This is a genomic window from Novosphingobium olei (assembly GCF_012927405.1).
Lineage (GTDB): Bacteria > Pseudomonadota > Alphaproteobacteria > Sphingomonadales > Sphingomonadaceae > Novosphingobium > Novosphingobium olei.
In genome coordinates this window covers 1-57,671 of sequence record NZ_JABBGM010000012.1, presented here as the reverse complement: position 1 = coordinate 57,671, position 57,671 = coordinate 1, and the positions used below count along the sequence as shown (strand labels likewise).

Sequence of the window (57,671 nt, the reverse complement as noted above, 5' to 3'; positions counted from 1 at the left end):
CCTCGCCATAGAGCGCCGTCGATAGCTCCTTGACCCGGTAATGGCCCAGCGAGGCGAGGAACCGCCGTTCGGCCGTCCGGTTCACGCCGATATTGCCGATCGCATCGTACCGGCTCTCGATGCCGGTCGAAAGCGTCAGCGCAGGCCCGATCGACCAGTTCTTCTGCGCGGTCAGCCCCAGCACCCAGCGTCGGTCGAACTGTGCGATCTGCGCACTGGTCCCGTCGGGGTCGGCGTAAGTCGGGTTGGAGAACATCGACCAGTCGTAGAACTGGGCATAGGCGTTGGCGTGCCAGGTCGGCTGCTTCACCGCCATGTTGCCGATCAGGCGCGTGGTCTGGCCCCGCGCGGATGGATCGGGCGAGCAGAAGACGTCGGGGCAGAGCGACGTACCGACGATGCGCTCGGGGATCTGCTCGGTTGGCCGCCAAGTGGCGCGATAGGCGTGGAGCGATGCTTCCAGCGTTCCCTTGCCTGCCGGTGCTCGATACTTGGCGAATCCGGCATAGTGCCGCAGCCGCTCGGGCTCCTGCCAGGGGCCGTCATAGAGCTTGGCCTGTGCCACCAGCGTGAGCTCGCCCCCGGCTGCATTGTGGACGGTTCCACCCGCTGCCAAGCGTCGCCAGCCATAAGAGCCGCCTTCGAGCGAGGCCCAGGGGCGATCGTAGCGATCGACCGTGACCATGTACGCGGCACCGGCCAGCGCCAGGTCGCCGCCATCGGCGCGATAGGGGCCTTTGCGAAAGTCCTCGCGCGCCACCACTTCCGGGATCAGGCCGTTGAGGTCGAGATAGCCTTGCCCATGTCCGTGCGTGCGAAAGTTCATCTGCACGCCGTCGATGTAGGTGGTGAAGTCCGATCCGTGATCGAGGTTGAAGCCGCGCAGGAAGTACTGGTTGGCCTTGCCGCTACCTGAATGCTGCGCGGCGACCATGCCCGGCACGGCCTCGAGAAGTTCGGCCACCCGCAGCAATGGGCGCACCAGCAGGTCGGCTCCACCGACACTGCCTTCGCTGGCGGCGTGAGCCGTGCCGATCTTGGTTTCGCCCCGCCCGAACACGACGATGTCGGCCGTTGCGGCGCTGTCGGCGGCTTCGGCGTGGCAGGGCGGAGGGGTCAGGGAAAGTGCCAGTACGCTGGCAGGAAGAAGGGGCTGGATCACGATACGGGGTACTCCGGCATCTTGCGACAGGGCCGGACGCGCGCGCGACATTGCTGTCGCCCGACACGTGTCGGCGGCTAGGCGTCGCTCAGACGGAGTTCACCGTGCCTCGGCCAACCCCTGGGCCATGGCAAGAGCGACCAGACGCCGGCAGGTCTCCTGGCTCGCGGGTCATCGCTTGATGCAAGCCTTCCCAGGCCTCGCATGATTCTGCGTCCGGCCCAGTGGCTGCTTCCCCTGCGTTGAGGGGGAAGCGGTTGCATCGCGCTCGCCGCTTACAGTTGCAGGGACAGCCTCGGCTTCGGATCGGCGCGATGCCGGTCCTCACCGCGTTCCCGTTTAAGCCCTTTCGGGCACCGACGCGATCATTCGCCACCTGGATTGCTTCAGATGGCGTGCGGGCCCATTAGGGCGTCCGCAGGCTAAAGACTAGGGGGGGGGGCGTAAAACTCAGCTCGCCGTGTTGGCCAGCCAGAATTGACCTCGCCATTGGCAATGCTCTCACGCAGAAGATGGCCGTACCGTCGCAGGGGACCGAGGTTCGCTGAACTGTGCATCGGTATCACACGCCGACGCGGTAGCATAAAGTAGAAGCCAGCAGGGAACGCGCGGAGCCCTTGCGGCCGGCGGCGAGAAGCATGGTTCCCCTCCCCCGAGTGCCAAGCATATGGCAAGGGTGCATCCGGCGCGCGTGGCTCTATGGATTAAGCGAGCTCCCTAATTCGTTCTCCATGGGACAGCCGGCTCCGATCGCCAAGGCTGACCGGAGCCATTCCATGCGCAGTATTTCCAATTTTCCGTTGCTTCTCATTGCCGTCGTCATCCCACAAACCGATGCGGTTGCGCAGGAACTGGTGCTTCGGCCACGCACTTCTGCATCCCCCGATGGATCAGGTGAAGTGTTCGGTGGAGCGGAATACCGACGGGGCGACTATGGTACTGGAGCGAAGGTCGAGACAGTTGCGACAACGGTCGGGGTTTCGGTACGAAAAGGGCGGGTACGGTTCGCCGTCGCCGTGCCGTATGTACAGACGACCGCACCTGTCGATGTTGTGTTGAGCCAAGGCGGGCTTTTCGGCACTCCGCTTCTGGCCAGCGGCCGTACCGATACGCGACGGACCAAACGGGAGGGAATAGGCGATGCAAATGTGCAGATGGCCTACGGTCTACCCATAGCGGGTTTCGCTGCATCGCTGGGGGCAGGGCTGAAAATTCCGACTGCTTCTCGCTCCAAGGGACTTGGTACCGGTAAGGCCAATTATGTCGTGAACGCCCAGGTGTCGCGCGCAATCGGTGGCGGAGTCGCACCGTTTGCCAGCGTCGGCTATTCAATTATTGGCAAGCCTAGTGATGTCGCAGTGCATAACGTTCTGTCAGGTAGCGCTGGTGCGCGTGTTGGGTTGGGACATGGGGTAGATGGGATTTTGTCCTATTCCTACGAGCAATCGGCAACGCGAGCACTGGCCGACAGTCAGAGCGTTGCAGTGGGCCTTGGTGTATCTCTGAGGCCCAAGTTGCGCGTGGGCATTCAAGGGGAAGCAGGATTGAGTCGAGGAGCGGCGAACACGACCCTCGGCTTAATGATCGGCGCGGGCTTTTAGCTGGCCACATCGCGTGAATTCGATCCGCTGAGTACGCCTTGCTTCTTCCATGTCTGGAAGGTGGCTTGCGATCAAGGAAGACCTTTGGTGATCGGTCATCTTCGGGCGAGGTCAATCTTCGGTCTTGCTCTGGGCGCGAGGCGGTCACGGGTCTCGGACAGCGTGAAAGGGCCAGGCGGTGCTATCGAGGCCCATCTTCTATGCGCCGCGGACGCCGAGTGCTCTGGGGATGGGTAGTGTACCGCGTAGATTGGGCGATGTCGCATGCACCGGCCTGACACGGAATTTCGGACGGGCCGCCATGGGGTGCTGGGGATGCAATCCCATTACATTAGTATGCAAACAATTAACCTTTGATATATAAAATGTCGACATGCTTGAGAACCAGAAAATTCGCCCAGAATCGGTGATCGGCCCGGTAGGAGAGCCTTTGACGCTCGCGTCTCTTCCGCCAATCGACACCCGGCGCTGGGTTATCCGGCGCAAGGCTGAAGTCGTGGCTGCAGTAAAGGGCGGGCTTCTGACGATCGATGAGGCGTGCACGCGATATCGCCTCACACTTGAAGAGTATATTGGCTGGGAGCGAGCAGTCGATCGCTCCGGATTGGCCGGCCTTCGAGTTACTAGAATACAACACTACCGGAAACTGTACGATCGTATCAACAGATACTAAATAAATCTGCCGGGTCGAGCGATGGTTGTCGGCGCGCCGTCTTCGCATCGATTGCAGGGGCAGATCGCATAATGCCCACCGTAGATTACCTGTTGATGGTTCGTCTGAAGGCAGCGGGGAGATCGGACTCGTGCTCCCGTCTCAGTCGCATTAGGCCCAAGTATGAATCACGCGAACCAAGCAGCGGTGAAGCGAGGGGGCATAGGGTATGGCTTTGGCAAAATTAGTTAACAATGCGGTAGCCAATCCCCGCGGTCGTTGGATTCAGGTGCTTTTTGCGATTGGCCTGATCTTGCTGCCGCCCCTTTTTCGTTGGGTAATCGATGGCGGAAGGCTGGGGATGCACTTTGCGACATGCTTCCCGGCGATTCTCGTCGCTTCCTTGCTGCTAGATCTGTTTTTGGCATCCCTAGTGGCGTTCGGATCGGCTGCGCTTACCCAGTGGCTTTTTGTTGGCGAGCCTTGGTTCAAACATCCGGACCAAGCACATTTTTCCTTGTTTATGGTTTTCGCTCTAACCTCGGCAAGCATCATTGTCATTGGAGATCGATTGAAAGTCGCCATCCGCCGTGCCGATGAATACTCTAGAAAGCAGGGGCAATACAACGAGGAGCTAAAGGCCCGTGTTCAAGGTGTTTTAGCCGTGATTCAGGCGCTTGCTGTACGCGGAATAAACGAAGATTCGCCACTAGATTTTTATTCGGTTTTCTCAGAACGCTTGAATGCGTTGGGGAGGGCAAGCGATTTATTGCAAATTGGCTCAAGTTCCGACCGTAAACTGCCGACGATGTTCCAAAAGGCAATCGCGCCATTTTGTTCGGAAGGACAGATCTACCTCGCGGGAGAGCCCATTGAGGTCCCAACTGACAGCTGCATTCCATTGATCATGGCCATTCACGAGCTCTGTACGAATGCGATGCGGTACGGGGCGTTGTCGGTGCCAGAAGGGCGAGTGTCACTACGGTGGTTTCTCCGCCCGGACGGCAAATGCCTGACTGTCCTGTGGGAGGAGCGACTGGGGCCTTGTGTGAGACCGCCAAAAAAGCAAGGTCTGGGCCACAAGTTGCTTTCGGCCCAGCCTGGGCTGGCCGCAGTTGACCTGAATTTCCCCCCCAGTGGTGCATGGTGCGAGGTATCAATAAATTGCGCTTAATCCGTATGTACTTTAGAATATATGGGTGGATTATAATTCATAAAATTAATATTTGACGATATTTCCCAATATGGACAAATAGAACCCAAAAATTCAGTCGCGACCGGCAAGGGGCGTGAATCCATCACCGGTCGCGCTGCTTCAGTTGACCTTGCGAACTTTCGTGACCGTGCCGGCCTTGCCATCCCAGTCGATCTCGAAGTCCACCTTGTCCCCGATCTTCAGGCCGGCCAGTTGCTCAGGCTTTGCCGTGAAGCCCATCTTCATGGCAGGCCAGTCCAGACCCATCATCGGACCGTGGTCGAGCGTGATCGTGCCCTTGGCGGTGTCGATCGCGGTCACGGTGCCGGTGGCCTGACCGTGCTTCATGGCTCCGGCCATTGGCATGGTGCCCATGTTGCCCGACATCATCGAACTGCTCGGCGCCGGCGCTGGAGCTTCGGCCTGCTTCTGGCAACCGGCGAGTGCGGCGACGAGCGCGAGGCCCGTGACGACAGTCATGGTTCTGGTCATTTCACTTCTCCTTGGGGGTGATCGGTCGGATAAGTTCGGCGGCGCAACAGGAGGTACGCGGCCGGAAGTACGAGCATGGACAGCAAGGGGGCGGTGAGCATGCCGCCCACCATGGGAGCGGCAATCCGGCTCATGACTTCCGATCCCGCCCCGCTGCCGACGAGAACCGGGAGCAGGCCAGCGAGGATTACCGCGACCGTCATCGCCTTGGGCCGCACGCGCAGCAGCGCGCCTTCGCGGACGGCAGCAGCGACATCACCATCGGTGCGCTCATTCAGTGCCTGCTTGAGATAGATAAGCATGACCACGCCAAACTCGGCGGCGACGCCTGCGAGCGCGATGAAGCCCACCGCGGTTGCAACCGATTGATCGTAGCCGAGCCAGTAAAGCAGCCACAATCCACCGGTGAGTGCGAACGGCAGCGTGCCCATGATCAGCAGTGCCTCGTCCCATCGGCGGAAAGTCAGGTATAGCAGCGCAAAGATGATCGCGAGGGTCACCGGGATAACCAGCTTCATCCGCTCCTTCGCCCGGACCAGAAATTCGTACTGCCCGGTGTAGGAGATGCTCACACCCGGCGGCAGTTGCACCTTGGCGGTTATGGCCTGGTTGATGGATTCGACGAGCGAGGCCATGTCGCTGTCGCGCCCATCGACGTAGATCCAGGTGACTGGACGGCCGTTCTCGCTGCGAAGCATGGGCGGCCCATCGCTGACGCGGATCGAGGCGACGGTGCCCAGCGTTATTTGCTGACGCGAGGGCGTCAGCACCGGCAGGTTTGCGAGCTTGTCCACGCTGTCGCGCAATTCGCGGGGATAGCGCACGCTGATCGGATAGCGGGCGAGGCCCTCTACCGTTTCGCCAATGCTCTCGCCGCCGATGGCACCAGAAACCACTGCCTGCACATCGGCCACATTGAGGCCATAGCGCGCGGCGACCGCACGGTTCACATCGACGTCGATGTAACGGCCACCGGTCAACCGCTCGGCCAGCGCGGAGGTCACGCCGGGCACCGTTTTCACCACGCCCTCGATAGTTTGCGCGGTCCGGTCGATATCGGACAGGTTCGAACCGGCAACCTTGATGCCGATAGGACTTTTTACGCCGGTCGCCAGCATGTCGATCCGGTTGCGGATCGGTGGAATCCAGAAGTTGGCAAGACCGGGCACCTTTACCCGCGCGTCGAGTTCCTCGATCAGCTTGGCCGGCGTCATGCCGGGACGCCACTGGTCGCGGGGCTTGAAGCGGATGGTGGTCTCGAACATCTCAAGTGGTGCGGGGTCGGTCGCACTGTCTGCACGACCTGCCTTGCCGAACACGCTTTCCACCTCGGGCACGGTCTTGATCAGCCGGTCGGTCTGCTGGAGCAAGTGCCCCGCCTGCGCCGCCGAAAGACCCGGCAGGGCCGATGGCATGTAAAGCAGGTCGCCCTCGTTCATCTGCGGCAGGAACTCCCCGCCGATCCGCGCAAGCGGCCAAAGGCTGGTGGCAAAGACCAGCAAGGCGATGAACAGCGTCTGCTTCGGGCGTTCCAGCACCCGGTCAATGATCGGACGATAGAGCCGTGTCAGCGTCCGGTTGAGCGGATTGGCCTCCTCACTCGGAATCCTTCCCTTGATCAGCAGCCCCATCAGCACCGGGATCAGCGTGATCGAAAGCAGCGCCGAGGCCGCCATCGCATAAGTCTTGGTGAAGGCAAGCGGCGAGAACAGCCGCCCCTCCTGCCCCTGAAGCGTGAAGATGGGCAGGAACGAGAACGTGATGATCAGCAGGCTGAGAAACAGCGCGGGTCCGACTTCGGCGGCAACTGCCGTCACCAGCGCCCAGCGCATGGCCGGGTCGGGCTCCGCATCTGCATGGTCATGCCGCCAGCGTTCGAGATGCTTGTGCGCATTCTCGATCATGACAACGGCCGCGTCGACCATCGCCCCGATGGCAATGGCGATGCCGCCCAGCGAGAGGATATTGGCGTTGAGGCCTTGCAACCGCATCGCGACGAACGCGATCAGGATGCCGAGTGGCAGGGTGAGGATGGCGACGAGCGCCGAGCGCGCGTGCCACAGGAACAGCGCGCAGACGGCCGCAACGATCAGGAACTCTTCGAACAGCTTGCCGGTGAGGTTCTCGACCGCGCGATCGATTAACCCCGAGCGATCATAGGTGGTAACCACCTCGACCCCGGGTGGAAGGCTCTTCTTCAGCTCCTCCAGCTTCCCGCGCACACCGGCAATGACGTCCCGGGCATTCTGGCCCTGCCGCATGACGATGACACCGCCTGCGACCTCGCCTTGCCCGTTCAGTTCCGCAATGCCGCGCCGCATCTCCGGACCAAGCTGGATTGTTGCCACATCGCCGACCATGACCGGCACGCCTCCCGCAGTGGTGCGGATCGGAACGGAGCGAAAGTCATCAAGCGACTTCAGGTAGCCACTTGCCCGCACGGTATATTCGGCCCCGGCCATCTCCACGCTCGAACCGCCGACTTCCTGGTTCGCGCGGCGGATCGCTTCGGCCACCTCGTCGCCGGTAACGCCAAAGGCGGCAAGCTTCGCCGGATCGACGAGGATCTGGTATTCCTTGACCATCCCGCCAATGCTGGCGACCTCGGCCACACCGGGAACGGTCTTCAGCTCATAACGCAGGAACCAGTCCTGCAACGAGCGCAACTGCGACAGGTCATGCCGTCTGGTCCGGTCAACCAGCGCATATTCGTAGACCCAGCCAACCCCTGTCGCGTCGGGACCGAGCGAGGGCCTGGCCCCTTCCGGCAGGCGGCTCTGCACCTGGCTCAGATATTCAAGAACGCGGCTGCGTGCCCAGTAGAGGTCCGTGCTGTCGTCGAACAGAACATAGACGAAGCTGTCTCCGGTGAACGAATAGCCACGCACCACGCGCGCACCGGGGACCGACAGCATCATCGAGGCGACCGGGGTTGTGACCTGGTTCTCGACGATCTGCGGCGCCTGCCCCGGCCAGCTGGTGCGGATGATGACCTGCACGTCGGACAGGTCGGGCAAGGCATCGACCGGCGTCGTGCGAACCGCGGCGATGCCAAGCATGGTCAGCACCAGCGCCGCACCAACTACGAGATTGCGCGCCCTGACCGATCCGCGAATGATCGCGGCGATCATCGACCGCCTCCGAGCGGGCGCGCCTCGACACCCGACAGGCTAGCCTCGGAATCGAGCAGAAACTGGCCCGAGGCCACGACTTTCTCGCCGGCGGCAAGCCCCGCCAGCACTTCAGCCTTGCCGTTGCTTTCACGCCCGATCCGTACCTCAGCCGGACGGTAGTGACCATCCGGCAAGGCCAGCATGACCAGCGTCCGGAGCCCGGTGCGGATGACCGCCTCGCTGGGGATGAGAAGCGCTGGTCTGCCGTCTCCGGCAAACGCCACCGAAGCAAACATGCCCGGACGCAGCCTGCCGCCGCGATTGGCCAGTTCGATGCGGGCGGTCAGTGTCCGGCTTTCGGTCTGGGCGGCCGGCAGGATCGCGGTGACGCGTCCGATAAAGGTTTCCCCGGGGAACGCGGCAAGCGTACTACTCGCGGCCTGACCAACGCGAACCATGCCGGCCTGTGTTTCGGGGACGGCCGCATTGAGCCACACCGTGCCGATGCCGCTTACCTGCGCGAGGCTTTGCCCGGCCGCAACGGTCATCCCGGCGCGGACATCGAGCGACTGGATCACCCCGCTGACTGGCGTGCGGATCGTCACCATGCCGTTGAGGCGCCCGGTGCGTTCCACCGCGCCAATCAGCGAATCGGACATGCCCAGCAGCCGCAGCCGCTGACGGGCCGCTGTGGTCAGGTCGGCTCGGCCGAGCTTGCGGACCGCGAGGTATTCGCCCTGCGCGCCGCCCCATTCCGGCAGTTGCAGATCGGCAATCGGGGCTCCGGCAGCGATCACGTCACCCGGCGCCCGCCCATAAACGCGCGTAACGAAGCCGCCCGAACGCGCTTGCACATTGGCGACGCTTCGCTGGTTGAAGTCGATGGTTCCGGTGACGGTCAGCCCGGAAGGCAAGGGGCCCATTTCCGCCGTGGCGATGCGCATCCCCAAGCTCTGGCTTGCGCCGGCATCGACGGAAATGCCCGGTCCCGTGTCCGGGGTTTCATCGGCATACTTGGGTATGGTCTTCATGCCCATCGACGAGAGCGAATTGGGATTGTCGTAGTGCTCGGCCGGCACCATCGGGTCGTACCAGTAGAGAATCTTGCGGCTCGCTTGCGTGGACTGGCCGCCGTCCTGCGCGGGGGACTGTCGCCCCAGCCAATAACCGCCGCCACCCGCGACAAGCGCGATGGCCAGCACCCCGGCGCCAAGGCGCACGGCATTCTTCCCGTTCAGCATCATGGCCGAACTCCCCCATAGGTATAGGCAATGCGCACGGCATCGCGCGCGACGTCCGCTTCGCGGGTCAGTGCATCGACTTCCGCTTCGGCCAACGCCAGCGACGACAGCAGGGCGCTGCCGAGATCGAGCTTTCCGGCGGCATAGCTGGCCATGTCCAGTTCCGCGCGCCGCTTTGCGAGTGGCACCAGCACCTGACGTGCGTTGTCGAGGCGTGCCATGTGCATCTCGTGGTCGGCCAGGGCGCTGTCGAGCAAGGCGACAAGTTCCCTTTCCGCCGCTGCGCGGTTGAGCCGCGCTTGCGTTTCCTCGCTGACCGCCGCGGCAATCTTCGGATCTTGCCTTTTTCTGCCGAACAGCGGCAGGTCGATACTCACGCCCAGCGAAACCATGTCGCCATAGGCGGGCTTGCGACGGCCATAGCTCGCGCTCACCCGCCAGTCCGGCCGTTTCTCGGCGCGTGCCATCGACGAGGCGGCTTCCGTCCCGCCCACGGTCGCGTCGAAGGCTTGCAGCTTCGGAAGCGTTGCAAACCCGGCCACCAGCGCGGCCCTGTCGACGGTCGGCACAGGCAGCAGTCCCGACACATCTGCGTCCGGCACCCCAGTGTAGCGTGTCAACCGCGCCCTGGCTCGCCCGACATCTGCCGTCAGCTCGCTACGCCGATCATTCACCGCCGCGCGCAGCTGATCGGGTTCGAGCGCCATTGCGGGACGAGACGAACCCGACGCCAGCCTCGCCGTGACAGTCGCCTGAAGATCATGCAGGCTCGAATCCAGAGCCTGCAACTGGGCGAGCCGCCGTGTCCCGTAGTAGAGGTCGATCCACGCAAGCGCCGTTTCCAGACGGACGTTTTGTTGCTCGATGGCAAGGCCGCTTTCGGCGAGCGCAATGTCGGCCGCCGCACGCGAACGCTCGGCCGCACGTTTTGCCGGATTGGGGAAAGCCTGCTCGATGCCCACCCGCGCCATCGTCATGCTTTCGCGCGTGAGGCTGAACGCGGGAGGCCCTGTAACGGGAAAGTTGTCCAACCCCGCATTCAGCGTCGGATCGGGCAATTGCCCGGCGGCTACAGCAGCCGACCGCCGGGCCTGCACACCGGCTTGTTCGGCCTGCACCGATGGGGCAGCCTGCATCGCGCGTTGCACAGCCGCCTCGAACGTCAATGGCTCGGCCGCGGCAACGCCCGGTACCAGCGCCAGCAAGGGCGCGATGAATTTTTTTCGCATGGGGAGCCCCGAATACGATGGTCGGTTCGACGTCCAATGAGGGCTTGCAGCTAACACGGCACCGGCGAAGGGGATGACCCTGCCGGTGCCGTGCGCCTGGCCCTCATTTTCTCGTTTTTGGCCAAGCGATAGTGTTAGCTGGCCGACGGCGAATGGCTCTTGCGGGACATGCCCATCATGCGTTTGGCGCAATCCGTCTTCATCATGGAGCAGTTGCAGCTAGCCACCGCGGGTGCGTTGTCCTTCACCCAGACCCGATTGGACGGGTAGGCAATCGACCGGGGGCCGAAAGGTGACTGACCACGCCAATCCCAATGACCGTTGCTGGCGTCATGGGCGGAAGCCACCGATGTGGTGGCGAGCGCCGCCGCAACAGCGGCGAGCGTCAGAATCGGCTTCATGTCGAATATCCTTGATTGAACTTGCAGATGGCGCCGCGAGCAGTCAGCAGAGCTCGCGGCGTTCATCAGATTCAGCCAAGGCGTGCGGGTGGTTCAGGCTCAGGAGCGATGTCGCGGCCAATCATCACCGCAACGGGCATTAGCCGCGGTACGGTCGTGCGGAACTGAGATGACGTATCGAAGGGAAGCGGAGGAAGCAGTGCCAGAGGCGCCGCACATCCCATCTTGGCCATGCAGTCGAGATTCTTGCCCTCACAGGGTTTTTCCGATGATTGCGACTGGGGCTTGGCCAAGCCCCTCATTTCAGCGCAATCAACGTGCCTTGCAGTTTGCGATGCCGATGTCTGCGACGGATTTGCCATTGCATCCGGTATCGCCCGGGCAAATACGGCCTCTTGGCCGAGAAGGCCAAAAATTACTCCAAAAAGGAGAAGCCAGGAGCGCCATGCGTTCACGAGGTTCTTCTCGCTGTCTGGCGCTCTCGTGTCAAACTTTTGCGGACGCGAATGGTTATGCACCATGCGGTAATTGAACGGGGCGTATCCCCGTCAATATTTTCCTGGACGGCAAATACCGAGAACCGGTCGCGGTCCACGCTCAGGAGATATAGGGCGTCAGCACGATCTCGACCTGGCGGTTTGCAGCGCGCCCCAAAATCGTTGCGTTGGAGGCAATTGGCTCGGTCTTTCCAAATCCTTCGACATGCAGACGTCCGGACATAACTGAGCGGTCTACCAGGCAGTCGGCGACCGCTCCTGCGCGCCTTTCCGAAAGTGCCTGGTAATACCCGTAAGAGCCTATCGCATCTGTGTGACCGTTTACATCTACATACATCGCGGGAAAGCGATTGAGCGTCCGCGCAGTTCATCTTCGAACGCCCAATATTGACGGTCGACGTAGGCTGGCGCGTCGTAAATCCTTCCCGAAGCAAACGATATCCACTGATCAGTGGCTCGTAGGAAGAACGGATCACGTGACCGATTTAATGCGTTTTCCGGCGGATCAGATCGATCAAAACCCGAAAATATAACAAATTATTAATAGTAATAAATTTATTAATGAGAGCGCTCTGCTCTTCGCGATTGATTGCGTGAGCGACAAAGAATTGCGCAAGTGTTAATAACGGCACCCGTATTACTGCCGATGTCATTGCGGACAGAAGTAGTAGTTCTTTGAAGCAGCGATCCGGAGCAGCAGAAATTTTACCCGAAAGGCTTTGCCGCCAGCAATAGGCTCTGGCCGCAAATCGATCGGCCTCACGCGCAACCGACCAAGCAACGCCCGCTTCTCCGTGGACGCCGCCCCACCAAGCCAGACAGATCCACCGGCACGGACGGCAAGTGTTAATGTTGGCTTGGATATATCTCGAGTATTGGCCCACGGGAGGGCGGTTGCATGGGGTCGCCCTCTCCGGGCCAGCTGGCACGGCGCCGGAATTCCGCCGCCATTGCCTGATGCATCTGGCGCGCGGCCGTATCTTTTGTGCTGGCCGCCAGTCTATCGTGCATGCGTGCCCGTTCCAGACAATGGGCTTGATGGTCCGCTTGGTCCATGCGGCAAACTCCAGCTTGGCCTGGCCTCGTGCTGCCGCAGGATCGGGAAACGGCGGCCGCGCCAGCGCAATTCATCCGGCCGCGGACAATACGCTTCTTTTGCAGGGAAGGAAACGGGATTCCCGGCAGGCCTTACGTTCAAGGCCGAGGTTATTGCAGGCGAGCGGGCTTCATCTGGTGGGTTTTCAGAATTCTGCGATCCTGTGCGTCCAGTTCGGTCAGCACGACATCGTAACGCCAGAGATTAGCCAGGTTCTGCAACACCATCGCCGCGTCGCGTTCGTCCAGCAGCACGCCATCGGCCACGCTGTGTTCCAGCATCAGCGTGCGATCGCCCGCAAGATCGACATCAACGATCTGGATGTCGGGTTCCTGCCGTCCGATGTCGTATTCGCGCGCCAGTGCCCGACGGATGCGGCGGTAACCGCGTTCGTCGTGGATCGCGGCGACGCTCAATGCGGCTTCCGATTCCCGGTCGGCCACCTCGAACAGTCGCCATTTGCGGATCATGTGGGGGCTGAGAAACTGGGTGATGAAGCTTTCGTCGCGGTAATTGGCACAGGCGTCCTGCAAAACGCCGTTCACATCGCCTTTGCCCGCGAAATCGGGAAACCATTCGCGATCCTCGTCGGTGGGATTGCTGCAAATCCGTGCCATGTCCTCCATGATGCCGAAACCGAGCGTGTAGGGATTGAAGCCCGAGAAATGCCCGGAATCGAAGGTCGGCTGATTGACGACGTTGGTATGCGACTGGAGGAATTCGAGGAACGATCCGTCGGTGATCTGGCCGCGTTCGTGCAGCTTGGTCATGATCTGGTAGTGGCACCAGGTGGCGCAGCCCTCGTTCATCACCTTGGTCTGGCGCTGGGGATAGAAATACTGCGCGATCAGGCGGACGATCCGCAGGATTTCACGTTGCCAAGGCTCCAGCGCGGGGCCGGTCTTTTCGAGAAAATAGAGGATGTTCTCCTGCGGCAGGTTGAGCGCTCTGCGCCTGTGATCATCGGCGGCCTCGGGCGCTTTGGTGCTGGCGGGCAAGGTGCGCCAGAGATCGTCGTAGATCTTGTCACGATAGGCCTGTCGTTCGGCCTCGCGCGCCGCTTCCAGCTTCAGATCCCGGCTCCGCACGCGGGGATGGCGGTGCACGCCTTGGTGCATCAGGGCGTGCGCGCCATCGAGAAGCCGCTCAACGGCCGCTTCGCCATACCGTTCCTCGCAGTGGGCGATATAGGATTTGGCGAACTCGAGGTAATCGAGAATGCCCGTGGCATCGGTCCATTGCCGGAAGGCGTAGTTGTTCTTGAAGAAGTGGTTGTGACCGAATGCGGCATGCGCGATCACCAGCGTCTGCATGGTCGCGCTGTTTTCCTGCATGATATAGCTGATGCAGGGGTCGGAATTGATCACCAGTTCATACGCCAGCCCGCGCAATCCCTTGCGATAGAGCATCTCGTTGGCGACGAACTGCTTGCCGAACGACCAGTGCTTGTAGAACAGCGGCATGCCGGTGGAGGCATAGGCATCGAGCATCTGTTCGGCGCTGATCACCTCGATCTGGTTCGGATAGACATCAAGGCGAAAGTCGGTGAGCGCGATCGTTTCGACCGCGTCGTAGATCCGCTGGATCAGGTCGAAGTTCCAGTCGCTCCCTTCGAACAACGGACGGTCAGCACGCGCCATGGTCATGCCCGTCCTTTCGCGCGGTCCCGTTCGTCGCTCCTGCGCTGGAACAGGTCACGCAGCACGGGATATATTTCGGTGCGATGATGGACCTTGCGCATGGCGAAGTTGGGCGATGTGGCCTGAAGTTCCTCGTAAGCCGACCACAGCGAACTCTTGCGTCCATCGTCCACTGGGCGCTCCTCAGCGCCGACCTCGATATAGGCGACGTACTGGGAGATCGGCAGGATATCCTCGCGCATCAGCCGGGCCGTCTTGGGATTGTCGTTGTTGATGTTGTCGCCGTCGGACGCTTGGGCAACATAGATATTCCAGTCATCGGGCGGATAGCGGGCGGAGACGACCGCCAGCATTTCCTCCAGCGCGCTGGAAACGACCGTCCCGCCCGATACGGTCGAATGGAAGAAGGTCTGTTCGTCCACCTCTGCCGCGTGGTCGGTGTGGTGGATAAACACGACCTCGACGTATTCGTAACTGCGGGTCAGGAACAGGTGGAGCAGCGCGAAGAACCGCTTGGCCAGATCCTTCATGTGCGCGCTCATCGAACCGGACACGTCCATCAGGCAGAACATCACCGCCTGGGCAATCGGGCGCGGCGTGGCCTCGAACCGGCGATAGCGCAAATCGACGGGGTCGATGTAGGCGATCAGCGCGCGTCGGCGCAGCAGGCGCTGGTGTTCTTCGCGGAGCTGCTCCAGCCGTTCGGCATCCCCATCCTGCGCGGGTTGGTGCGCCTCCACCTGGGCGATTTCCTCCTCTATCCGTTCCAGGTCGGCGCGGCCGGGGCGGCGCAGCGCCAGACGGCGCGACATCGCCTTCTGCATCGTGCGGGGGACCGAGAGGTTCGACGGCGAACCGACCGTGGTATAGCCCGCGCGGCGCGGCGTGCTTGACGCCTCGCCCTTTAGCTTACGCTTGGCGAGATCGGGCAATTCGAGATCGTCGAGGAACAGTTCGAGAAATTCTTCGCGCGTGAGGACGAAGCGGAAATCGTCCTCGCCATCGCCGGTTCCCGCGCTGGACCCGCCGCCGGATTGCCCGGATGGCCTGGGGATCCTGTCGCCTTCCAGGTAATCGCGGTTGCCCGGCAGAACCCGTTCGCGGTTGCCGCCATGGCTGGTGCGGTGCAGCGTCGGTTCGTGGATGCTGTCGCGCGGGATGCTGATCTGGCCTTCGCGATCGATGTCCTTGATGCTGCGATCCTTGATGCTCTGGCGGACCGCCTGCTGCACCGCCGCCCGCGCCCGCCGCAGGAACCGCTGGCGGTTGACCAGGCTTCTCCCTCCGGGGTTCAGGCGGCGGTCGACGATGTGCATGGTGCTGCTATCGCGCCTCCATCAGCCTGCCTGCTTCACCCGGATGTACCATTCCACAAGGCGCCTGACCTGCCGTTCGGTGTAGCCGCGCACGATCATACGCTCCACGAATTCGCTGTGCTTCTTGGTGCTTTCGCCATCCTTCTTTGATCCGAAGCTGATCACCGGCAGCAGGTCCTCCACCTGACTGAACATGCGCTTTTCGATGACCTCGCGGATCTTCTCGTACGATGTCCATGCCGGGTTGCGACCTTCGTTTGCGGCGCGCATGCGCAGTGCGAACTTCACCACCTCGTTGCGGAAGTCCTTGGGGTTGGCGATGCCTGCGGGCTTTTCGGTCTTGGACAGCTCCTGGTCGATCACCTCGCGGTTGAGCAGTTGCCCGGTGTCGGGATCCTTGAAATCGAGATCCTCGATCCAGGCATCGGCATAGGCGACATAGCGGTCGAACAGGTTCTGCCCGTAGTCGTTGTAGGATTCGAGATAGGCCTTCTGGATCTCGTTGCCGATGAATTCGGCATAGCGCGGGGCAAGTTCGCCCTTCACGAATTCAAGGTAACGGGCCTCGGTTTCGGCCGGGAACTGTTCCTGCCGTATCATCCCTTCCAGCACATACATCAGATGGACGGGGTCCGCCGCGATCTCGATGGTGTCGTGGTTGAACGTCGCCGACAGCGCTTTGAAGGCAAAGCGCGTGGAGATGCCCGACATGCCTTCGTCCACGCCGGCGGCGTCGCGGTATTCCTGCAAGCTCTTGGCGCGCGGGTCGATCTCCCGCAGCATTTCGCCATTGTAGACGCGCATCTTCGAATAAAGGCTGGAATTTTCGTGTTCACGCAGGCGTGTCAGCACCGAGAAGCGCGCCAGCATGTCGAGCGTGCCCGGTGCGCACGGGGCCGATGCCAATTCGGATTCGCGCAGCAGCTTTTCATAGACCTGCCGTTCCTCGTTGGTGCGCAGGCAATAAGGCACCTTGATCACGAAGATGCGGTCGATGAAGGCTTCGTTGTTCTTGTTGTTCTTGAAGTTCTGCCATTCGCTTTCGTTCGAATGGGCCATGATTACACCGGTAAAGGGGATGGCGCCAATATTTTCGGTGCCGATGTAATTGCCCTCCTGCGTCGCGGTGAGCAGCGGATGCAGCATTTTGATCGGCGCCTTGAACATCTCGACGAATTCGAGGATGCCCTGGTTCGCGCGGTTCAACCCGCCCGAATAGCTGTAGGCGTCGGGGTCGTTCTGCGACAACATTTCCAGCTTGCGGATATCGACCTTGCCGACCAGCGAGGAAATGTCCTGATTGTTCTCGTCTCCCGGCTCGGTTTTGGAAACAGCGATCTGCCGGATCTGCGAGGGCATCAGTCGCACGACCCGAAACCGCGTGATGTCTCCGCCGAACTCATCGAGCCGCTTCCGGCACCAGGGGCTGACCATTCCTGTCAGCCGCCGGCGCGGAATGCCGTACCGATCCTCGATCATTGGGCCGTGGAGGTCGCTATCGAACAGCGACAGCGGGGCGTCAAAGATCGGGCTGATCTCGTCACCGGCCTTGAGCGCATAGACGGGATTCCGTTCGATCAGCGCCTTGAGTCGTTCGGCCAGAGACGACTTGCCGCCCCCCACCGGTCCGAGCAGGTAGAGAATCTGCTTGCGCTCCTCCAGCCCTTGCGAGGCATGGCGCAGGAAGCTGACAATCTGCTCGATCGTCTGTTCCATGCCGTAGAAGGAGGAGAAACTGGGATAGATTCTGATCGTCCGGTTCATGAAAATCCGGCCGAGGCGCTGGTCCTGCGCCGTATCCACGATCTGCGGTTCCCCGATCGCGGCCAGCAGCCTTTCAGGCGCGCTGGCATACATCAGCGGGTCCTTGCGGCAGGCGACAAGGTAATCTTCCAGCGACATTTCTATCTGACGCTGTTGATCGAACGTCCGCATGAAATCGGAAAACAGATCGCTTTCAGCCACTGGTTGCTCCCCTTCTAAAGGTTTGTGAGCGAACATAATATACGCCTTTGTTCGGACCCTCGCCAGCGTTTCAAGCGCTACCGAACTTTCCGGAAGCGACTGCCAAGTCCATCCCAGCAATCCCTATTTGCGAGTTATCGTCCTTCCGAGACAACCTCTCGTCCCGCTTCACGAACGAAGCTGACCTGCGTGCTTCGCACCGGCAAATCCCAGCCTATAAAATGCTGACTCGCTGATGCAGTAATTCAACAGTCTGAAACCACGCCGGATATCGACATTCCCACGCACCACTCCCGCACCGCGACCGCCATTGTCCATCTGAGCAGCGCGCCCAATGGCCCAATCGGTGAAGTGCGCGCGCTGGTTCGGCCGCAAGTGTCGCTCGGCGATGCGGGCCCAAGTTTGGAGCCAGCGCGACGCTCGAGCGCTGCCTATCGCGTCGAGCAAGGCCGACCAGACCGGAACGGGCGCGCTCCGGTACCTGTAACCTGCGACGATGCACGGCGCTAACCGCTGGCGCGCCGCCGTTCACATTGCGGGGGGGGCCGTTGCTGACTCGCATGCTCACGCATTTTGACGGGGTAATCGACCGGATCGGCCTTATCCCTCTTCGTCGTCTGGTGTGCGAAGCATGGGATTAGGGGAGGCTCGGATCTATGGCCGAAGCCGAGCGCGACCGTTGGCCGGGGACGGTGTTCTCGCACTCGATCCGCGTGGGCCCGGCGCAGGTCGAATTTACTGCGGGCGAGGGGGATCCCGCGACTATGCAGGCCTAGCGCTGGAAAGATGCGCGCAACGTCCTGCGCTAAGGCGCAAGAATCTCGGCGAAAAGCGGCGCTGATGGGTGACTCACCAAGAGGTTCACCGAGGATTGTTGAGCAGGCGAGTTGACTGGCTCAGAAACGGACGTTCCGGAACGGTTTCCTTTGAGTGTGCAGGGGCCGTTCGCGGTCATCCCAATCGGCGCATAGATCTGCAACAATGCACTCCAATCGTGGATGTCCTGACGCAGGTGGGTAAGGGCTCGCACTACCGCGAACCGGCTATCCATCCAATTGTGCGTCGCAACAACTCCTGAAACGGCGCACTGTCCCACGGTCCTCGGACAATAGGAGCCTCGTCCATCAGCGGGCGGGCGTCGAAGCGCCCGCAGGCGTGGCCCAGCGGCGAATAAGCCACTTCGCCCTTGCCGTGGGCCCGTACGTAAAGCTGGGGCCGCGGCGGGTCGTCGTCCCACTGCCCCAGGAGATAGCCCGGCGCCTCACCCTTGTAGCGGGCCGAAAGCAGGGTCCTGTAATCGCAGAGTGGATGGGCGATGTAGGGCTCGTCGATCACGGTAAAGTCCTGCAGGCCCTGCGTGATCGGATGGGCTTCATCCTCGACGTGGATGTGCATCGGCTGGGCCGCCAGGTGCGCGACAAAGCGGCTGCCCAGCAGCTCCATGAATGCCGGCGCGACGGTTTCGGCCGTTGGTTTCACCAGCCCCGGAATGCGCACCCCGCTGGCGACGATCTCTGGCCCATCGGTAAATTCCAGCCCGGCATTGGCGCCGTGCAGCGCGAACAGCTTGCCGCCATCTGCGACGAAGTCGGCCAAGGCTCGGGCCTCCGCGTCCGAGGGCATCAGGTCGCAGGTATAGAGTATCACCCCGGCAAACGCTGACAGGTCCGCAATCCCGGAAAAGTCTGCAGCGCAGCGCACCCGGATGCGGTCGTCCTCTGCCATCAGGTTCAACAGGACACGGCGCGCCAGATCGAAATCGTGATACTTGCCGCCGGTGACGAGGTGGATGCGAACCGGATCGCTCATGCTGCGTCTCCCATGGCCGGAATGGGGCGCAGCACAGGGCCGCCGCCGTCCCATCCTTCTGCCCCCTGCCGGGCGATATCGAAGAAGGCGCGCGTGTCGGGCGTGTCCGAAATCAGCTCGACCAGCAGGCCCAGCGTGTCGCGGCAATCGTAATAGCGCAATTGGGCGCTGTCGGAGATCTGCCCGGTGGTCACAGGCGTACCCGCTGCGAGATGCGCCGCAGCGCCGTCGAGGTCACCGACGAGGAACGCGTGGTGGTGTGGTCGGCACGCGCCCTTGGGCAGCGGCGCATCGCCATAGACGTTGGGCCAGGGACCGACCGGCTCGATCAGTTCGACCATGATGTCGCCGAGCTGGGCAAAGGCGATATGCAGCACCAGGTCCTGTGGCGCGCCGTTGAAGGCCCAGCGGTCGAAAGCCATCGACGGCAGGTGGAAGAACGGACCCGCCCCCGTGCGTGCGCGCCAGTTGGCGGCGCTCGTGGCGATATCGCCGACGACGTAGCCGAGTTGCATGATCGGGCCGTGCATGGTCGTCATCCTTTGCTCGCAGGGGCAGGCTCGTGCCAGGTCGTGGGCCGTGCCTTCATCCGTCCGAAGAAATCGCGCGACCAGGGTGCCTCCTCGGGAATCGGCTGGCCGTGGTTCTCGCCGAACTGGAGAAAGCAGTAGAGCACGATGTCGGCGAGTGTGAACCGGTTGCCGCAGACATAGGGCTGGCCCTGCATCTGCCGGTCAAGCCACAGCAGCTTGGCGCGCGACTTGGCCTTGAGGATCGGCGCGGCCTCGGGCGGGAGCAGCGGCTTTGCCAGGACGCCGTCGAGCTGGTGGTCGCCTTCGAACAGCGCCCGGCCCTCCTGCGTGGTAAACCCTTCGCCCATCGGCCAGGCGATGTTCTGGTCGATCCTTCGCACCCACATCCGCGTCTGCGCCCGCTCCTGTGGCGTCGACCCGATCAACGGCGGGTCCGGACAGATGTCCTCGAGGTACTCGCAGATCGGCGTGACTTCGGTGATGACCGTGCCGTCGCCGAGTTCGAGCGCGGGAAGTTCGCCCAGCGGATTGACCCGCGACACGAACGGCTCGCGCCTGTTCTCACGCGTGAACAGGTCGAGAAACCGCCGCTCGAGGACGATTCCTTTCTCCTGCGCGAAGATCCACGCGATCCACGGGTTGGGTGCGAACAGGTCGAAATCGTAGAAGATCATTCGCACTCTCCCAATGGATCAGGCGGTGGCAGGATCAGTAGTGGGCTTCGAACGAGATGCCGACGGTGCGCGGGTAGACGATTTGATTCTGGCCGCCCGGCCGGTCGAGCGGGCCGACCGTGTTGCCGAGGTTGTCGCTGAAAATGCCCGCTTCCCACCGATCGTTGCCGATGCTCGCCCGCGCGTAACCGACCCCGTTGTAGGGGGCATAGACGCCGTTGAAGATGCTCTGCTGGCGCGAACGGTAGCTGTAGCGCGCGTTCAGCCGCAGTTGCAGGCCGTTGCCGCCGATCGGGGTCTGGTACGAACCCGCCAGCGTGAAGGTGGTCTTGGCCGTGCCCGGAAGCTGGTTGCCTTCCTTCAGTTGCGGAATATGCGCGACGATCGCGGCCGGCACGTTGTGGATCGTGGTCGAGTTGAAGTTGCCGGCAAAGTTGAGCGTGAGGCCGCGCACAGGAGTGCGCCAGGTGATCGACGGCTCGATGCCATGGCCGCGCACGTCGCCCACTTGCGCGACAATCGTCTGGAGCGCGGGGCTCAGCTCGATCTGCGCCTTGGCCCAGTCAACATAGTAGCCGGCGATTTCGAGCTGCAGGGTGTTGTTGAACAGACCCCACTTGAGTCCGCCTTCGTAGTTCCACAGCGTATCGGGCGGCGAGACGTTCGAGAGGTTCGTGCCCAGAACGGCGTTCGATGCGCCGATGATCGAGGCCGAGGTAATCGCGCCGCTGCGGAAGCCCTTGGCGACTTCGGCATAGATCATCGCATTGGGAGCTGCGTGATAGGCGATGTTGACGCGTGGGTTGAAGGTATCGTGGCTGGCGCGCGTGGTGGTGCGGTTGGGGATGACCGCGCCCGCGATCTCCAGCTGGCTGTCCTCCTCGAAACGGCGCTGCTCCTTGTAGTACCGGCCACCCACGGTCACGTCGAGCTTGCGGTCGAAGGCCGAATAGGTCGCCTCACCGTAGACCGCCCAGCCCTTGCTGTAGAGCCGGTTGCGGTCATTGACGGTGTTGAAGCCGATCACCCCCGGAGCGACCGGGAAGTCGGGCAGCTGCACGGTCTGGCCACCTGCAGTGTTGCCGTTCTGGTAGAAGAAGCCGACGATGTACTGCAGGGGGCCGTTTCCGTTGGACGTCAGCCGCAGATCCTCGTTGAAGTTGTTGGTGACCAGTGGCCATAACGAGGTGAAGTTGCCGATGCCGGGGATGAACCCGCCGTTGTTCGAAATGACGGTGTTCTTGATGTGTCCGGTCGAGCTCTGGATCGTGGCGAAGCCCATGTCGTATTCGATATCGCCGGCAAACAGCCAGTAGTCTGACAGCGCCTCGCCGAACCGCTGGTCGATGCTGGCAGGCTCGGAGAAGGTGATGCGGTTCGACCAGCGCTGCTTGGTATTGTTGCGCCAGGCCGAAAGGCGAATCGTCAGGTTGTCAGTCGGCTTGGCCAGCAGCTTGAGCCTGCCGGTGAAGCTGGTCGAGGGGTTGTCGTTCTTGACCCCGGTCGGGATGATGTCGGCATAGCCGCCGACCCGCTTGTAGCTGATCACCCCGCGCAGCGCGACCTGGCCGTCGACGATCGGCAGATTGAGCATCTGGTCGCCCGACCAGCCGGGCTTGCCCCCGGCGGTGAGATTGCCGGTCGCGCGGACCGAACCACTGACACCGTCGAGTTCGGGATCCTTGGTCAGCACCTTGATCGTGCCGCCGATCGAGCCCAGGCCATAGAGCGTGCCCGATGGCCCGCGCAGCACTTCGACGCGCTCCAGGTCATAGAAATCGGCGGCCGGCGCATAAGGGCGGCCGGGCATGGTGAAGGCAAAATTGTCGAGGTAGTATCCCACCGCCGGATCGCCGTCGGTCTCGGACGCAGCGATGGCGCGGATCTGGTAGGTGGTGCTGCCCGCGCCAATGGTCGAGCCGGTCGTCGCGCTCGGCACCAGCGATATCGCCGACTGGATGTCGGTCACGCCCATCCTGACAAGGCTTTCGCCCGACAGGCCTTGGACGGCCTGCGGCACTTTCATCAGCGTCTGTTCGCGGCGCTGCGCAGTGACTATGATCTCGCCATCGTCGGGGTTCGCCGCCGCGTTGGCCTGGGCCGGTTGCGCCGCCTGCTGGGCATGGGCCGGGTTGATCGCGAACAGCAGCGCGAGCGCGGTGCCGCAACCCGCCAGCGCCGGTTCCGCGCGGCGAACGAATGCCATGGGCCTCGAAGGCGTCATCATCTCTCTCCCTTTTTTGTCGTTATGCGATGTTGGTTCAGGTCGTCTGGCCGGGTCCGCTCAAGTCGCGTGCAGCCATGGGTAGTCTCCCATCAGGCAGCGATCGATCTGCTGGTGGAAATGACGGATGCGCACTTCCTGGTCACCCAGGATCATGCCGCGAAAGCCCAGCGAGCCGGTGCCCTGCTGCATCGTCGGCATGTTCGAGCCATCCTGCTTGAGCACGTTGGCAAGGAACGGGTCGAACGTGTCGGGAAAGGCGTCGGCGTAGTCGTCGAGTTCGTCGTGGCGGAAGAACCGCGGCGTCACCAAGGGTGGCTCGCTGCCGGGCGCGCGGTGCTCGGTGATCAGGAAATCATAGTAGCAGAACGCCGGGTCGGTCGGGTGCGGGCGATAGCGGAAAACGATTGATGCCTCGGGCGTCTGGGTGAAGGTGGTGCCGGGGAAGAACGTGTAGTGGTATTGGTGGACCAGTTGTTCGTCGTTCATCCGGCGATAGGGCAGGTGGGTCTGGTCCTGGATCGCGCGCTTGGCCTTGATCACCTCGAGGTGGATGTCGCGCAAGCTGCCCTGGTAGTCCGCCGGGACTTGTGTGCCGATGCCGAGGAACTTCTCGCGCAGCGGCGTCATCTCCTCGGCATTGCCGAGCAGTTCGCTGACCGTCAGGTTGAAGTTGATCATCCGGCTGTGGATGCCGACCAGCTCGATCGGCACGTCGTAGCCTTCGGTGATGTTCATGAAGTCGGCATGCAGCGTCTCAAAATGGTAGGATTCATTGAAAGCGTCGTGCGCATGCTTCCAGTTGCCGTTCCATTCGAAGGTGGCCTGGTCGATCAGCTGGAATTTCTCGAGCTCGTAGCTTTCGAGTTGCCGGCCCGCCTCGCCTAGGAATTCGCGCAATTCGATCGCGTGCGGATCGAGGTTGAACCAGACCCAGCCGCCCCAAGTGTCGGTGCGGACCGGCGGCAGGTCGAGTTCGCCCTTCGGTACCCCGTCCTTGAACTGGCCGAACAGTTCGGGCCGGGACAGCAGGTGCAGGCTGCCATCATTGTTCCACTGCCATCCGTGATATGGGCAGGTGAAGCGCTCGACCATGCCCGACTGGACCTGGCAAAGCACGTTTCCTCGGTGCTGGCAGACGTTGAAGAAGCCGCGGATCTCCCCGTCCTCGCCGCGCACGAACAGGAGCGATTCCTTGCCTAGCGTATGGACGCGGAATTCGCCTGGTTCCCCCAGTTCCGAGACATGGCAGGCAATGTTCCAGGTCCTGGTCCAGATGTGGTCCCATTCGGCCTGCATGAACTCGCGCGAATGGAAGCGCGCGCCGTCGATGCGTTGGTAGCCGAGCATAGGGATGGGTTTTCGTGGGACGAACGCCGGCGCCTGAGTTTGCTGGCGCTCGGAACCGAGCACCTCGATCATCCGGTCTTCTATCTTGGCCATACTCCGGCAATCCTTTCATGGACGGCCCGGCGGTAGCGTAGTGGGAGTTGGTTGGCCGGGCATGCTGCGCCCCTCGCCGCGCAAGCGGCGTACGCTCGCGCAGTGCCTTTCGATCTCTCCGCAACGCGCCGCCGGGTTAAAACATGCCAGCAAGCTTTTTTTGGGAAACTATGCGCATTTCGAGAGCTGTCAACAAAACCTGTCGGGTGGCTGGTTTTTTAGTTAGGGTTGTGGCGACGGCTTGACTTGCGCCCCTGCGGCAGGCGACGCTCAAATGCCCCGCAAGCGCAGTAAGGCCGCGGAACAGGAGGGACGGGCGTGACTTCGGACGGCGGTGTCATCGGTGAGGCGAATTTTTCTCTGCGTTCGCGCGCCCCGCGGCGCCGCAGCGAGGGACCTTCCGCGCGCCAGCTCGCCAAAAGCGAGACGATGCGGCTGAGGGTCCTCGAAGCAACGGTCGATTGCCTGCTCGAAGGGACCGCGCACGAGCTGTCGTTTGCCGTGATTGCAGACCGCGCGGGCATCTCGCGCGGGGGGGCGCAATACCACTTCGCAACCCGTCGCGACCTGCTGTGCGCGGTGATCGAGTACATCAACGTGCGCCGCCTGAACCAGTTCAAGGCGGACGTCGAGGCGATCGGGCCGGACGAGGACGTCGCCAGCCAGATCATCGATGCACACTGGAGGCACCTCAACGAGCGCGATTTCCGCGCTTATCAGGAACTCGTTCTGCTGGCCCGCAGCGATGCCGAACTGACCGAAGCCTTCGCACCCCGCTATCAGGCCTTCCTGCGCGACTGGTACGAGACCGCGCGACAGGCGTTCGGCTGGCGCTATGCCGATCCCCAGGTCATGCAGGCGGGCAATATCGCGCACTATGTGCTCGAGGGCATGGCCTACGGACAACTCGCCGGTCAGGTGCAGCCCGAGGTCGTCGCTGACCTGCTCGGATATGCCAAGACCGTGCTGCGCAACGCGCTGCAGGACTGAAGTTTCAAGAAACAAGCAAAGACGGGAGAGCAGGATGGACGGGCGTTTCCAAGGCAAGGTCGTGATCGTGACCGGGGCCTCGTCGGGCATCGGCAAGCGGACCGCCGAGCGGCTGGTCGCGCAAGGCGCGATCATTCACGGGGCCGACCTGACGGCCTGCGGCCTTGTAGGCGTGGTCGACCACATTTGCGACGTCACCAGCGAGGACGACTGGATCGCGTTGGTTAAAGCGGTGACCGCCTCCGACGGCCGGATCGACGGACTGGTCAACGCGGCCGGCGTGATCCGCATGGGCACGACCATCGAAACCACGATCGAGGATTTCCGGTTGGTGATGCGCGTCAACGTCGAAGGGACATTCCTCGGCTGCAAGCACGTCATGCGCGCGATGCAGGTTGCCGGCACCGGATCGATCGTCAATTTGTCCTCGACCGCAGGCCTGCGCGGCTCGCCCGGTGCAGCCGCTTATACCGCCAGCAAGGGCGCCGTCCGGCTGCTGACCAAGACCGCCGCGCTCGAAGCGATCGCCATGCCCAGCCGCATCCGCGTCAACTCCGTCCACCCCGCGCTCACTCGGACGCCGATGGCCGACGCCATCGTCGATCAGCTCGGCGGCTCGGACGAAATCCGCGGCGCGCTCAGCACTCTGCTTCCGGCAGGCAGGCTTGCCGAACCCGACGAAATTGCTGCCGGCATCCTTTTCCTGTTGTCCGCAGACGCCAGTTACATGAGCGGCGCAGAGCTCGTGATCGATAATGGTTTTACAGCCCGATAACGGCGGAATCCGACTTATCCTTCGGCATTATGCTTTAGGTCGCCGCGATTATGAAGATATTCGAGAGAAATATGGTAGAATAATTGGAATTAACCCGAGCATCTGGATGGCAGACGGCGACAAAACCGCCATCAAGGGGACCCATTGAGCGAAATGGAGCCTGCCCTTCTATCGGTTTGCTTTGCTCGCCTGTCCGCCAATTGCCTGAGGCGGCCAATTGTGCGCCTCATCCTGGCAGGATCGGCACCAGGCATAAAGCGCATCGTACATCACCATGCCCCGTTCGAGCATATCATGATCGTTGGCGTAATTGGCCGACAGACCCAGCGACATCGCCAGCAAGCCCGCCGATTGCGGGGTCAAGTCGAGCCGCGAGGTGTCAGCGCCACGAACGACCACGGCCAGTTGAAGGAGTGCCGGATCGGTCAGCGCGTATTTCTCGATGATGGCGTCGAAGCTGCATTTCTCCCCGACATGGCTGAATTCCACGCCGGGGATGTCGTATGGAATGGCTCCCTCAGTCTCGGCGGTTTCGAGCACCTGATCTGCCGGAACGTAGAGGAACTCGGCCTCGGGTTCGACGAAGCGCCGGATCAGCCAAGGGCAAGCGATCCGGTCGATCTTGGGGCGCTCACGGGTGACCCATTTCATCGCTGTACTCCTCAGGTACGAGACGCGGAGCGGTAGCGCGCATCGACCACTGCCCAATCGAGATTGTGCATGAAGGCGTCGACGTATTTCGCAGCGGCCGTGCCGTAGTCCATGTGGAAGGCGTGCTCGTACATGTCGAGCACGAGCAAGGGCACGCCGGTGACTGGCCCGTTGGTGTGATCCCACGCCCAATAGTTATGCAACGAGCGAGTGTACTGGTTCCAAGCGAGAATGGCCCAGCCAGAGCCGCCCGCCAGCGCCATCGCCGTGCGCCGGAACTCGGCTTCCCACGCTTCGAACGAACCGTGGCTGGCGACCAGTGCATCCCGGATGCTGCCTGCCGCCTGACCATTGCCGCCAAACTGCTCGAAGTAGAGTTCGTGGAGGATCACCGAGCCGGTGCGGTGCAGTTCCTCGCGCTTGAGGCCCCCATAGACGACCGGTGGAAGATCCTTGTCAGACATCGCGGCGGCAAGCCGACCCTCGATCATGTTGAGGGCCTTCAACGAGCCCTGGTAATTATTCTCCCAGTGCGAGCGGATCAGCTTTTCGGAAAGACCCGTGAGCTTGGTGGGATCGAACCCGAGCGGCTTGACGGCATGGCCGCCGGCAAAGGCGGGAGCCGGGCTGGTCATGGGAGAACCTCCGGTTGTGGGTGTGGCTGCAACAGCGGCGCCGGGAGCAGCCGCCGCTGCGACCCCGAGCGCGATGCTGCCCATGGCGTTGCGGCGAGAGATGTCGTTCATGGCGTGAGGCTCCTATTCAAGCGATCTGACCGAGGACGAGGCCGCCTGCTGCGCTGAGCGCAAGTACGCGGATGATGTTCCATTTGCGGCGGAAGATGAGAAATGCGGCAAGCGCTCCCAGGACCGCCGCGCGCCAATCGAAGCTGGCGAGTTCGGGCGCCGAGATCGTGAGGGCCCCGAGCTTGACCGATCCGACCCGCTTGAAAAGCACATGGAGTGCAAACCACAGGCTGAGGTTGGCGATCACTCCGACGATCGCCGCCGTCACGGCGGCTAGGCCGCCCTTAAGCTTATGGGCATGTTCAAGTCGCTCGATCCACGGCGCCAAAGCGAAGATCCAGAGGAAACAGGGGGCAAAGGTCACCCAGGTCGTCAGCGCCGCGCCGATAATTCCTGCGGAGAGCGGTGTGAACGGCTCGGGCGCGCGGAATGCGGCGAGGTAGCCGACGTACTGCGTCACCATGATCAGCGGCCCCGGGGTGGTTTCGGCCAAGCCGAGCCCGTCGGCCATTTCCCCAGCGCTCAGCCAGCCAAAGCCCTGCACGGCCTGCTGCGCCATGTAGGCGAGCACTGCATAGGCGCCACCGAAGGTAACGATTGCCAGCTTCGAGAAGAATGCGCCGACCTGCCAAAGCACATGGTCAGGGCCGAGCGTCGTGAACACCACCACCATCGGTGCAACCCAGATCAGCGATCCAACCACGATAGCGCGAATGCTGGCCCCCCACGGGCGCGGGGCGAGCTCCCGTGCCTTGTCGGTCTGCTTCAGCGCCAGCAGGTCCGGGCGTGTTGCGGCGGCAATCGTCCCGGCAGCCCCGGCGGTGAGCACGACAAGTGGAAACGGGAGATTCAGTACGAACAGTGCGGCAAATGCTGCGAGCGCTATGCCTCGCTTGAACCCGGTATTGAGCGCCCGTCCGGCAACGCGCAGCAGCGCCTGCACCACGATCGCGAGCACCGCCGCCTTGATCCCGAGGAACAGCGCAGCGAACCAGGTGAGGTGCGCCGCGTAGCCATAGAGGATCGACAACGCGAGGATCACAAGCGCGCCCGGAATGACGAAGAGCAGACCCGCAGCAAGGCCACCTCTAAGGCCATGCAGCTTCCATCCGATCCAGATCGCGAGCTGCTGCGCCTCGGGACCCGGCAGCAGATGGCAGAAGTTCAAGGCGTGGAGGTATTGATCTTCGGTGACCCATTGCCGCTCTTCGACCAGTTCGCGGTGCATCAGCGCGATCTGTCCGACAGGCCCGCCGAAGCTCAGGCAACCAATGCGCGCGGAGACCCGCACGAGTTCGCGAAAAGTGGGAATTTGCGGGGAAGTTAAATTAACGCGCGCCATTGCCCTCGATACGCCTTTCCGTCCGCCAAGGAGCGGACCAGTGAAAGGCAACGCTTGGGCTGGCGCCTGACCGGGAGGTTGCTTGATCCCGGTCCGAACAATCTGACAACGATTCTGTTCGCGGTCAAGCCCGGGTCCAGCTGGGATGTAGGTCGCTCGCGAATTCAAGTGATCGTCTTGTGTATGTCGCAAGTCAGCGTGTTTGAGCGACGTCTAGGGAAAAACGAATGCCTGGTTGCAGCGGAGCCGCAGCCCGGACCTGCCGTTCCATACTCACTCCAGGCCTTGAAATTCGAGAGCGGGCCTTTGCGGCCCCGCGAACGCCCGGTTTCGGCGCAGCCCGACGTTCACAGTCGCTCCGCTGAAGGGCGGGTTTGTTCCATCCTGTGCCATCAAGCCCTACCCTCCCATATCGCCAGCTCATATCGTGCCACGCTTGCCGCAGGGCGCTTAAACTTTTTCCTTGGCAAGAGATGGAAATCCGCCGATTCCAAATTTGATGAAATCCGGCCTCGATCATCTCCCCGAAGGCAAGCGACGCGAACTCGCGTACGTCGTCGAGACGGTGCGCGCCGGCTTTGACGACGCCATCGCGCACCGCACGCAACCTCGTTATCGCGCAGGCAGGCTGCTCAAGATCGTGCTGTTCGGCTCCTATGCACGCGGCGACTGGGTTGAGGACCCGGTAGGCCGCTACTTTTCCGATTATGACCTGCTGGTTGTGGTGAACCACGATGATCTCACCGACATCGCCGAGTTCTGGGAAGCCACCGAAAGCAGGCTGCTTGCCGATTTGTCGGGGGGTACAGTGCTGCGCACGCCGGTTAGCCTGATTTACCACAGTCTTGATGACGTGAACGAAAAGCTCCGGCTTGGCCGGTACTTCTTCATGGATATCCTCAAGGATGGCGTCGTGCTGTTCGAGGAGCCGAACTCAGCCTTCGTCGAGCCCTTGCCGCTGTCGCGTGAGCAGGCGCTCAAGGAGACGCAGGACTACTTCGACGACTGGTTCGAAAGTGCGTCCGATTTCTTGGATAGCGCGAACGATGCGGTGGCTCGGAAGAAATCAAAGCTCGCAGCGTTCCTTTTCCATCAGTCAGTCGAGAGGCTCTACCATTGCCTCTTCCTTACCAGGACGCTCTGGAGCCCCAAGTCGCACAACCTCAATCGCCTGCGGGACATGGCCGAGGAGTTCGAACCAGCACTGAAAGGCGTCTGGCCGCGAACGGGGCGCTTTGAAAAGCGGTGCTATGCCTTGCTGCGCGATGCCTATGTGAAGGCTAGGTACGCACCATCCTACCGTATTTCGGCTGACGAACTCGCCTGGATCGCTGGGCGGGTGGCGGTGCTCCAAGGGCTGGTGAAGAGCGCCTGCGAGGCGCGCATCGAGGATCTTGCCAAAGCCGCCTGAGGGCAGGTTTGGTTCTTCACGGCAAGGCATCGTGAACGCTCACCCGCGTCCAAAAGCCATCCCCTTCCGAGACTGAAACACGCCCCTGTCCGAAGCCGGACAGGACACGCAACCCGCGCCGGTGCGAACCGTGTTGCCGCGCTTTGCGCGGCTGCCCGCACCACTCCTTCCGGCGGGGTTTCCTCGCGTCGCTCGTGCGGTCCTATCCACCCCCGGACCTTTCGGGGCTCAGTCGAAGGGATGGTCCCTTGGACACTCTGAAGAGCTTCAAAAGGAATTCGCCATGAAGAACACCGTCATCCTCGCAGGCTTCGTCGGCAACAACCCGGAAGTCCGCAACCTCCAGAGCGGCGCCTCGGTAACCAGCCTCTCCATTGCCACCACGCGCCACTACAAGGACGGCGAGGGACATCGCCAGACCGAAACCGAATGGCACCGCGTGACCTGCTTCAACGGTGTCGGCAAGCAGGTCGCAGAGCACGTCGCCAAGGGCGCCCTGGTCATGGTCACGGGCCGCATCCACTACACGCGCTGGACCGACAAGGAAGGCCAGGTCCGCTACGGCTGCGAGATCATCGCCGAGCAGGTCGACTTCCTCGCAAAGGCGAAGGAGAAGGCGGCAGGCGATGCCGAACTTCCGCTGGAGGAAACCCCGGAGCCGGCTCCTGCCAGGACCACCCGGCGGCGCTCGAAGTAGCGCCGCCTATCATCACCAGGAAAACCCTAGATAGGGCCTCTGCGGACGATCCGCAGGGGCCTTTTTGTCGTCTGGTGTCGTGCTCACCAGCGCGCCTTTGGCCTAGGCCGTCGAAGACCATCTGCATTGCCAGATGGTCGTTCGGAAGGGTCGGGCAGTTTGGGTGGGCCTGATGGCTATTTGTACCCGCAAACGGAACAAACAATGAATTCCGCCGCAGTCGCTTCGACGTGGTCGCGGCCACCGCTTCGGCCTGAACGGGCCGCAATCCCGCAGGAATCCGGGAGAATCCAAAGATTCCGATCAAGCCGTCAGTACCGGTCCAAGGGCCCTGAATCCTGCCTATTGACAGGCACACCGTACACGGCGGGGCCGTAGTCGAGGAACGGCAGAAAATCGCCATTTTGCTGCACTTTGCCCTTGCTGCAGCCTGCTGCAGTTCACGAGCCTCTCTCGCAACGTGCTGAATTTACGTAATTTCTGTCTGTTGCCGGCTGCAGCCCGATTTCGGTTCGACAGCGTGGCGGCAGCGGCGTAGGATCGGCGCTGCGATACCCGAAACCACGTTCCCTCAAGGCAAGGGAACACTGGTGAAGACCTTCAGGGATGTGGGCGTCTCGCTCGCGCAGGATCAGTTCGCACGGATCGACGCGCTGGCTTCGGGGCTTGGCATGTCGCGCTCGGCCATCATCCGCCAGCTGATCGATGTGGGGCTCCCGTTCGTCGAGGCCGGGCACGGCGTCAACGTCACGCGCCTTATTGCCATTATCGAGAGCACCCAGGCTGCGACCGATCGGTTGCTCACGCTCGCCGACCCCGAGTTCGCCGAGCGGCTGCCCGCGCTCACCATCGAGCGGTTGAAGGCGTACCACGATGCGTGAGCGCGGCATCCGTTTCGATGGGCGACCGGCCACGGTCCAGCACCATTCGGCACGGGGGCGGGTGATCCGCAACGCTGGGCACTTCACGCGCGGATCGCAGCTGCTGACCCACGAAGTGCTAATGACCTGGCAGGGGGTGAAGCTGCCGCTGGTGATCGGCTTCTTTGCCTTCACGATCCTCGCCTCGCTGATCCTGACCTTCCGCATGGAGGACCACGAGATTCAGCTCGTGCTGATGAAGCTCTATGCGTTTGCCTGGGACATGGTCGATTTTGACCCCACCCACGTGATCAACCTGACCCTGCCCTCCGATCGCGTCATCCGCGTGCCGATGGGGGCGGTCCCCTACAACGGCGCGGTCCGCATCGCCTGGGCCAAGGCTATGCACTGCGCGCTCGCTGCCGCGATCGGGGCGGCGGTTCTCACGATCCCGCTCTCGATCTGGTTCGTCGATGTGTCGCGCCGGCGCGGAATCGAGATCCTCAAGGAACGCCACGAGCGCGGCGCCATGCTGGTCGAGCGGCCCGTCCTCCTTCGCGAGATCGCCGCGCACAACTATGCCGAGCTGGCGCGCGAGCTTGCCCGGATCGATCCTCGCCTTGATGCCGCGCGGGTGGCCGGGACCGCGCCTGCGCGGCGGATCGCCATGGGTATCCCCGCACCCTACGACATGGCCGGCGTTCCGGTTCCCTGGCGGCTCGAGCAGAGCCACGCGATGCTGATCGGCACAACCGGTGCGGGCAAGACAACGCAATTGCGCTCGATCGTCGCCCAAGCGCGCGAGCGCGGGCACCGCTGTGTGATCTTCGATCTGACCGGGGCCTTCGTCGAGAGCTTCTACGACCCTTCGCGCGACCACATCCTCAATCCGATGGACGAGCGCTGCCCGCCCTGGACGATCTTCAACGACTGCGCGAACTATGCCGACTTCACCGCCGCCGCCGCTGCGCTGATCCCAAGCGACGGCGGCAATGCCGAACCTTTCTGGGCGATGGCTGCGCGCACCCTGTTCGTCGAGATGTGCGTGAAGCTGGCCGAAGCTGGCCTCACCTCCAACGGTGCGATCGCGCACCACCTGATGCATGCCGACTTGTCCGCCGTGCACCGCATGCTCGAGAACACCATCGCCGATCCGCTGACCGCGACCCAGGCCGCGCGCATGGCGGAATCGATCCGGGCGGTTTTCAACACCAATGCGCAGGTCATCCGTTTCCTGCCCGATCCGGTCGAAGGTGGCCTTCCGCCGTTCTCGATCAACGCGTGGATGCGCGAGGAGACGCGCGATGGCATCCTGTTCATTACCTCGACCCACACCGATCTCACGCTCAACCGCGCGCTGCTGACGCTGTGGATGGACATGGCGGTCAACGCGCTGATGCGGCTCGAACGGACGCGCGACTTGCGCACCTGGTTCCTGTTCGACGAGGTCCATGCGTTGCACCGTCTGCCCGCGATCGAGCATGGTCTCCAGACCGCGCGGGCCTTTGGCGGTGCCTTCGTGCTCGGCATGCACAGTTTCGACAAGCTCGCCGAAACCTACGGTGAGCAAGGCGCGATCAACCTGGCCGCGCTCGCGCGCACCAAGCTGATCCTCTCGACCGCCGACATGGAGACCGCGCGGGTCTGCGCCGAGTTCATCGGCAACCGCGAAGTGCGCGAAATGGATGAGGCCTATTCCTACGGCTACAACAACACCCGCGATGCCTCGACCCTGACGCCGCGTACGGAGGTCAAGCCGCTCGTCATTCCCGACGACATCATGAATCTCCCTGCGCTCTACGGTTTCCTCAAGTTCCCCGACGGGTTCCCGGCCACGCGCATCCGCCTTGTCTGGCGAGACTATCCGGCCGTGGCCGAGCCCTGGCGGCGACGCGCCAGCCTGACGCCCGCGCCGTTCGTGCCGCCGGGCGGCAGTGCCTCGCCTGCGGAAGGCGAAGGCGGTGTCGAGCCCGTGCCGATGAAGGCGGCCGCCGAGCTGCGTGCAGTGGTGGGGCAGATCGTGCCGGAGGAACGCGCCCGCCTGACCGATGACCTGTTCACTGCGGCCGACCGGCGCGAGGTGACCGCGGGCGAGCGCGAGGCCGATACGCGCGCCGCAAGCGAGCCGGCCCTGATGAACCAGCCTGAAACGGGGCTGGCCGGGATTATCGGCAACATGCGTTCGCAAGCGGTGGCTGATTCCCGCTCTGCCGAAAACGCGCGCGATGCCGCGATCGGAAGGCGTGCTGGCATGGCCCCCTCGCGTAAGATGCCCGAGCAGCTCGCGGCGCGCGAGGAACAGCTGGGGTTCGACTACACCGACCGCCACGTGCGCCGGGGGCACGAGGCGTCCGAGCCTGGCCTTGACCGAGACGACGGTCCTGGTTTCGGGGACTGACGCGATGTTGTCGGTGGTCCCGGTACGATCTGCGGGTGGTGCGGCGAGCTATTTCGCGAAGGACGACTACTACACTGGCGAACACGCCTCGGAGATGAGCGAATGGGGCGGGGAGGGGGCTGCGGCGCTGGGCCTTGACGGCGAGGTCGGCAAGGCCACCTTCGAGACCCTGCTCAACGGCGCACTCCCCGATGGCACCGTCGTCAACGCCCACGAGCATCGCCGGGCCGGCATCGACCTGACCTTCTCGATGCCCAAGTCTGCAAGCGTGCTCGCCTATGTCGCGGGCGACGAGCGTCTGCTCGCCGCCCATCGTCTTGCCGTGCGCCAGACCATGGCCTGGGCGGAAAAGAAGTTCGCCGAAGCGCGCAGTTACGATCACAATCGCAGTGGCGAGGCCGTGCGCACGGGCAATCTCGTCTATGCCTTGTTCCAGCACGACACGAGCCGCAAGCTTGATCCCCAGGCGCACATCCACGTGGTCGTCGCTGCGATCACGCGCACCGCAGCCGGCCAATGGCGCGCCTTGTGGAATGGCGAGCTGTGGAAAAACAACGCCGCGATCGGCAGCGCCTATCACGCGGCGCTGCGCACCGAGATCGAGAAGCTCGGCTACGAGACGCGCATCACCGGCAAGCACGGCCAGTTTGAAATCGAGGGCGTGCCCAAGGTGGTGATCGACGCTTTCAGCCAGCGCCGGGCGGACATCCTTGCCAAGGCGGCCCAACTGGGGCGCGGCGCCGACGAAACCCGCACCCTTCGCGAAATCACCCGGCGCACGCGTGACGACAAGATCAACCTCGAGGACCGCGAGGCGCTGCGGGGCGTCTGGCGTGATCGAGCAGCGGAACTGGGGTTCGCCGGTGCCACGCTTGTGGCAGCGGCGCGGGAGCGCTCCACCGCCACGACGAGCCGGGAAGGACTGATCGGCACCCTGCGGCAAGCGGGCGACATCCTGCGCTCCGTGCGCCATACCGTCGGCACGTACCTGCTGCCCGATGATCCGCTGGCGACCAATGGTCTTGCCCGCCTCAAGCTGTCGCCGCTGGCCTTCCGCACCGAACTCGCCGTGGCTTCGGCATTGCGGATCATAGGGCAGCGCGAGGCGGCTTTTGCCATTGGCGAGCTTGCCAGCACCGCGCTCAACCTCGGGATCAAGGGGGTGACCATCGAGCGGGTCGAAGCGCGGATCGGTCAGCTTCTGGGCAGCGGCGCCCTCATCTCGGGTGTTTCCGACCGTGCCGACGGCGCGGTGACGCATGTGACCACGCCCGGCCACCTTGCTGCCGAGCGCAAGCTGCTGGGTGGGATCGATGCCGGGCGCGGGCGGGGCACTGTCCTGGTCCCTGCGAATGGGGCCGTGGGGCGGCTGCAGGCCATCGCCGGCGATCGTCCGCTAAGTGCCGAGCAACTGGCGGCCGGCGTTGTTGCCTTGTCGAGCCCGGATCGGTTCGTGGTGATTCAAGGCGTTGCCGGTGCGGGCAAGACCACGCTGATCCGCAGCATCGCGGCGGTCGCAGGTGAGGAGGGGCGCAGCGTCCTTGGTCTCGCCATGGCCAACAAGATGGTCGACATGCTGCGCGATGAGGGCGGTATTGCCGCTGAAACCGTCGCGGCGTTTGTCCATGCGCATCGCAATGCGGTGGGGCAGGACGCTATGCGAGGGATCGAGGCATCGCGCGAAGCACTGGCTGCCAAGATCCTCGTGCTTGACGAAGCTTCGCTCGTTTCGACCGAGGCCATGAATGACCTTGTGCTAATCGCCAATCGCATGGGGGCCGAGCGCGTCCTGATGATCGGGGATCGCAAGCAGTTGCAGCCGATCGATGCCGGCAAGGCTTTCAGTCTTGTCCAGTCGCACGGACCCGCCTTCGCATACCTCGAGGAAAGCCTGCGTCAGCGCACCGATGCGATGAAGGCGGTGGCTGGCCTTGCGCGGGCAGGGGCGTTTCGGGAGGCGTTCGAAGTGCTGGGGGACCGAGTGACGAGCGCCGGTGTCGAGTATCGGGCGGTCGCCGCACGGCGTTGGTTGTCGCTGTCACCGGAAGATCGGGAGCGCACCGCGCTCTATGCATCCGGCAGGGACACCAGATCCGAACTCAATGCATTGGTCCAGGCTGGTTTGCGCGCCGAGGGTGTTTTGACCGGGGAAGGGCTGGAACTGACCACGCTCCATAAGGTCAACGCTACTCGCGAGGAACTGCGCATGGTGCAGACGTATCGGAAGGGGCAGGTCGTCGAGGTATTCCGCAGGGATCGCCCGGCGGGGCTCGACGCCGGGCGTTACGAGGTGCTCTCGGCCAACGGCAAGGGCATGGTGACCTTGCGGGATGGGGCAGGCGAGCGTGTCCGTTTCTTGCCGGCCGAGATTGGCGCTGATGACAGTCGCGATGCCTTGGCGCTCTATGAGACCGAAAAAGTGCGGATCCATGAAGGTGACCGGATCCGCTGGAGTGGCAACGACAAGGATCGGGCGCTGTTCAATTCGGCTCAGGCGCGCGTGCTGGGCATTGATGCCGAAGGCGTGCGCATCGAGAACGCGCGCGGCGACATTGTCACCTTGCGTCGTGACGATCCGATGCTTGCACAGCTTGGTTTGGCTTATGCCATCAACATGCACCAGGCGCAGGGGATGACTTCGGACAAGGGGATCGGAATCATGCATTCGTCCGAACGCTTGCTGTCCAACCAGCGGCTGACCTATGTCATGGCGACGCGCGTGCGCGACAATCTGGAGATCGTCATCAACGACAGGGATGCGTTGCTCAGGACGATCGAAGGCAATCGCGGCGACAAGGCCAGCGCGCTGGAAGCGGTGGGAGAGAAGGTCGTCGATCTGCCCTCGATGACTGTCCGTTCGGCGGAACGTGGAAAGGAAATGAGAGCTGGTGGTGTCGCTCCTGCTTCCCTGCGGGCAGAACCCGAGAAGCATCGCGGAATGCAGGCACCGGTGCCTGAGAAGCGGCTGGATCTGGGGCTTTAGGGGGATAGCTTTCGGGCGGCGCGTGACCGTGGTGTTGGGCACTCCGCAACGTCCCCTTTGCACGATGGAAAGGCGTACACTAACTGACCACACGGAAGGCAAATGCAGCCGATCAGTTACCTCAGCCCGGCAGGCGGCCGGCAAATGCCAATTCTTCGACGGGCTTGCGGGGGCTGGGCGCTTCGCGTGCTTGCAGTGCTTCGGAAAGAGTGGCCTTGTCGCCCATGCGGCCGATGGCGATGGCCGCTTCCACCTTGAAGCGGTCATTAGCGCCCAAAACGCTGAGATCGGTGTTGCTCCTTATCCCCGCTAACCCACGCATCAGTCACCCGAACACCATTCGGTGAACCGTCAAGACGGACGCCATAAATGCAGGCCCCTGTCCACGAACGATGAAAATAGAGCCAGCCATTCTCAAAAAATATGAACCACTTATCGTCTATATCCTGCGGGACGTGCCCAAGCCTGATCCTCTCGCCCTCGGCATCAGAATACAGCAGTGCAAGTTCGATGCTATCCCGCTGCGCTGGGAGGGGGAGCGTCTTCCAAAAGGAGCGTGTGGCTGCTTGCATGCCTCATCTAACCAAGGCGATGGAAATCACACAATGAGCCATTTTCAAGCTGCTGCAATTTGTCCACGCCGCCTAGGGTCTGTGGGGATTCAGGATTCCCAAGAAGGCTGAGATATGATTCACGCTTTGGATGGATCGCTTGGTACTGACTGATGCCCAGTGGGCAAAGATCAAGCCGCATTGCCGGGGTAAGCTGACGGACCCTGGGCGCAGCGGAAGGAACAACCGGCTTTTCATGGAAGGGGTGTTGTGGATTGCCAGGACGGGCAGTCCCTGGCGCGATCTGCCTTCAACGTTTGGGAACTGGAGCACAGCATTCCGGCGGTTTCGCGATTGGCGTGAAGCTGATGTTTTCAAGCGAATTTTCGATGCGCTATCGGAAGAGCCCGACATGGAATACGCCATGGTCGATGCCACTATCGTCAAGGTCCACCGGCACGGCCAAGGCGCAAAACGTATGGCCCGCCCCGTCGGCAAGTGGCGATTTGATGATGGTTTGATCAGTCTGCAAAAACGTATCCGGCCTTTTGGCAGTTTGCCATTGGCCAAGATGGAGATCCGCGCGTCCTGGTCCTCATAAGGGGGTCGGCATCGAGTGCCATTTTACGCCATAGGTTTCCAGAACGCCGATCGACTGTCAGGCCATCTTCTGCTCGCCTCCCGCAGACTCCGTTGGTTCAGCGCGTCACGCCGAACGATCCTGTTTCATGCCGCAAGCGGCGTTGCCTCGTATCGCTGTTCGTGCCGCAACAAAGCCCAGGCGATGCGTGCGATCTTGCCCGCCAGTGCCACGACAACTGCATTGTGATGTGCCCTTGCAGCCAGCGCCCGAAGCCACGCTCCAAGGCGTGTCTGGCTTTTGCTGAGTGCCGGCAAGGAAGCCCTGGCGCCCTGAATGAGGTTCTTTCGCAGATATCGGCTCCCTCGTTTCGTAATCCCAAGCAGGCGCGGCTTGCCTCCGGTAGTCGCCTGCCGCGGCACGAGACCCAGCCAGGCAGTAAGGTCCCTCCCACGATTGAAGGTGCGCGCATCCCCTACCGCCGCGACGAGCGCGGTAGCGTTCAGCGCACCGATGCCGGGGATTGTCAGCAATCGCTGTGTTCGCTCATCCGCGCGAGCTGCTTCGACAAATTCGGCATCCAAGTCGGCGATCCGCTTGTTCAGCGCCTCCCAGCGCTGGCGCATGTCGAGCAGAAGTTCGCGGATTCTCGGGGTAAGCGGTGATCCCTCTAGGTCGAGCAGTCGAGCCAGATGCTCTCTCAGCTTTGCCCGGCCTTGCGGGACGATGTGACCGCGTTCCAGCAGTAGGCTGCGCATCTGGTTCATCAACGATGTCCGATCACAGATCAGCCGGTCGCGAACCCGGTGCAGGGTCTGCATGTCCAGTTGTTCCTCGGACTTGAGCTCGACAAAACGCATGGTTGGCCGCGTCGCGGCTTCGGCAATCGCTTCGGCATCGCGATCATCGTTCTTCTGGGCTTTGACATAGGGACGAACATATTCTGGCGACATCAGGCGAACCGTGTGCCCCTGCGCAGCCAAGACCCGGCCCATGTGGTGCGCGCCGCAGCAAGCTTCCATTGCAACGACACACGTCGGCTGCTTCGCGGCAAACGCGATCACGCCTTCCCGCCGCATCCGGCGCCTCACAACAACCGACCCCGCTTTATCGAGGCCAACAACACTGCAGCTGTTCTTCCCAAGGTCGATACCGAGTACGGCAATGGTCATGCTCCGCCTCCTTCCTTCGCTCACCGTTGTACACCACGGTAGGTAGGGGCGGGCCATCCATAAGGGGGACTCAGAGCCAGGCCATTGGCCGTTCCAAAGGCGGTATGACGACCAGGATTTTGGCGCTGACCGACGCCTTGCGCAACCTTGTCCGCTTTGAGCTATTGCCGGGCCATCGGTTCGACACCATCGGTGTTGCACCGTTGATCAGAGGCATCCAATTCGATGCGCTGCTCGGCGATAAGGCCTTCGATTCCAATTGGATCGTCGAGGACTTGAATCAGCGCGGTGCGCAAGTGATCATCTCACAGCGCCCCGCCCGCGCCCAGAAACTCAAGATCGACGCCAAGATGTATCAATGGCGCCACCTGATCGAAAACTACTTCTGCAAACTCAAAGAGTTCAAGCGCATCGCAATGCGCGCCTGCAAAACAGACAAGAGCTTCTCGGCCATGATCTATCTCGCCGCTGCCGTCATCAACTCACGCTAAATCCCCACAGGCCCTAGCGCACAGAGAAGTGTGCAGAGCACCCTTCAAGCATCCTGGAGGGCCAATTAGGGTGCTGCTTGCTGTGCTTCGAAGGCTAATTCGAAAGACAAAAATGCCGTCACAATCGGCGACACCATGATCTTGTGGTCAAGGTCGCCTGCCGCCGTCTCTAATGGACGTGCCGAAGCCAACAAGATAACGTCGCCCCTCTTTCAATCTTGACTGAGTAAGCCTCCGCAAGGCGGCTGGTACAGTGTGCCATTAGAAATAAAGCGACGATGCCTAGGCCAATGATGTCAATAGATCCGAGCAAGCCCGCTCCTGTCTTTTCAATGAAGAACCAAACGCCTATGACAACGAGCAGATAATTAAACAATCCGACCAAATTACAAATGGATGTAATAATCCATTTGTCACGTCTTTGAATTTGCGCAAGCAATTCTTGAAAGCGTTTGGTGTTTTGCTCCTCGATCCGGTTCAAGCGATCGTCCAAGTCCCTAAGTCGCATGCCGTCCATTTTCTGGATCCCCTTATCGAGCTTGTATCAAGGTCTTACGCAAGTCCGAGTCGCAAACTAGGCCGAGAATGCCAAAGAAAGGCGCTGATTACAGCAGGAATGTGATCCTGAACGTCACTTCTTAGTCAATTGCTGCAATGCGCCGGCGTATGAAGCAGCGTAGCGGCTTTGATCCGACAGTTTTGTCAGGCCAAATACCGCAATGCCTGAGAAGCGCGTGTTCCTGTGGAGCAACGCGCTCAAGGCTTGGCAGGAGACACCAAGAGGTTTGCCAAGGCGGAGACGCAGATACCAACTGTGGCACGACTTCTGTCATCAGCCACTCCGCTGGCATGGGTGCACAGCGAGCAGTGCATCTGAAGGTCACAATAATTCCCCCGACGTCGAGCTAACGCGGCGACAAGGACCATTGCTCACGCTTGGTCACGTTGGCAGGCTGGCCGTGCGATGACCGGACCGCTTGCCATTACAGAGGGTGCATTTCAGGAAAAAACTCGCCAACCTATCGCGATTTTGGCAACGCCTCTCGTCTCTCAGAGTGGGTACGCGCACGGTGTTCGGCTCCAGTCGTGCGCCATCGGCCAGAAGTTGATGGCATTGTCGATGATCTTCAGGGCGGATCAACCCGTGACGAAATCCACATCACCGGCATCGCAGGTGCTGGCAATATTGGCCGACTGGACACTCGCCGCGCTCTCAATTGAAGTGCGGCAGCACCTATGAGGTGTACTGCTGCGTGTTGCCTGCTCCCGGCACCTCCAGAGCTTGTGACCCCTGTGGCCCGAATGCCGCGAGCGCCTTTTTCCCTGATCCAGGTGTAGATCGCGTCCAAGGAAGGTCACGTTCCAGCATTGCTCGACGCGCTCTTAGCAAGCCGAGGATTTACGCTTTGACGACCCGTGTGCGCCAATGTCGAAGAATATCTCCAACAATGCCTGTTCCATGAAATCTACCCGACGTAGTTGTTGATCGCGCGGCATTCTGCATGCAGTGGCACAACATGCTTCGTTGTGCTAATTCACTAAACTGTAAATATGTTGTCATTTATTTTCAGTGATTTAGGCGGAAACAGTGTTTCTCGCCTCTGGCTGACGGCTGCTCGCAACCTGGGGGATTATGGACAAGCTGGCGAAGAATCCGCGCACTCGAGCGACGGCGACGCGTGTTTCTCTCGTGACGGAACCTTTCCGCGGACTAAACAGCGCCGAGCCCGGAAAGTATGTTGCTGCGGCAGAAGTCGTTATTCGTGCCCGAGCTGAACGGAGGCAAATCCTGGGGCCTGACCTCGCTACTGAATCTGCGTGGGACATTTTGCTGGCGCTCTACTGTGAGTGGGCCCAAGGCAAGAGACTAAGCGCGACCGACGTTGGACATGTAACTGGGATGCCGTCCACCTCGGCCCTCCGATGGCTCGGTATATTCGTAGCCAAAGGTGTGATTGTGCGCGAAGATGACCCGAATGATAAAAGGCGAACCTGGATCAACCTGACGCCTCAGGGGGTCGCGGCAGTTGAACGGTGCTTAGAGCGCCTCTCTGTAATCTACAAACGATTTCCAAGAGGTTTTTAGACCTGTTGCAAATGCAATCAGTTCTAGGGATGAGCGACCATTATTTGAAACGCTTCGACCTAACACCACCTTGGCAGAGTTTTGCCGAGCATTCGCCGCCACCGTTTACGCCAATGCGTGCTTTTGAACGGTGTAGGCTGGTTGAGCTGGGTCAGGATTTCCTGGCTGATGGCCGGCAGGATCGACCGCGGCGGCGGGCTCGGGCTTCTTTTTCTCCGACCCGCTGCCCTGAGGTGGCGGGCTTGCAGGAAGCCGAACGCGATCATGCTCATGAGGGCGTGTCGTGAAGTCCCTGCCATGATCGCCCCTCGAAGTGATCAAAATGAAGCTCTTCCTTCAGTTGTTGATGGGCTGGCGCGCAGACCCAGCGCGCCTCGATGGCGCCGGGCAGGTTCCCGGGCGGCGTGCTGGCGGGCTAATTGCTGAAGCAGCATTTGCGCGTGCCGGTGGCGCGCTACTCGCCGACCAGCCATACCTCTTTGCCGGGAAGATGCTGCGGGCCAAGATCACCGATCCGCTGCGGCGGGCCGTCAGCCACCCGCACGCGCAGGACAGCAAAGCGCGCGACAGCTTGCCCTTGGTGTCGCGCCGCCAACTCACCGTCTGCCACTTGGCGCCTTCGAGCACGTCCTGGGCGGGACGCGAAGCAATGTCAGGCACATGGTTCTTGCGCAGGTGTCCGCGGCCAGAAATCGGGAAGATCATGGCAACATCGGCCGGATAGACCTTCTGCTTGTAAGGGATGCCAACCGCCCCGGTCAGACCGCGCTCGGTCAGTGCCTGCCGGAACGGGCCGGACAGGCCGTAGCCAGCGTCGGCCAGCATGCCGCCAAAGCGGACACCAGCGCGCTGCGCAAGCGATCAATCTCGGCAAGGGCGATCTCGGGCTTGGTGCGATAGACGCGCGCTTCCTGCCCGGCACCGAGGCATACTGCGGGCCACGCCGACCGACGACTTCCCTTTCCGGGGCGAGGCCGTGTCGTCGATGATCCGCCAAGGCACTGCGACGACCCATCAAGGCGCCGGCTTGTCGGCCAAGCTCCGGTGCCAGTGGTGCGCCTTTCCACAAGGCACCGCGATGAAAAGGTGGAATTGATCATAGCCGCTCTGCGGCGAAGGGATCGCTATCGGCTGCACGCTCTTGTGGTCATCGGGGCCGATCAACCCCTCGATATATGCCCGACACATGCGCGCCCTGCGCCGATCGCCCAACAGCGCCACAAAACGCGCAAGCCACTCCGCCAGATAGCTTGTAGGCTAAGGTTCCGGTTTCGTTCGCGGAAGCTCAAACAAGCTCCATCGCGTTGGCATTGGCCGACAACGCCAGATGGCTGTGTGGAAATAATAAGGTTCGTTCTGCAAGAAGTGTTCATTTTTAGACGATAATGCCTGCGCACTCGCTCAGCTGGTTACAAGGTGATGGACGATCGTGCGCCCTTGCGATTAAAGGGTCTAGAAGGCCAACGTGGACCTCCAGGCTCGTCTGGAGGGAGGCAGGCAAGCGCCTGTTGGCCGAAGTTGGAGTGCGCAGTGTCTTCCTCCTCGTCAGAACGACGCCTGATTCCGTTGATATTGCTGACCACAGCAGACATGCAGGCGCAACGAGATGACGAGCTACGCCGCCTCGTTGGGTCGATCGAGGCGTTCAGAAAACGCTTTCCAGAGGTCCAGGTCCACCATCATATGCTTCTGCAGCGGTGCGATGACCTCAAAGGAGCTGTAGCGCGAGTAGGATTTCCGTCGACGATGGAGGTGTCTTCCATTGGCGATCTCGTGCCGCTTTCCGTTGCAAGAAACCAGATGCTTCGGCTGATCGCCCCAAGGCAGGACTTGCTGACTGACGATTGCGTTCTTGCCTATCCCGACGACGATGCGTGGTATCCGTCTGGCTCTCTGGACTGGATATACACCCGCTTTGTAAACGACCAGACTCTTGACTTCTGGTTCTGCAGATACGGGACGCTCGCAGAATGCCCAGCGAAACCGAGTGAGGTGCGCCCGAGCCTTCACGAGGTGATCTCGAAGGCATCCTCCAATACTATTGCCCTTAGGGGGAGGATCGTAAAGAAAATTGGCGGATTTGATGAGAGCTTGGGTCTCGGAACGCCAGCGAAATCAGGCGAAGACACAGACTACGCCATGCGCGCCTATTTCGCCTCGAAAGTAGTGCGTTATGCTCCGCATCGCATGGTTGGTCATCGGGATTTCGACCCAAGTATACGTGCGAAGTACTATGGCGGCACTCTGGCTGCTCTTGGCCGCCACAGGCGCCATTCGTTCCCCGCAACCCTAGCATTTTTGCGCAAGATAGCGGTCGGTCTAGCACTTCTTTTCAAAGGTGAGCTTTCTCCAAGTCTTTTTAAGGAGGCTTGGTCACAGTTTTCTTATAATAAACCTAAAGTAATACGCGCTGCAAATTGACAAAACGAAATAGGATGACGCAATGAGGAGCCTAAATCAGCTACTTTGGTTGCAGCGTTTAATCAATGGCATGCGGATTGCCTTTTATAATAAGTTTTGGGGCATGGATTTGCACCCAACTGTGAAGATCTCGCTGACATGTAAGTTGGACAGGACCTATCCCAAAGGCGTTCACATCGGGGCGTATTCGTACATTACTTTTGGAGCGACCATTCTCACCCACGATCGGACGCGAGGAAAGTATAGCAATACCACAATTGAAGAGAACTGCTTCATTGGTGCGCGGGCTTTGGTCATGCCCGGCGTGACGATTGGCCGTAACTCAATCGTGGGAGCAGGGGCGGTCGTAACGAAAGATGTTCCACCCTACTCGATTGTTGCTGGAAACCCGGCGCAGATCATCCGATCGGGGATTGAGGTCGGTCGATATGGCCGTTTCCTAAGCGTGGATCGCCCGCCGACCTGACGCGCGCGTCTTTTCCGAAGATTTGTGCCTAAAATTGGGGGTGCGGGAAGCGATCGACCGGCGTAGCAGATGGTACTGCATTAGAAGCCATTGCGCGCGCAGCTGGCATGACTGGTGTGACCGTGGCTGCCTGGTGTGCAAGGTTGGCAAGGGCATCGGCAGTCAGAATGGTTGGCGCGAAACTTTGTTGGGGGGAAAGGCAGCGCTCATCCAGGCATGCCTGTGAAAGTACAGGCGTTGCAGGAGCGATTTGCACTGACGATGCCGGCTCTGTGGTGTCGCGCGGTTCCACCGGCAGTTCGGACGCGGGGCCGGCACTCGGCGTTTTTGCACTAGCAGGGAGTGGTCCGTCCCCCTGTATGGCGGCCAAAGATGGAGCTTGCGAGCCGTCCGGGCTTGTGGCGTTGGGAAGAACCTCACGTTTTGCAAGGCTCTTAAGAGAGACTGCATCAGGCGCGATATTGCCGCTTGCGCCAAGGTTTTCGGAGGCTGAAGGAGAGGTGGTATCGCTGGCGTCTTCTGTCAGAACTGTTGCGAGAGACGCAGCGCCTAGAGCTTGCTCAATTGCGCTAGACGCGTGTCCAATGTCGTCTGTCTTCGAGAAGTTCGATGCAACAGTGCTGTTTCTGACCTGGTCAGGAGAGGGCGGGGGAAGCATCGGCGCAGCAAAGGGGCGCTGATCCCCCCAAAGTGTTTGGCTCAAGTCCTTTTGAGCAGCGAGAAGCCGTTGTATCTCAGGCGAAAAGGACACAGCTGTCTGCTTGGGCGTTTCATGCTCGGTGGGCGACACGACGTGCTGCGGTGTAGCTACTTCGCTTGGCAACTTGCCGAACGCGGGGATACTGACAGGGTCATGCAGCGTTCGGGCAGGCCGCAAATTTCGATTGGCTGCCGTATTGTCATCGTCCAGCAGGTGGATGATGTGCTGCCTTGTAGGCTGGCCGGAAACGGCAAACAGCGCAATTGCTCCAGAAGCGGCCAAAACAGCTATCGCGGGGCCATGGCCGCCATCCTCGGCAGCTTCCAGAATGGGGCGGGGCGACGATTCTTTTCTGAGCATACGAGGCGCCGTTTACCATATTCAAATCTGCCAGCAAGATGATGTGCCACCTGAGCGGATACGCCAGCTCTTTCCGCGGAAGAAAATCATTTTAGTAGAGCGGCTTGTCTTATCATACGTAATATTCCGTGTCATTTAGCGCCGAGTGGTCTTTTGGCCGTTTGTTTGGCGGCAGCGTCAAGAAGGTTCCGCGTTCAGGCTGTTTTTTGTTGGCTATCAACCATTTGCGATTACTTGACCGTTTCTGCACCGCTGGCGGTTATGCACCCTCGCTCGGGATTGGCTGCTCCGGTGCGCTCAGGCTTTAAGTGGATCACGGGGTAACCACTGGTCTGGCATAGCCCGCCCTGTGAAGTGATGCTCTGTTTTCGAGTTTTTCGCCGGATATCTTTTCCTGCTTGATCAGGCCTGATCGCGCGCGCACCGCGTTATCGGCAGATTACATGTCTGTGCTTGGGTGCGCTAGATTCGCGCGACAGCGTCAGCGAGCATGCAGAGCATTGCCAAGACCAGGATAGTGGCCTCAAGCACCATCCAGCGGCTTTCCCGCTCATTCTTATCGCGTCTACTCATAGTCTTCCTCGGGGAGCCGGGATAAAAACCATGCGAAAAGACCCAAAAACACGGCAACAACGGCCCGACATGCCGCGCCTGCCGCCAAAGCACTGCCAAATAGCGTCATGAGGCCAAAGCAGACAAGTCTCACCGCCGCGCAGGCGCGCACGTAAAGCCCCGTCGGGGATGTTTCCCATATGGTCTTCGGCGGCCTTAAACGTAAAAGCTTGGTCACGATCACGGTCTCCAACGTGGGTGCACTGACCGCAAACCGTGATCACATGTTCGTAAACCTGTGGTGAAAGCACGGTGCCGCAGCTTCCGAAACGGCTCCTCCGAATGCGGCTGCTGAGCTTCCCGAAACGAGGTCAAGCGCCAGCGACTTTGGCGCCGAAGTTGGCAAGAACGCTTGGGCGCAGCCTTTGCCCTGCGTCGGCCACGCCTTTGAGCCAAAATGCGCGCCTGAGCGTAGGGCTGGCATGGGGTAACCCCAAAAGTCGAATGGAAAAGGGCCCGCCGGCTGAGCCGACGGGCCAGTGCATCACATGAAACGGCAGACACCGTCTCAGCGATGGTGATTAAGCCTGCCGTGTAAATTTGACTTTAAGTGGGTCAATTTCTGGATACGGACCCGGTCATTAGAATTATTGTGCATGTTGTTTTGACAGCAACAGGCAAAGACTTGCCGCCTCGGCAAATTCTGGCCGCTTTTTTTTGTAAGTTTCGCTGCACCGCATCGTCATCTTCGAAGGCAGTCTCGCCGCGAAGCTGTGCGATCTGAGTTACTTAGCCTCTGCGGTCAGCGATCTAATCGCAAGGGGAGCGAAGCGCAGTGGATGGGCATCCTGAACTTACTGGACTTCTGCCGGGCGTTAATCCTTTTGAGGCGCAGCCTGCGCATATTTTTTGAGCGGAGAGTTGCAATTCCGACTTTGATGCGCCTTGCGTGGACTTTTGTGCTGCGCTGCAATATGAGGCGGCGGTGTCATTCCTGGAAGCCTATGAGCGCGTCATTCGCGCAATCGTTGCGGCTTGTCCCGCTCCAGACAAGTTTGCTCACATGTGCGCGGGTTTAGGGTTTTGGCTAGCTGCTGCGCTCATCTGGCGAAAGCCGCTTGCATCGTTCAAGCCACTGCTCGTGGTCGTGTTCCTGGAATGCGCAAACGAAGTCGTGGACTTTCTCGCGAAAGGCGGATGGTTTTGGTCAGATACACTCGTTGACGCTGCTGCCACATGGACCTGGCCTTTGGTGCTGACGTTGGCGTTGCGGTACGTCCCCGCGCTCTCTTCATCGCTGCTCGTCTCACAGACGTCCGTGCCGACCCACGTACCGCAAGCCCATCCCGGTTAAAGTCTGGCGGCGCAAAAGAACGCCTGGTTGCAACGCCTCATCGCAATTTCCGGCTTTGCATTTGCAATCACTCGGTCGACCAACGCAAGGCCGGATCACTCGATGGCGGTGATGAGGCAGCAATAGCGCACGAGTCTCGACAAGCATGCGGTGTGAGCGGCGCGTTTTTGCAGGTCCGAGCCCAGGAGTGCATGGGGGGCAAGTTCTGCAACCGCCTGCTTTCTCGTGAAAGATTGGCCATCTTCGTGCCCCATTGTCGGAATCGTTAACACTTTAGGGCAAATCGGGATAAGAGCACAGCGATGACGTTCGAGCTGCGGCGGCCAGAGGGTTATAGGAAACGTGGACAGCCAATTATTTAAATTGTTCCTGCAACGGTACAAAAAGAACCTGGTTCTTGTTGTTGTTGCGAGCGTCCTGTTGAATGTTCTCGTGTTTGCGGGGACGGCCTACATGATGCTGGTCTATGATTCCGTTCTCCCAAGCCGCAGTATTCCGACGCTGCTCGGCTTGTTTGGCATGCTTATTATTGTCTATGCTTTCCAATCAGTTTTCGATGCTATTCGAAGCCAAGCGTTGCTGGAAGTTGCCAACGGCGTACATAACGATCTCTTCGAATCGGTGCACTATGCGACTGTGACCCGGCCGTTGAGGATGGGGGCAGATCATTCCGATGGTCTGCAGTTCAACCGCGATCTCGATTCTATCCATTCCTTTCTGGCCGGACAGGGGCCAATTGCGCTGATTGACCTCCCTTGGGTCATCGCATTTATGGTGGTGTTGTTCGCGCTTCACTGGTGGCTTGGGCTGACGGCCTTGCTTGGCACGATCATCATGTCGATCCTCGCCATGTACTCCAATCGGCGAACCCAAGAAGGCTCACGGGAGCTTGCGAACATCACCGGTCAGCGCACTGCGGCGGCTCTGGCTGAGATCCGATTTGCTGAGAGCGCTCTTGCAATGGGTATGCAAGAGCGGTTGGTGCGGCGCACGGGGAAATGGGAGGACGGCTTCATAAACGTCCAGACCTTTCTTTCGCGGACCGCGGCGCGCCTGGGCGGTGCCAGCAAAACTTTCCGCATGCTTTTGCAGTCGCTGATCTTAACAGTGGGTGCGTTGCTGGTGATCGACGGCAAAGCAAGCGGGGGTGTGATTCTCGCGTCCTCGGTCCTTTCTGGTCGGGCTTTGGCCCCGGTCGATCAGGCGATCGCCAACTGGCGTGGCTTGGTTGCGGCGCGCGGCGGTTGGAAGCGGTTGGCACAGGCGCTTGTGGCGTTTCGCAGGCCGCCACGCCGCGAGGTGAGTCTGGCGAGACCCAGCGGAGAGCTGTCGTTACGTGAACTGTGGGTTGCGCCTCCAGGAACCCAACTCTTCGCAGTGAGTGGGGTGTCGTTCGCTCTGCAGCCGGGACAGGCACTTGGCATCATTGGTCCAAGTGCTGCGGGCAAGACCACGCTGATCAAGGCCATTCTCGGGATCTGGAAACCGCAGCGCGGCGAAGTTCGGCTGGACGGTGCTACGCTTGACCAATGGGATCCCGAAACCCTTGGGGGATTCATGGGCTACGTGCCTCAGACTGTCGACCTGATGGATGGCACGATCGGCCAAAACATCGCCCGGTTTGATCCGGACGCCTCGTCTGAGTTGATTATTGCGGCGGCCAAGGCAGCAGGCTTGCATGATCTAATTCTATCACTGCCCAACGGCTATGAAACGGAATGCTCTGCCGGCGGTGTGGAACTCTCGGCCGGGCAACGTCAGCGGGTTGGCTTGGCCCGGGCTTTATATCGGGATCCGTTCCTGCTGGTTTTAGACGAAGCGAACTCCAATCTCGATATGGAGGGCGATGTTGCGCTCGCCAACGCCGTAGTTGGCGTCCGTGAGCGGGGAGGCATAGTGATCATGATCACGCATCGTCCGGCAACGCTAGGGCCGACGACGCATCTGGCGGTGCTGGCCGGCGGTCGTCTGACCGATTTCGGTGAAAGGGACGCTGTGTTAAAGAAGATGGGTGCCAACGCCGATGCCAAGCGGGACGCTTCTGGCCAGCGCAAAGGAGCGATAGCGTGAGCAAGGCTCTGGTTCCTCAGGATATTGCCAAGAGCATTATTTCCGATTTGAATGACGACACGCAGATTTCTGCTGCCGGCTCTCCCCGCCTGCGCCAACTGACCATCACGGTGAGCGTCCTATTGCTCGTTCTGTTCGTTCTGGCGAGCGTCATTCCAATTGGTGGCGCTGTGATTGGCGGCGGTCAGGTCGGCACGGAGTCGCGAGTGAAGCGTATCGCGCATCCGACTGGCGGCGTCATTTCGTCGATCATGGTCCACAATGGCGAGCACGTTAAAGAGGGTCAGCTGCTATTGCGGCTCGACGACCGCGTTAGCGGCGCAGATGCTCGGTTTTCAAGCCTGACAGTTGACCAGCTGCTGGCGCAGCGCGCCCGGCTCGAAGCTGAACGCCTTGGCGCTGGCGCGGTTCGCTTCCCCGAAGAGTTGACGAAGTCTGAGAGTCCTGCTGCACGACAGGCGATGGCTGATGAAGCGCATTTATTTGAGCTTCGCCGTCGTGAAGAAAGTGAGCAGCGGGCACAGCTTCAGGCCCGGATTGCGCAGTTCAACCATGAAATCGCCGGACTCAATGCTCAGATTTCGGCCGTACGCAAACAGCGTGCGCTGATCGAGCCCGAAAGGCAAGGAGTGCGCGATCTCTGGAACAAGCAGCTCGTCACGATCGATCGTCTCAATCAGCTCGAGCGGACCGCGGTGGACATGGAAGGCAACACGGCGGCGCTAGGTTCGCAAATTGCGCAAGTACGCGCTCGGATTACAGAAGCGCAGGAGCAGCTTATCCAGCTCAGCCAGACTCGGCGCGTGCAAGCAGGCACAGACCTTGCGCAAGTCAACACCGCGCTCAATCAGCAGCAAATGCGATCCGTCGCAGCATCTGATCAGCAGGACCGAAGCGAAATCAGGGCTCCATACTCTGGCGTCGTCGAGAAAATTGCCTTTGCAGCTATTGGAGACGTCGTAAAGCCCGCTGAAGCGATCATGGAAATTGTTCCAGACAAGGACCTGATGGTAGTCGAAGCTATGATCAGCCCGGTGGACATTGATCAGGTGAAGACAGGGCAAGCGGCGCGAGTGACTTTCTCGTCCTTTAATCGCGCTGCTACGCCCCAAATTCCGGGCCGGGTGATCTACGTAGCAACGGACCGAACTGACAATCCCGAATCGCGGCAGGCTTACTTCATGGTCAGGATTGCAGTGGATCAGGCGGCTGTGAGGCGCGAGGGCCTGGGTCTCAAAAGTGGGATGCCGGCAGAAGTCTACATTGAAACAGGCGGGCGATCGATGATTTCCTACCTTACAAAGCCGCTTCGCGATCAGTTTATGCGTGCATTTCGTGACAATTGACGAGGACGCCAAGATGCTTCGCCATCGTCTAGCCCTGTCTGTATTTTTGGGTTTTTCCGCTTGTCCGGTCATGGCGAGCGAAACAGCCGCTGCATCGGATACGCCCTTGGCGCTAGCGCCGGCGCTACCGGATGACACACCGCTGGACATCGAGCGGCAAGCGCAGAGCGGTGCGCCTGTGACCAATATGGCGGACGCGCTTGGGCTCGCTTACTGGACAAACCCGACGCTCTTGGCGCAGCGGTCTGCGTTGAAAAGTGTAGATTATCGTGTGCCGCAGGCTCGCGCTGCGTATGGGCCCAAGCTCAATTTCGAACTTACTTATGGAATTACGCGCAGCGGCACACGCACGCCTGGAAAGGCATGGTCCGACGGAACAAGCCGCAGTGCAACTGCAACTGCCATATTGACCCAACCTCTGTTTACATTCGGGCGCAACGCTGCCGGTGAGCGTTATGCTATGGCCCAATTGGAATATCAGCGGGAGGTCTTACGCTCGGCCGAGCAGCAGGCTCTGCTCGATGCAATTGTCGCCTACATCGGCCTTTTGCGGGATCGCGCAAGCGTCGCGATCACACGAGACAACCTCGCGACACTAGAACGTGAGCTCTCGGATAATCGAGCCCGGCTGGCACGGCATGAAGTGACATCCACTGATGTGCAACAAGTTGAGACCCGGATCGAGCTTGGGCGCGCGCAGCTCTATACTGCCCAGCGGGATGCAGCGGCAAGCGAGGCAGGCTTTCTCCAAGCAATTGGAGGACCGGCAGGCGTCTTATCTCCACCACCTCCCCTGAATCTGCCGGTTCGGACGCTGGAGGAAGCCTATGCGTACGCAGAGACCCACAGTCCCGTTTTGCTGGCATCGCAGCAACGCGAGAAGACGTCCCGCGCATCTGTGGAATCTGTAAAGGCGGACCTGATGCCGCGTGTGGATCTGCGGGGCCAGGCGGACTATACGAATGGATGGGACGTGCGCTCGATCTTCGGCACGCTTCCGCGTCAGGATCAACGCGATCTCCGTGGTGAAGTTGTCGTGTCCGGCCCGATCTTCGAGAGTGGTCTGCGCCAGGCGCGCGTCGGCGAAGCGCAAGCTGCCAACGATGCTGACTGGAGGCTGATCGACGCGGCGCTTCGCGAAAACCGGTCGACGCTTGCCTCGGCGTGGGCAGATTGGCGGGCGCAATCTGCAGCTATCGATCGCCTTGCTCTCGCTGTCGTCGCTGCCAAGTCAGCTTATGACGGCGCGCTCTTGCAGGAAAAGGCCGGACTTCGCACGACACTTGATGTGCTTGATCTTGCAAGAGAACTGCTGCTGACGAGAAGTAATTATAATTCGGCGATTGCAGGCGCCTACGCCGCGCAAGCCCGCGTGCTGGCTGCAATGGGGGCACTCGAACAAAGCTGGTTGCTCCCGCAAGCCAAACGCTATGATGAAGAGCAACACTACAACAAAGTACGAAAGCGGGGGGATATTCCTTTCCTAACGCCTGTCGTACGCGCACTGGATGGTGCTCCGCTCGGAGGCCATCGTGACCGGGCGCTCCGGGATCCAGCAGCTCCCTTAGTAACTCCCGAAGTGGCACTCGATCCGGTGAAAGAACTTCCCGTTCCGTGATCAATTAAAACGAAGCACTCAGGGCGATCTCATCGATGGAATAAGAATTTGCGGTCTGACTGCCTCATATGCGACGCGCATAATTATTGTTCGGGGCCTGCCTGCCGTCATTTATGAAGATCGGTTATGCGCTTCACGAACCAAACCTTCCTTTTATTTGAATGGATCGGCAAATGTCTGTTGCAAGGGTTCCAGATCTGAGTCTGGAAGTGCTTCATTCTTTACCATCCAGGAGGAGCCCTGCCGACGTCTTTTCGCAGTGAGAGCAGTCGTTCACTTGCCTTTGATTTTGCAGCAGCTTCGGCATTGCAGGGATCTATTCGGATAGGCATTTGCAAGGTCGTCTATACCGATCTGAGTGATCGTGGACCCACCCCACTCGCGATCCTGGTGGATCCTGATCTATATATCTCTGGGGCGCAAAACCCAGGTACGTTGATCAGAAGCCATGGGTGCCCTCGGGTGCGGGCCGATGGACATGATGCACCAAGGGAGTTCGATGAGCTTGTTTCAAGCAAAGCAGCAGGGGTCGATGATGCCGTCGTGAAACCTGCAGATGGCGTCGCGAAGAAATCGGGCGATCCAGGCGACGTAGCCTGGAGCAAGCGACCGGAATGCATGGGCGCCAGAGGCGACGCCGATAGCCATCTCTTCACGGTGCATGCTCATTGCCGCGCTGTTGCAAAGGGGGCGTGCCAATGCCGTCTGCGTTGTCTTTGAGGTAACAGATCGCACCAAACAGCCCTTCCGATGATCGCCGCTTATCTTTGGGTGCCAATGGGTAAACGCCGCACTTCGTCCAGCGCCGGGTGAGCCCGGCGCCTGGCTGATGCAAACCTGGTCTTTCTACACCAGACCTATCGGCATTTCTTTTGGGCACCACCGCTAGCTCTTCGCCAGCCAGGCTGCGAGGCGTGTTCAAGCGGTCGTCAGGTATTTCGTTCAATACACCGCGGCGGCGCCGAAAGCTTGCGGTGGCACATCGCGCGAAGCGTGAGCTCGTGTGCTGCGAGCGGCGGAGCACGCGAAGTTGTTTCAGGCTCAATGCAGCAGAATAGCAATCTGCAAACGTACGACGCCAAGCGCTGCGGGGTTGGCCCGACTTCGATGTCGGCGGCGAGCTGTGGGCGCTGCTCCTAGCTGGGCGTCTTGGCCTCACCCCATGCTCTGCGCGTTGCGAAGCTATCCGGGATGGCTGCACCGAACCGCTGCACTCACTCCCGCAAAATGCGCAGCGTTTGCCCGAGACCTGGCCGAAATCGCTTGGGTGACGACCATCGAGGACCAGGGTAAGCCCCAACACTTGCAGGAATCTGTCCGAGATTTCCGCTTTGTTGTACAAGTTGCGGAAGGTCGACCGATGGCTTACCAGACCGAACCGCTATGCCAAAGCATCCAGGCGCTTGCGATAGCGTAACTGAGACCGGGACAAACCGGGCTTGGACTTACTCGGCACGAATTGGCACTCCGGCAAAGATGCCTGGCGGATTGCATGATAAGCGTTCGTGCGGATTGTTGAGAGGCTGCAGATCCCCCATGGTTCAGCAAGAAAACTAACTACCATAGGGTGCAAACCTGGCTGCTACGGGATCTGCCAAACAACCGATTGACTTTATACCCAAACCTGATGTTTCTTCTGCGCGGTGTTAACGAGTGGTTAAAATCGGCGAATTTGACGTAATGGTTGCATAGAAAAATCGAAAAATCGGGTGCGCGATGGACAGTGTGAAGCGGCGTTCTGCATTTCGCATGAACGGTGGGTTGATCGGGTCTGCAGATAAGCTGGTTAATGATGTTAGAGTAATAGAATCAAGGCTAGCTGAATTCATGTCTCGCCTTGACGTGGCGCGTGATGCAGCGGTCATCCAGCGTCTTGCGGAGAGCTTGGAAGAAGTAGCGCAGTTCCTGCAACAAGCTGACCTTTTCTTGTCCCAACGAACAATTTTATGTGGGACGAAGGTTGGGTTGGAGGAGCTAACCCCGGGCGGTATCGCTCAGCGGGGTGTGTCTTAAGCCCGTGTCGATCGGGCAGGTGCTTTTCCGCCGTCGATTTCACCCGACCAGCTCGATTCATCGAGCATGATCAACAGACCGTTGAATGGTGTGCCGGGCGGAACGGGAAAGGCTTTTTCCAGGCACGTCTTCAGAAGCCTTGCTCGCGTATCCACGTCTTCTTCGCAGGCATCAGCCTTCAAATCCTGGGCTTTGGACGCCAAGGACTCTAGCTCGTCTGCATATTCATGGATTAGCGCCACGTCGTCAGCGTCGCTAAGAATGCCCGCAGCTGCTCTTAGTCGTCGTGCAGCTTCACTCAATCGCGAGCTCATTCGCGCACCCTCACTCCTGCATCAAATTCGTAACAATGCATATCACATAATAAGCAAAATGGAGAGATTTGTTCCCCTGTTTGTCGTCTAGTTCGCACCTTTCAACGCCTTTCAGTTGTTATCTGACGAACGAGTTCAAGCTTTGCAAGGATTTCAGCGGTGACCTGTTCCCGATTCGATCCGGAATATGCGGCCTGAATGGCAGCCTCAAGTTTTGGTTCTCGATGAAAGCGTGAGATGTTGTTCACGACGTCACAAGGCTCTGCTATTGCTATCGTCTTGTCACAGGACATGTCATAAGGGCGGAGCGCCTTGCAAGAGCACGACGCGCAATGGGGCGGCAGAATGGCAAACAGTGGAAGTGTTTCGGCGAAGTGTGTTGTTGCCTTGATGGTGGCTAACCTATTGCAAGGTTGTGCGAGTAGTGGTGGTTTTCGGGCCAGCGGTGGCGAGCCAACCCCGGGACTGAATACTTCGCTTCCGCCGACGGTCAGCGAAAAATTCGACGCCGCAAGCGCCAAAATTATCCTTGATGTTACTAAATCGAGCGGAGCTTCGAGTGGGGTGAGCTTGCCGTCGCGGGCGAGCTATGCGACTCTCACGATTTCTTATGATGCAACCGCGAAAAGCTACACCGTCAAGGATGAGGCAACCAGCAGGACTTTTGCTCCTGGTGATATCGCAGCGAGCAATAGCAGATTTGACATCTATCAGGTGAATGACGGCAATTCGGTCGAAGAGTTGCGCTTATTTAAATCGGGCAGCCAGAATAGCCAGATAGCGCTCACCTACGTCACTTACGGGATCTGGTCCACATACCAGCCTGGCCAATCCACCACGCATTACCTGACGCGTTTTGCGGTCGCTGGCATACAGACGGGAGCCGCTGGTTTGCCCAAGACCGGACAAGCGACATACAGCGGCAGCGTCGATGGTGTGGCAGCCTTCGATGGTCAGTCCTATCGTCTTGCCGGGAGCAATGGGACGTTAACTGCCGATTTCGAGAAGGGCGTCATTCGCACTTCGCTGAATTTGCGGGGTACAACTGACGTTGCATCAGACGCTATCGGCGCCGTTGACCTGGGCACTTTAAAGGGGACTGGTGCGATTGGCGTGGATACGAGTCGCTACACCGGGACGATAACGGGTCTCCAGATGGACGGATCGTTTGGTGGAGCTTTTTACGGTCCGAACGCAGCTGAGACGGGCTTTGCGTTTTCACTCACGGATAACGGTGCCAATACCGCTGCGGGCGTGTTTGTTGGTCATTAGGCACACCCTCTGTTTCGGACATTTGCGTATACAAGGTATCGTAAACGGAAGGGCATGGCCCAGTATGCCGCTGACGGCGTGGTGGCGGATGGCGAAGGCTCAAGCTACTGCTGCGAAACCTTTGGAATGTCTTTGCGGCTTGGCAATGCAGCTTAAGGTTGCATTGCTTCGTGCAGCGCGGTCACCAACTCGAAGGCATTATTTCGGACCCATTTGGCAATAGCGGCATCATCGCTGTCCGAATGCAGCAGCTCCCGCAGCTCGAGTTTAAGGCGGGTCGAATGACGAGTGGAGCTGTTACGAAAATACTCCTGAAGTTCCATTTCGGTTTGTTGGCGTGATGCGGCGCTCACTTACGACCCCCCAAAGCGAGGCCGTAGCCTTAGGGGGCGACGCCTCAGAATTCAACAAGTCTCTCGGCGGCGATCCTTCCGTGCCGACCCGCAGCCAAATGGCAGCACCGATCAGGGCTGGCAGTACCAACTCGGGTTGGAAGAGCGTTCGGAGCGCACGATGGTGGCGAAATAGCGGAGAGCACCGGGCACCTTTGTCCCGACCGGCTCCAATTCAACAGATGTATAGTCCTTGACGTGCGGTGTGTGAAAGTCAGCCCAAAGGCCTCGCTTCAACTGAAACCGTTTTGACGCAATCGATTGCGGTCTATAGCGGCCTATGGTATCGCTCAATCATCATTGGCGAGATAGATCGAGGGGAAATCCGCCGACATTGTTTAAGGGTAATGCAATGCTCAACGAAGATCGGCAACGGGCTCTCGATGCCCTCGAAATCCTTGCGGCGCTCCTTGGAAGCAAGCCTGGCGGCTTTGGTTTGCCAGCCAACTCAAGGGTGTCTTACACCCATCTCGCAAACCGAGAGCTTGACATTCGGGCCAGACGCCGGGCGATCCTAGGTGCGGATCTTGCCAGTGACAATTGTTGGGAATTGTTGCTTTGTCTTTATCTTGCCTGGGTTGAGGGCAAGCGCACGAGTGTCACTGATCTCAGCTACATGTCATCCATTCCGATTGCCACCACCATCCGCTGGCTTAACAGGCTGCTGAAAAAGGCCACGGTTTGGCGATGAAGGTTGTGTCGTCGCCATTATCGTAGGCGATTTCGCCTTCGAGCCAGCCATCGTCGCGCAGATCGGCCCATCCGGTGCCGGTGACC

The 57,671-nt window shown here is 60.6% G+C and carries 41 protein-coding genes, 3 pseudogenes and 1 riboswitch (1 of these 45 running past the window's edge); of the genes and pseudogenes, 19 read left to right on the top strand and 25 right to left on the bottom strand.

Annotated features, from left to right (window positions below):
• Positions 1-1,213, bottom strand: the 5' portion of a protein-coding gene (locus tag HHL27_RS18790; protein WP_169494931.1) for a TonB-dependent receptor. Its footprint begins 863 nt before the window's first position; 1,213 of the gene's 2,076 nt are visible here — the first part of the coding sequence; its start codon is at positions 1,211-1,213; its stop codon lies off the left edge, out of view.
• An 81-nt stretch (positions 1,214-1,294) separates the two neighbouring features.
• Positions 1,295-1,538: riboswitch (cobalamin riboswitch) on the bottom strand.
• Between the two features lie 400 nt (positions 1,539-1,938).
• Here HHL27_RS18790 and HHL27_RS18785 point away from each other — a divergent pair.
• The 3 genes from HHL27_RS18785 (at position 1,939) to HHL27_RS18775 (ending at position 4,589) form a co-directional block, all read left to right on the top strand.
• Positions 1,939-2,763: a transporter gene (locus HHL27_RS18785; protein ID WP_169494930.1), complete on the top strand. Its 825-nt coding sequence runs from the start codon at positions 1,939-1,941 to the stop codon at positions 2,761-2,763.
• A gap of 373 nt (positions 2,764-3,136) precedes the next feature.
• A complete protein-coding gene (gene sciP, locus HHL27_RS18780; RefSeq protein WP_169494929.1) occupies positions 3,137-3,436 on the top strand; it encodes a CtrA inhibitor SciP in 300 nt (99 codons plus the stop codon).
• 208 nt (positions 3,437-3,644) lie between these two features.
• Entirely contained in the window at positions 3,645-4,589 is a 945-nt protein-coding gene (locus HHL27_RS18775; RefSeq protein ID WP_169494928.1) for a sensor histidine kinase, read from the top strand.
• A 141-nt stretch (positions 4,590-4,730) separates the two neighbouring features.
• Here HHL27_RS18775 and HHL27_RS18770 read toward each other — a convergent pair whose 3' ends face one another.
• The 14 genes and pseudogenes from HHL27_RS18770 to HHL27_RS18705 all read right to left on the bottom strand — a co-directional run bounded on the left by HHL27_RS18770 (position 4,731) and on the right by HHL27_RS18705 (position 24,283).
• Entirely contained in the window at positions 4,731-5,102 is a 372-nt protein-coding gene (locus HHL27_RS18770; protein ID WP_169494927.1) for a copper-binding protein, read from the bottom strand.
• Positions 5,099-8,233: an efflux RND transporter permease subunit gene (locus tag HHL27_RS18765; protein ID WP_169494926.1), complete on the bottom strand. Its 3,135-nt coding sequence runs from the start codon at positions 8,231-8,233 to the stop codon at positions 5,099-5,101. The genes HHL27_RS18770 and HHL27_RS18765 overlap by 4 nt, the downstream gene beginning before the upstream one ends.
• Entirely contained in the window at positions 8,230-9,459 is a 1,230-nt protein-coding gene (locus HHL27_RS18760; protein ID WP_420874081.1) for an efflux RND transporter periplasmic adaptor subunit, read from the bottom strand. The genes HHL27_RS18765 and HHL27_RS18760 overlap by 4 nt, the downstream gene beginning before the upstream one ends.
• A complete protein-coding gene (locus tag HHL27_RS18755; protein WP_169494925.1) occupies positions 9,456-10,685 on the bottom strand; it encodes a TolC family protein in 1,230 nt (409 codons plus the stop codon). Before HHL27_RS18755 ends, HHL27_RS18760 begins: the two co-directional genes overlap by 4 nt.
• A gap of 134 nt (positions 10,686-10,819) precedes the next feature.
• Entirely contained in the window at positions 10,820-11,086 is a 267-nt protein-coding gene (locus HHL27_RS18750) for a hypothetical protein (RefSeq protein WP_169494924.1), read from the bottom strand.
• A 597-nt stretch (positions 11,087-11,683) separates the two neighbouring features.
• Positions 11,684-11,935: pseudogene (locus HHL27_RS22960) on the bottom strand (OmpA family protein); the annotation flags it as partial.
• Positions 11,936-12,789: 854 nt separating this feature from the next.
• The gene (locus HHL27_RS18740; RefSeq protein ID WP_169494922.1) at positions 12,790-14,325 is read right to left on the bottom strand and encodes a SpoVR family protein; all 1,536 of its coding nucleotides are present in this window, start codon (positions 14,323-14,325) and stop codon (positions 12,790-12,792) included.
• Positions 14,322-15,635, bottom strand: a complete 1,314-nt coding sequence (locus tag HHL27_RS18735; protein ID WP_169494921.1) for a YeaH/YhbH family protein — start codon at positions 15,633-15,635, stop codon at positions 14,322-14,324. The genes HHL27_RS18740 and HHL27_RS18735 overlap by 4 nt, the downstream gene beginning before the upstream one ends.
• A gap of 21 nt (positions 15,636-15,656) precedes the next feature.
• Entirely contained in the window at positions 15,657-17,600 is a 1,944-nt protein-coding gene (locus tag HHL27_RS18730) for a PrkA family serine protein kinase (RefSeq protein ID WP_169494920.1), read from the bottom strand.
• A gap of 1,029 nt (positions 17,601-18,629) precedes the next feature.
• Entirely contained in the window at positions 18,630-19,409 is a 780-nt protein-coding gene (locus HHL27_RS18725) for a ThuA domain-containing protein (protein WP_169494919.1), read from the bottom strand.
• The gene (locus HHL27_RS18720; protein WP_206069706.1) at positions 19,406-19,939 is read right to left on the bottom strand and encodes a VOC family protein; all 534 of its coding nucleotides are present in this window, start codon (positions 19,937-19,939) and stop codon (positions 19,406-19,408) included. Before HHL27_RS18720 ends, HHL27_RS18725 begins: the two co-directional genes overlap by 4 nt.
• 5 nt (positions 19,940-19,944) lie before the next feature.
• Positions 19,945-20,616 (bottom strand): glutathione S-transferase family protein, encoded by a 672-nt coding sequence (locus HHL27_RS18715; protein ID WP_169494917.1) that lies wholly within the window; start codon positions 20,614-20,616, stop codon positions 19,945-19,947.
• Between the two features lie 34 nt (positions 20,617-20,650).
• Positions 20,651-22,840, bottom strand: a complete 2,190-nt coding sequence (locus HHL27_RS18710) for a TonB-dependent receptor (protein ID WP_206069705.1) — start codon at positions 22,838-22,840, stop codon at positions 20,651-20,653.
• 60 nt (positions 22,841-22,900) lie between these two features.
• Positions 22,901-24,283: an aromatic ring-hydroxylating oxygenase subunit alpha gene (locus HHL27_RS18705; RefSeq protein WP_169494915.1), complete on the bottom strand. Its 1,383-nt coding sequence runs from the start codon at positions 24,281-24,283 to the stop codon at positions 22,901-22,903.
• A gap of 318 nt (positions 24,284-24,601) precedes the next feature.
• On the opposite strand from HHL27_RS18705, the gene HHL27_RS18700 reads away from it, so the two are divergent.
• Both HHL27_RS18700 and HHL27_RS18695 read left to right on the top strand, forming a co-directional pair.
• Positions 24,602-25,273: a TetR family transcriptional regulator gene (locus tag HHL27_RS18700; RefSeq protein ID WP_169494914.1), complete on the top strand. Its 672-nt coding sequence runs from the start codon at positions 24,602-24,604 to the stop codon at positions 25,271-25,273.
• Between the two features lie 34 nt (positions 25,274-25,307).
• Positions 25,308-26,048, top strand: a complete 741-nt coding sequence (locus tag HHL27_RS18695; RefSeq protein ID WP_169494913.1) for an SDR family NAD(P)-dependent oxidoreductase — start codon at positions 25,308-25,310, stop codon at positions 26,046-26,048.
• Between the two features lie 168 nt (positions 26,049-26,216).
• Here HHL27_RS18695 and HHL27_RS18690 read toward each other — a convergent pair whose 3' ends face one another.
• Genes HHL27_RS18690 through chrA form a run of 3 tightly spaced genes read right to left on the bottom strand, consistent with a single transcriptional unit; the run spans position 26,217 to position 28,787 of the window.
• Positions 26,217-26,699 (bottom strand): chromate resistance protein ChrB domain-containing protein, encoded by a 483-nt coding sequence (locus HHL27_RS18690; RefSeq protein ID WP_169494912.1) that lies wholly within the window; start codon positions 26,697-26,699, stop codon positions 26,217-26,219.
• Between the two features lie 11 nt (positions 26,700-26,710).
• Positions 26,711-27,445 carry a superoxide dismutase gene (locus HHL27_RS18685; RefSeq protein ID WP_169494911.1) on the bottom strand — a complete coding sequence of 245 codons (735 nt, stop codon included), beginning with the start codon at positions 27,443-27,445 and terminating at the stop codon, positions 26,711-26,713.
• Positions 27,446-27,461: 16 nt separating this feature from the next.
• Positions 27,462-28,787 carry a chromate efflux transporter gene (chrA, locus tag HHL27_RS18680; protein WP_169494910.1) on the bottom strand — a complete coding sequence of 442 codons (1,326 nt, stop codon included), beginning with the start codon at positions 28,785-28,787 and terminating at the stop codon, positions 27,462-27,464.
• A 499-nt stretch (positions 28,788-29,286) separates the two neighbouring features.
• Between chrA and HHL27_RS18675 the strand changes: the two genes are divergently transcribed.
• The 5 genes from HHL27_RS18675 (at position 29,287) to mobF (ending at position 37,136) form a co-directional block, all read left to right on the top strand.
• The gene (locus HHL27_RS18675; protein WP_169494909.1) at positions 29,287-30,198 is read left to right on the top strand and encodes a HEPN domain-containing protein; all 912 of its coding nucleotides are present in this window, start codon (positions 29,287-29,289) and stop codon (positions 30,196-30,198) included.
• A gap of 283 nt (positions 30,199-30,481) precedes the next feature.
• Positions 30,482-30,895, top strand: a complete 414-nt coding sequence (locus HHL27_RS18670; protein WP_169494908.1) for a single-stranded DNA-binding protein — start codon at positions 30,482-30,484, stop codon at positions 30,893-30,895.
• Positions 30,896-31,485: 590 nt separating this feature from the next.
• Entirely contained in the window at positions 31,486-31,776 is a 291-nt protein-coding gene (locus HHL27_RS18665; protein ID WP_169494907.1) for a ribbon-helix-helix protein, CopG family, read from the top strand.
• Positions 31,769-34,153 carry a type IV secretion system DNA-binding domain-containing protein gene (locus HHL27_RS18660; protein WP_169494906.1) on the top strand — a complete coding sequence of 795 codons (2,385 nt, stop codon included), beginning with the start codon at positions 31,769-31,771 and terminating at the stop codon, positions 34,151-34,153. Before HHL27_RS18665 ends, HHL27_RS18660 begins: the two co-directional genes overlap by 8 nt.
• Positions 34,119-37,136, top strand: coding sequence for a MobF family relaxase (mobF, locus tag HHL27_RS18655; protein ID WP_240960024.1), 3,018 nt, complete (start codon positions 34,119-34,121; stop codon positions 37,134-37,136). The genes HHL27_RS18660 and mobF overlap by 35 nt, the downstream gene beginning before the upstream one ends.
• Before the next feature lie 121 nt (positions 37,137-37,257).
• Here mobF and HHL27_RS18650 read toward each other — a convergent pair whose 3' ends face one another.
• Positions 37,258-37,458, bottom strand: a complete 201-nt coding sequence (locus HHL27_RS18650) for a nitroreductase family protein (protein WP_169494905.1) — start codon at positions 37,456-37,458, stop codon at positions 37,258-37,260.
• A gap of 389 nt (positions 37,459-37,847) precedes the next feature.
• Between HHL27_RS18650 and HHL27_RS18645 the strand changes: the two genes are divergently transcribed.
• Positions 37,848-38,288, top strand: a complete 441-nt coding sequence (locus HHL27_RS18645; RefSeq protein WP_169494904.1) for an IS5 family transposase — start codon at positions 37,848-37,850, stop codon at positions 38,286-38,288.
• 125 nt (positions 38,289-38,413) lie between these two features.
• Here HHL27_RS18645 and HHL27_RS18640 read toward each other — a convergent pair whose 3' ends face one another.
• A complete protein-coding gene (locus HHL27_RS18640; RefSeq protein WP_169494903.1) occupies positions 38,414-39,439 on the bottom strand; it encodes an IS110 family RNA-guided transposase in 1,026 nt (341 codons plus the stop codon).
• A 26-nt stretch (positions 39,440-39,465) separates the two neighbouring features.
• Between HHL27_RS18640 and HHL27_RS18635 the strand changes: the two genes are divergently transcribed.
• Entirely contained in the window at positions 39,466-39,930 is a 465-nt protein-coding gene (locus tag HHL27_RS18635) for an IS5 family transposase (protein WP_169494902.1), read from the top strand.
• Positions 39,931-40,099: 169 nt separating this feature from the next.
• Here HHL27_RS18635 and HHL27_RS18630 read toward each other — a convergent pair whose 3' ends face one another.
• Positions 40,100-40,447, bottom strand: coding sequence for a hypothetical protein (locus HHL27_RS18630; RefSeq protein WP_169494901.1), 348 nt, complete (start codon positions 40,445-40,447; stop codon positions 40,100-40,102).
• Positions 40,448-40,894: 447 nt separating this feature from the next.
• Here HHL27_RS18630 and HHL27_RS18625 point away from each other — a divergent pair, with 447 nt between their 5' ends.
• Entirely contained in the window at positions 40,895-41,170 is a 276-nt protein-coding gene (locus HHL27_RS18625) for a hypothetical protein (protein ID WP_169494900.1), read from the top strand.
• 951 nt (positions 41,171-42,121) lie between these two features.
• Here HHL27_RS18625 and HHL27_RS18615 read toward each other — a convergent pair.
• A pseudogene (locus tag HHL27_RS18615) lies at positions 42,122-43,261 on the bottom strand (IS701 family transposase).
• Between the two features lie 285 nt (positions 43,262-43,546).
• On the opposite strand from HHL27_RS18615, the gene HHL27_RS18610 reads away from it, so the two are divergent.
• Together HHL27_RS18610 and HHL27_RS18605 are read left to right on the top strand one after the other, a co-directional pair.
• Complete coding sequence (locus HHL27_RS18610; RefSeq protein ID WP_169494898.1) at positions 43,547-44,437, top strand: glycosyltransferase family 2 protein; 891 nt, start codon at positions 43,547-43,549, stop codon at positions 44,435-44,437.
• A 103-nt stretch (positions 44,438-44,540) separates the two neighbouring features.
• A pseudogene (locus tag HHL27_RS18605) lies at positions 44,541-44,840 on the top strand (acyltransferase); the annotation flags it as partial.
• A gap of 91 nt (positions 44,841-44,931) precedes the next feature.
• Here the strand turns inward: HHL27_RS18605 and HHL27_RS18600 are convergent.
• Positions 44,932-45,963 (bottom strand): hypothetical protein, encoded by a 1,032-nt coding sequence (locus tag HHL27_RS18600; protein WP_169494896.1) that lies wholly within the window; start codon positions 45,961-45,963, stop codon positions 44,932-44,934.
• A gap of 2,248 nt (positions 45,964-48,211) precedes the next feature.
• On the opposite strand from HHL27_RS18600, the gene HHL27_RS18595 reads away from it, so the two are divergent.
• Genes HHL27_RS18595 through HHL27_RS18585 form a run of 3 tightly spaced genes read left to right on the top strand, consistent with a single transcriptional unit; the run spans position 48,212 to position 52,903 of the window.
• Positions 48,212-49,939, top strand: coding sequence for a type I secretion system permease/ATPase (locus HHL27_RS18595; protein ID WP_169494895.1), 1,728 nt, complete (start codon positions 48,212-48,214; stop codon positions 49,937-49,939).
• Positions 49,936-51,285, top strand: a complete 1,350-nt coding sequence (locus HHL27_RS18590) for an HlyD family type I secretion periplasmic adaptor subunit (protein WP_169494894.1) — start codon at positions 49,936-49,938, stop codon at positions 51,283-51,285. The genes HHL27_RS18595 and HHL27_RS18590 overlap by 4 nt, the downstream gene beginning before the upstream one ends.
• On the top strand, positions 51,275-52,903 hold the full coding sequence (locus HHL27_RS18585) for a TolC family outer membrane protein (RefSeq protein ID WP_338114953.1): 1,629 nt from the start codon (positions 51,275-51,277) through the stop codon (positions 52,901-52,903). Before HHL27_RS18590 ends, HHL27_RS18585 begins: the two co-directional genes overlap by 11 nt.
• Positions 52,904-54,912: 2,009 nt before the next feature.
• On the opposite strand, the gene HHL27_RS18580 is transcribed toward HHL27_RS18585, so the two are convergent.
• Positions 54,913-55,218 (bottom strand): hypothetical protein, encoded by a 306-nt coding sequence (locus HHL27_RS18580; RefSeq protein WP_169494893.1) that lies wholly within the window; start codon positions 55,216-55,218, stop codon positions 54,913-54,915.
• A gap of 324 nt (positions 55,219-55,542) precedes the next feature.
• Between HHL27_RS18580 and HHL27_RS18575 the strand changes: the two genes are divergently transcribed.
• Positions 55,543-56,502 (top strand): transferrin-binding protein-like solute binding protein, encoded by a 960-nt coding sequence (locus HHL27_RS18575; protein ID WP_169494892.1) that lies wholly within the window; start codon positions 55,543-55,545, stop codon positions 56,500-56,502.
• 152 nt (positions 56,503-56,654) lie between these two features.
• Here the strand turns inward: HHL27_RS18575 and HHL27_RS18570 are convergent, their stop codons facing one another.
• Positions 56,655-56,855, bottom strand: coding sequence for a hypothetical protein (locus HHL27_RS18570; RefSeq protein WP_169494891.1), 201 nt, complete (start codon positions 56,853-56,855; stop codon positions 56,655-56,657).
• Positions 56,856-57,671: the final 816 nt, after the last annotated feature.

What these genes read in the sequence shown, in the direction of transcription:
- HHL27_RS18735 (WP_169494921.1), bottom strand. Translation starts at nt 15,635, where the DNA reads ATGCACATCGTCGACCGCCGCCTGAACCCCGGAGGGAGAAGCCTGGTC.
- HHL27_RS18740 (WP_169494922.1), bottom strand. Translation starts at nt 14,325, where the DNA reads ATGACCATGGCGCGTGCTGACCGTCCGTTGTTCGAAGGGAGCGACTGG.
- HHL27_RS18650 (WP_169494905.1), bottom strand. Translation starts at nt 37,458, where the DNA reads ATGCGTGGGTTAGCGGGGATAAGGAGCAACACCGATCTCAGCGTTTTG.
- HHL27_RS18640 (WP_169494903.1), bottom strand. Translation starts at nt 39,439, where the DNA reads ATGACCATTGCCGTACTCGGTATCGACCTTGGGAAGAACAGCTGCAGT.
- HHL27_RS18690 (WP_169494912.1), bottom strand. Translation starts at nt 26,699, where the DNA reads ATGAAATGGGTCACCCGTGAGCGCCCCAAGATCGACCGGATCGCTTGC.
- HHL27_RS18750 (WP_169494924.1), bottom strand. Translation starts at nt 11,086, where the DNA reads ATGAAGCCGATTCTGACGCTCGCCGCTGTTGCGGCGGCGCTCGCCACC.
- HHL27_RS18660 (WP_169494906.1), top strand. Translation starts at nt 31,769, where the DNA reads ATGCGTGAGCGCGGCATCCGTTTCGATGGGCGACCGGCCACGGTCCAG.
- HHL27_RS18715 (WP_169494917.1), bottom strand. Translation starts at nt 20,616, where the DNA reads ATGATCTTCTACGATTTCGACCTGTTCGCACCCAACCCGTGGATCGCG.
- HHL27_RS18755 (WP_169494925.1), bottom strand. Translation starts at nt 10,685, where the DNA reads ATGCGAAAAAAATTCATCGCGCCCTTGCTGGCGCTGGTACCGGGCGTT.
- HHL27_RS18670 (WP_169494908.1), top strand. Translation starts at nt 30,482, where the DNA reads ATGAAGAACACCGTCATCCTCGCAGGCTTCGTCGGCAACAACCCGGAA.
- HHL27_RS18625 (WP_169494900.1), top strand. Translation starts at nt 40,895, where the DNA reads ATGACCGGACCGCTTGCCATTACAGAGGGTGCATTTCAGGAAAAAACT.
- sciP (WP_169494929.1), top strand. Translation starts at nt 3,137, where the DNA reads ATGCTTGAGAACCAGAAAATTCGCCCAGAATCGGTGATCGGCCCGGTA.
- HHL27_RS18785 (WP_169494930.1), top strand. Translation starts at nt 1,939, where the DNA reads ATGCGCAGTATTTCCAATTTTCCGTTGCTTCTCATTGCCGTCGTCATC.
- HHL27_RS18675 (WP_169494909.1), top strand. Translation starts at nt 29,287, where the DNA reads ATGAAATCCGGCCTCGATCATCTCCCCGAAGGCAAGCGACGCGAACTC.
- HHL27_RS18630 (WP_169494901.1), bottom strand. Translation starts at nt 40,447, where the DNA reads ATGGACGGCATGCGACTTAGGGACTTGGACGATCGCTTGAACCGGATC.
- HHL27_RS18765 (WP_169494926.1), bottom strand. Translation starts at nt 8,233, where the DNA reads ATGATCGCCGCGATCATTCGCGGATCGGTCAGGGCGCGCAATCTCGTA.
- HHL27_RS18725 (WP_169494919.1), bottom strand. Translation starts at nt 19,409, where the DNA reads ATGAGCGATCCGGTTCGCATCCACCTCGTCACCGGCGGCAAGTATCAC.
- HHL27_RS18705 (WP_169494915.1), bottom strand. Translation starts at nt 24,283, where the DNA reads ATGGCCAAGATAGAAGACCGGATGATCGAGGTGCTCGGTTCCGAGCGC.
- HHL27_RS18760 (WP_420874081.1), bottom strand. Translation starts at nt 9,459, where the DNA reads ATGATGCTGAACGGGAAGAATGCCGTGCGCCTTGGCGCCGGGGTGCTG.
- HHL27_RS18685 (WP_169494911.1), bottom strand. Translation starts at nt 27,445, where the DNA reads ATGAACGACATCTCTCGCCGCAACGCCATGGGCAGCATCGCGCTCGGG.
- HHL27_RS18770 (WP_169494927.1), bottom strand. Translation starts at nt 5,102, where the DNA reads ATGACCAGAACCATGACTGTCGTCACGGGCCTCGCGCTCGTCGCCGCA.
- chrA (WP_169494910.1), bottom strand. Translation starts at nt 28,787, where the DNA reads ATGGCGCGCGTTAATTTAACTTCCCCGCAAATTCCCACTTTTCGCGAA.
- HHL27_RS18600 (WP_169494896.1), bottom strand. Translation starts at nt 45,963, where the DNA reads ATGCTCAGAAAAGAATCGTCGCCCCGCCCCATTCTGGAAGCTGCCGAG.
- HHL27_RS18775 (WP_169494928.1), top strand. Translation starts at nt 3,645, where the DNA reads ATGGCTTTGGCAAAATTAGTTAACAATGCGGTAGCCAATCCCCGCGGT.
- HHL27_RS18710 (WP_206069705.1), bottom strand. Translation starts at nt 22,840, where the DNA reads ATGACGCCTTCGAGGCCCATGGCATTCGTTCGCCGCGCGGAACCGGCG.
- HHL27_RS18695 (WP_169494913.1), top strand. Translation starts at nt 25,308, where the DNA reads ATGGACGGGCGTTTCCAAGGCAAGGTCGTGATCGTGACCGGGGCCTCG.
- HHL27_RS18720 (WP_206069706.1), bottom strand. Translation starts at nt 19,939, where the DNA reads ATGCACGGCCCGATCATGCAACTCGGCTACGTCGTCGGCGATATCGCC.